35 protein-coding genes are annotated in these 45,648 nt (G+C 70.2%); 13 read left to right on the top strand and 22 right to left on the bottom strand.

Translation table 11 applies throughout. From position 1 onward, the window contains the following. Positions 1-467: 467 nt before the first annotated feature. On the bottom strand, positions 468-1,331 hold the full coding sequence (locus WH85_RS36015; protein WP_045746587.1) for a LysR family transcriptional regulator: 864 nt from the start codon (positions 1,329-1,331) through the stop codon (positions 468-470). Positions 1,332-1,417: 86 nt separating this feature from the next. Here WH85_RS36015 and WH85_RS36010 point away from each other — a divergent pair, with 86 nt between their 5' ends. Further along, a complete protein-coding gene (locus WH85_RS36010) occupies positions 1,418-2,056 on the top strand; it encodes a type 1 glutamine amidotransferase domain-containing protein (protein WP_045746586.1) in 639 nt (212 codons plus the stop codon). A gap of 37 nt (positions 2,057-2,093) precedes the next feature. Further along, the gene (locus WH85_RS36005; protein ID WP_052721042.1) at positions 2,094-2,702 is read left to right on the top strand and encodes a TetR/AcrR family transcriptional regulator; all 609 of its coding nucleotides are present in this window, start codon (positions 2,094-2,096) and stop codon (positions 2,700-2,702) included. A gap of 34 nt (positions 2,703-2,736) precedes the next feature. Here WH85_RS36005 and WH85_RS36000 read toward each other — a convergent pair whose 3' ends face one another. The 5 genes from WH85_RS36000 to WH85_RS35985 all read right to left on the bottom strand — a co-directional run bounded on the left by WH85_RS36000 (position 2,737) and on the right by WH85_RS35985 (position 6,231). After that, positions 2,737-3,399 carry an HAD family hydrolase gene (locus WH85_RS36000; RefSeq protein ID WP_245674232.1) on the bottom strand — a complete coding sequence of 221 codons (663 nt, stop codon included), beginning with the start codon at positions 3,397-3,399 and terminating at the stop codon, positions 2,737-2,739. A 68-nt stretch (positions 3,400-3,467) separates the two neighbouring features. Next, positions 3,468-4,391, bottom strand: a complete 924-nt coding sequence (locus WH85_RS35995) for an STM4015 family protein (RefSeq protein WP_045746585.1) — start codon at positions 4,389-4,391, stop codon at positions 3,468-3,470. After that, positions 4,391-4,513, bottom strand: a complete 123-nt coding sequence (locus tag WH85_RS53875; RefSeq protein ID WP_281179121.1) for a hypothetical protein — start codon at positions 4,511-4,513, stop codon at positions 4,391-4,393. Before WH85_RS53875 ends, WH85_RS35995 begins: the two co-directional genes overlap by 1 nt. Then, positions 4,506-5,549, bottom strand: coding sequence for an FAD-dependent monooxygenase (locus WH85_RS35990; RefSeq protein ID WP_045746594.1), 1,044 nt, complete (start codon positions 5,547-5,549; stop codon positions 4,506-4,508). The genes WH85_RS53875 and WH85_RS35990 overlap by 8 nt, the downstream gene beginning before the upstream one ends. A gap of 10 nt (positions 5,550-5,559) precedes the next feature. Next, positions 5,560-6,231 carry a DNA alkylation repair protein gene (locus WH85_RS35985; RefSeq protein WP_245674231.1) on the bottom strand — a complete coding sequence of 224 codons (672 nt, stop codon included), beginning with the start codon at positions 6,229-6,231 and terminating at the stop codon, positions 5,560-5,562. Here WH85_RS35985 and WH85_RS54225 point away from each other — a divergent pair. Both WH85_RS54225 and WH85_RS35975 read left to right on the top strand, forming a co-directional pair. Next, a complete protein-coding gene (locus tag WH85_RS54225) occupies positions 6,221-7,054 on the top strand; it encodes a DUF6932 family protein (protein WP_425394684.1) in 834 nt (277 codons plus the stop codon). The genes WH85_RS35985 and WH85_RS54225 overlap by 11 nt on opposite strands. A gap of 53 nt (positions 7,055-7,107) precedes the next feature. After that, positions 7,108-8,031, top strand: a complete 924-nt coding sequence (locus tag WH85_RS35975) for a hypothetical protein (RefSeq protein ID WP_211275553.1) — start codon at positions 7,108-7,110, stop codon at positions 8,029-8,031. 107 nt (positions 8,032-8,138) lie between these two features. On the opposite strand, the gene WH85_RS35970 is transcribed toward WH85_RS35975, so the two are convergent. Next, entirely contained in the window at positions 8,139-8,807 is a 669-nt protein-coding gene (locus WH85_RS35970; protein WP_083449509.1) for a hypothetical protein, read from the bottom strand. Positions 8,808-9,240: 433 nt separating this feature from the next. Next, on the bottom strand, positions 9,241-10,395 hold the full coding sequence (locus WH85_RS35965; protein WP_045746582.1) for an FAD-dependent oxidoreductase: 1,155 nt from the start codon (positions 10,393-10,395) through the stop codon (positions 9,241-9,243). Between the two features lie 87 nt (positions 10,396-10,482). Between WH85_RS35965 and WH85_RS35960 the strand changes: the two genes are divergently transcribed. Then, the gene (locus tag WH85_RS35960) at positions 10,483-11,199 is read left to right on the top strand and encodes a TetR/AcrR family transcriptional regulator (protein WP_045746581.1); all 717 of its coding nucleotides are present in this window, start codon (positions 10,483-10,485) and stop codon (positions 11,197-11,199) included. A 9-nt stretch (positions 11,200-11,208) separates the two neighbouring features. Here WH85_RS35960 and WH85_RS35955 read toward each other — a convergent pair whose 3' ends face one another. The 4 genes from WH85_RS35955 to WH85_RS35940 all read right to left on the bottom strand — a co-directional run bounded on the left by WH85_RS35955 (position 11,209) and on the right by WH85_RS35940 (position 16,696). After that, positions 11,209-14,115, bottom strand: a complete 2,907-nt coding sequence (locus WH85_RS35955) for a GH92 family glycosyl hydrolase (protein WP_045746580.1) — start codon at positions 14,113-14,115, stop codon at positions 11,209-11,211. A gap of 100 nt (positions 14,116-14,215) precedes the next feature. Further along, on the bottom strand, positions 14,216-15,094 hold the full coding sequence (locus WH85_RS35950; protein WP_083449508.1) for a protein kinase domain-containing protein: 879 nt from the start codon (positions 15,092-15,094) through the stop codon (positions 14,216-14,218). 58 nt (positions 15,095-15,152) lie between these two features. Then, complete coding sequence (locus WH85_RS35945) at positions 15,153-16,133, bottom strand: CU044_5270 family protein (protein WP_045746579.1); 981 nt, start codon at positions 16,131-16,133, stop codon at positions 15,153-15,155. After that, positions 16,130-16,696 (bottom strand): RNA polymerase sigma factor, encoded by a 567-nt coding sequence (locus WH85_RS35940; RefSeq protein ID WP_245674230.1) that lies wholly within the window; start codon positions 16,694-16,696, stop codon positions 16,130-16,132. Before WH85_RS35940 ends, WH85_RS35945 begins: the two co-directional genes overlap by 4 nt. Positions 16,697-16,780: 84 nt before the next feature. On the opposite strand from WH85_RS35940, the gene WH85_RS35935 reads away from it, so the two are divergent. Both WH85_RS35935 and WH85_RS35930 read left to right on the top strand, forming a co-directional pair. Next, positions 16,781-17,731, top strand: coding sequence for a helix-turn-helix domain-containing protein (locus WH85_RS35935; RefSeq protein WP_045746577.1), 951 nt, complete (start codon positions 16,781-16,783; stop codon positions 17,729-17,731). 80 nt (positions 17,732-17,811) lie between these two features. Next, positions 17,812-18,642 carry a S1 family peptidase gene (locus WH85_RS35930; protein WP_045746576.1) on the top strand — a complete coding sequence of 277 codons (831 nt, stop codon included), beginning with the start codon at positions 17,812-17,814 and terminating at the stop codon, positions 18,640-18,642. A 55-nt stretch (positions 18,643-18,697) separates the two neighbouring features. On the opposite strand, the gene WH85_RS35925 is transcribed toward WH85_RS35930, so the two are convergent. Together WH85_RS35925 and WH85_RS35920 are read right to left on the bottom strand one after the other, a co-directional pair. Next, entirely contained in the window at positions 18,698-20,059 is a 1,362-nt protein-coding gene (locus WH85_RS35925) for an SNIPE associated domain-containing protein (RefSeq protein WP_245674229.1), read from the bottom strand. A 477-nt stretch (positions 20,060-20,536) separates the two neighbouring features. After that, positions 20,537-21,655, bottom strand: a complete 1,119-nt coding sequence (locus tag WH85_RS35920; RefSeq protein ID WP_052721039.1) for a glycoside hydrolase family 19 protein — start codon at positions 21,653-21,655, stop codon at positions 20,537-20,539. A gap of 108 nt (positions 21,656-21,763) precedes the next feature. Between WH85_RS35920 and WH85_RS35915 the strand changes: the two genes are divergently transcribed. From WH85_RS35915 to WH85_RS35905, 3 genes are all read left to right on the top strand, one after another. Further along, positions 21,764-23,977, top strand: coding sequence for an RICIN domain-containing protein (locus tag WH85_RS35915; protein ID WP_083449506.1), 2,214 nt, complete (start codon positions 21,764-21,766; stop codon positions 23,975-23,977). A 355-nt stretch (positions 23,978-24,332) separates the two neighbouring features. Next, on the top strand, positions 24,333-25,232 hold the full coding sequence (locus WH85_RS35910; RefSeq protein ID WP_045746574.1) for a hypothetical protein: 900 nt from the start codon (positions 24,333-24,335) through the stop codon (positions 25,230-25,232). A gap of 72 nt (positions 25,233-25,304) precedes the next feature. Beyond that, on the top strand, positions 25,305-25,502 hold the full coding sequence (locus WH85_RS35905; protein ID WP_245674228.1) for a VOC family protein: 198 nt from the start codon (positions 25,305-25,307) through the stop codon (positions 25,500-25,502). Here WH85_RS35905 and WH85_RS35900 read toward each other — a convergent pair. Next, positions 25,487-28,630 (bottom strand): S8 family peptidase, encoded by a 3,144-nt coding sequence (locus WH85_RS35900; RefSeq protein ID WP_045746573.1) that lies wholly within the window; start codon positions 28,628-28,630, stop codon positions 25,487-25,489. The genes WH85_RS35905 and WH85_RS35900 overlap by 16 nt on opposite strands. 156 nt (positions 28,631-28,786) lie before the next feature. Continuing rightward, a complete protein-coding gene (locus WH85_RS35895; RefSeq protein WP_045746572.1) occupies positions 28,787-29,236 on the bottom strand; it encodes a MarR family winged helix-turn-helix transcriptional regulator in 450 nt (149 codons plus the stop codon). Between the two features lie 66 nt (positions 29,237-29,302). On the opposite strand from WH85_RS35895, the gene WH85_RS35890 reads away from it, so the two are divergent. From WH85_RS35890 to WH85_RS35880, 3 genes are all read left to right on the top strand, one after another. Next, positions 29,303-30,592 carry an MFS transporter gene (locus WH85_RS35890; RefSeq protein ID WP_045746571.1) on the top strand — a complete coding sequence of 430 codons (1,290 nt, stop codon included), beginning with the start codon at positions 29,303-29,305 and terminating at the stop codon, positions 30,590-30,592. Positions 30,593-30,671: 79 nt separating this feature from the next. After that, positions 30,672-32,144 (top strand): ATP-binding protein, encoded by a 1,473-nt coding sequence (locus WH85_RS35885; protein WP_342669817.1) that lies wholly within the window; start codon positions 30,672-30,674, stop codon positions 32,142-32,144. A gap of 67 nt (positions 32,145-32,211) precedes the next feature. Continuing rightward, positions 32,212-34,944, top strand: coding sequence for an AAA domain-containing protein (locus tag WH85_RS35880; protein ID WP_045746569.1), 2,733 nt, complete (start codon positions 32,212-32,214; stop codon positions 34,942-34,944). Here WH85_RS35880 and WH85_RS35875 read toward each other — a convergent pair. The 6 genes from WH85_RS35875 to WH85_RS35850 form a co-directional block, all read right to left on the bottom strand. Further along, positions 34,916-35,503, bottom strand: coding sequence for a hypothetical protein (locus WH85_RS35875; RefSeq protein WP_157411434.1), 588 nt, complete (start codon positions 35,501-35,503; stop codon positions 34,916-34,918). The genes WH85_RS35880 and WH85_RS35875 overlap by 29 nt on opposite strands. A gap of 92 nt (positions 35,504-35,595) precedes the next feature. Next, positions 35,596-39,624, bottom strand: coding sequence for a hypothetical protein (locus tag WH85_RS47700; RefSeq protein WP_157411433.1), 4,029 nt, complete (start codon positions 39,622-39,624; stop codon positions 35,596-35,598). Next, entirely contained in the window at positions 39,624-41,852 is a 2,229-nt protein-coding gene (locus WH85_RS35865) for an ATP-binding protein (RefSeq protein WP_045746567.1), read from the bottom strand. The genes WH85_RS47700 and WH85_RS35865 overlap by 1 nt, the downstream gene beginning before the upstream one ends. 75 nt (positions 41,853-41,927) lie before the next feature. Then, positions 41,928-43,766 carry a hypothetical protein gene (locus WH85_RS35860; protein WP_045746566.1) on the bottom strand — a complete coding sequence of 613 codons (1,839 nt, stop codon included), beginning with the start codon at positions 43,764-43,766 and terminating at the stop codon, positions 41,928-41,930. A 45-nt stretch (positions 43,767-43,811) separates the two neighbouring features. Then, the gene (locus WH85_RS35855) at positions 43,812-44,366 is read right to left on the bottom strand and encodes a hypothetical protein (RefSeq protein ID WP_045746565.1); all 555 of its coding nucleotides are present in this window, start codon (positions 44,364-44,366) and stop codon (positions 43,812-43,814) included. Further along, a complete protein-coding gene (locus tag WH85_RS35850; RefSeq protein WP_045746564.1) occupies positions 44,366-45,502 on the bottom strand; it encodes a hypothetical protein in 1,137 nt (378 codons plus the stop codon). Before WH85_RS35850 ends, WH85_RS35855 begins: the two co-directional genes overlap by 1 nt. Positions 45,503-45,648: the final 146 nt, after the last annotated feature.

Here is a 45,648-nt window from a genome sequence, read left to right as displayed (position 1 = left end):
TCCCGGAGCCGAGCCCGTCCGTCCGTCCTCAAAGCCGAACCCGGGGACGGAACCGAGCACCATCCCGGGACCTGAGCCCTCATCGCAACCCGGTTCGCAGCTCACCAACTCCAGCCGTAGCCCACGGCTACCTCCGGACCACATCTGAACCGTGGCCGACGGCTCGCTCTCCCCGCCGTCGGCCACGGTCGCCCCGCCCTCACAAAACAGTCGTATGCGACGGCTCCACACCTCCCTGCCGTCGGCCACGGCTGAATCCGAGCCGCTCAAGAGCCGTGTGCGACGGCTCCGGTCTCCTCAGCCGTCGCACACGGCTCCCTCACACCGCCCCAACAACCCTGAACGACGGCTGTCCCTCCCGAGCCGTCGCACACGGCTCGTTCGCGTTGCCCGGACAGCCGTGGACGACGGCTGGGTCTGCGGTGACGGATGATCCCGCGGGACGGGGCGAAGCGCGGACGGCGGCGTCACCACGTCGGGCCGGCTGACCGCAGCGCGCGTTCCACCACCGTGACATGGGTGTTGGTGGTGGCAGCCGCGCGGCGTACCAGAAAAGCGGTGTTGATCGGCGGGTCGGCCGGCTCGTCGAGCAGGATCAGCGCACCGGAGGCCAGGTCCGCCTCGCACAGGTAGCGGGGCAGCACCGACCAGCCCGCGCCCGCCACCACCGCCGCCCGCACCGCCCGCAGGTCGGGGATCACCAGGGCGGGGCGGCGGGTCAGGCGGCGCCCGAAGACGTGCCGCCAGTACCGGCGGACGATCGGCACGTCCTCGGCGTAGGCGATCAGCGGCGCCCGGTCCACGTCGAGCGCCGTGGACGCCACCAGCACGAACTCCTCGTCGGCGAGGGGTTCGGCGAGCAGGGTGCGCCCGCGCGGGCGGATCGCCGAGATCACCAGGTCGTACCGTCCCCGGGTCAGGCCGTCGAGGAGATCGTCGGCCAGTCCGCTGGTGACGCGCAGGCGCACGCCCTGGGTGATCAGGGGCGCGAGCGCGGGTACGACCCGCGCCGCCAACAGTTCGGCGGGCCCCGCCAGGTGCACCGGTTCCGGCGGGGTCTCCGCCGACGGGCCGGTCACCAGCGCCAGGTCGTCGAGGGGCCCGGCGATCCGGGCGGCCAGGTCGTCGGCGACGGTGGTGGGGCGCACGCCGCGGGCCATCCGCTGGAAGAGTTGGCGTCCCCAGCGCTGTTCGAGGGCCTGGATCTGGCCGGTGACGGTGGGCTGGGACAGGCCGAGCGCGCGGGCGCCCGCGGTGATCGACCCGGCCCGGTAGACCGCGAGAAAAGTCCGCAGCAGATCGAGGCTGCCATCGGGATTCTGATCGGTCACAGCGGGAATCCTATTGGGTGCCTGATGATCATCCGACCTAGCCTGAGGTCGGTAGACACCCGGAATCCGGTAGAGGAGTACCCACGATGGCCAAGATCCTGTTTGTGATGAGCGGCGCCGACCACTGGACGCTGAACGACGGCAGCAAGCACCCCACCGGATACTGGGCGGAGGAGTTCGCGGTGCCGTTCGAGAAGGTCACCGCGGCCGGGCACAGTGTCGAGGTGGCGACGCCGGGCGGGGTGGCCCCCACCGTCGACAAGGCGAGCCTCGACGGCGGGGACGCCCCGGTCGTACCGCCCGCGATCGACCTGGCGGGCGTGAACCTCGACGGTTACGACGCGGTCTTCTACCCCGGTGGGCACGGCCCGATGGAGGACCTGGCCGTCGACACCACCTCGGCGAAGCTGGTCGACCGGGCCCTGACCGACGGCAAGCCGCTCGCCCTGGTCTGCCACGGCGTCGCCGCCCTGCTCCCGGCCACCCCGGAGCTGATCGACGGCCGCCGGGTGACGGCGTTCAGCAACGAGGAGGAGACCGCGGCCGGGCTCGCCGCCAAGGCGCCGTGGCTGCTCGAGGACCGGCTGGTGGCGCTCGGTGCCGATTATGCCGCCGGGCCGGCCTGGCAGTCGCACGTGATCGCCGACGGCACGCTGATCACGGGGCAGAACCCGGGTTCGTCCGCGGCCGTCGCCGACGAGCTGCTGCTGGCCCTGCGCGCCTGAACCGGAGCGCCGCCGTCCCGCATGGAACGATGCAGGCGTGAGTTCCCCGTCCGCCGCCGGCCGCCCCCGTTCCGGCGCCCGGCGGCTGCCCTCCGCGAGCGCCCGTGAGGAGATCCTCGACGCGGCCGCCGAACTGTTCGCCCGGCACGGTTACGCCGCCACCTCGACCCGCATGATCGCCGAGATGGTCGGGGTGCGGCAGGCCTCGCTGTACTACCACTTCACCATGAAGGAGCAGATCCTCGCCGATCTCCTGGAGTCGACGGTCCGGCCGTCGCTGGAGTTCGCCGCGGCCCTGGAGAAGCGCGGTCTTCCCCCCGGTGAGGCGTTGCGGGAGCTGGTCGAATACGACGTCGGGGTGCTGCTCGGAGCCCGCTGGAACGTGGGTGTCCTCTACGCCCTGCCGGAGACGGCATCCGAGCCGTTCCACCGGTTCCGCGCCGAACGCGACCAGCTCCGCGGCGTGTACCGCACGCTCACCGCGCAGGCGACCACCCGGCCGCAGGGCGAGGCCGCGGTGCTCGGCGACCTCGTGTTCGGCCTGGTGGAGAGCGTGATCGGGATGCGCCGCGACCTGCCCGACCGGCCGGCCCCCGATCAGCTCCGGCTCAGCGTCGCGGCGGCGGCTCTGCGCATGATCTCTTGAGTACGCCGTGAGCACGCGCGACAGGCGACCGGGGTCAGGCCCCGTCCCACGCCTCGATCACGTCGACGATCTCCGGGAACGTCTCGACGGCCGCCGTCACGTGGATCGGGTCGAACTCGTCGAGCCGCCGCACTCCGCTCTGCAGGCAGGCGATGAACCGGATGCCCGCGCCACCGGCCGCCACCGCGTCCCCCGGCGAGTCCCCGACGTAGACGCAGTCCCCCGGCGCCAGCCCCGTCTCGGCGAGAAGCTCGTCGAACGCCCGCGGATCCGGTTTGCGGAACCGGCTGTTGCCCTGGTGATATGCCCCGGTGACCCGCCCGGCCAGCACGTGGTCCGCCGCCAGCAGGTGTTCGATCTCCACCTCGGTCCGCGAGCTCAGCAACATCACGGTCCGCCCGGCCAGGACGAACCGGTCCAGGGCCGCGAGGTTCTCCGGCGGGATCACGTCCAGCCGGCCGTCGGCGAGGTATTCCTGGTGGGCGATCGGGAACAGCGCGGCGAACCGGTCGAGGTCGAGCCCCGGCGACCGGTGCGGCATCGCGTCCAGCAGCACCTCGCCCCAGGTGCTCAGGTGCACGGCCCGCGACATGGGTGGCCGTCCCATCCGGGCGAGCACGTCGTTCTCCAGTGCGAACGAGGCGGCCTCGGTGAGACACAACGTGTCGTCCACATCCACGATCACAGCCTTGACCACGGCCGAAGCCTAGCCCCTGTCCGTCAGGCGGCAGGAGCGAGGCGCAGCCCGGCCGCCCCTGGACAGGGCTATTCGTCGACGGCGGTGTACCGGCCGAACTCCTCGTCGTCCTCGTCCTGCTCGTCGGAGATGTCGACCTCGACGCCCGGAAGCTCGTCGACCAACCGCTGGGCCAGTTCCGGCGAGACGAAGTGGTGGCTGACATCCAGGCGTTCCAGGTGGGTCAACGGCTGGCCCGCGAGCAGCGCCTCGACGCCCTCGTCCCCGAGGGTGCCCATCGACAGGTCGAGCACCGTGAGCTTGGCGACCACCGGCGCGGACGCCACCGCCGCGGCGACCTGGTCCTGGATCTCCGAGTTGCGCAGGCCCAGGTGTGTCAGGGCCGGGAACGGACGGCCGGACAGGATCGGCGCCAGGTCGTCGACGGTGGTCTCACCGCCGTACTCCGCGATGCCCAGCCACAGGTCCAGCTCCTCCAGGGCGGGCAGGTCGCAGGCGCCGACCGCCCGGACCACGGTGACCGGCAGGCCCCCGGACTGGAAGGACAGCTCCCGCAGGTTCTCGTGGCGCACCGGCGTCAGCACCAGGCCGTCCGAGCCGCGGACCCACAGACACTCGAGGCGGGGGAAGGCGGTCAGCAGCGGCGTGACGTCGACCTGTTTGATCCAGGAGATCTCGCACTCCTCGCTGGACATGTCCCCGGCGAAGACGGCCCGCAGGTTCGGCAACCGGTCCACGTTGTCGAGCAGCAGCCCGATCGGGAACCGCTCCTCCATCGCGCCGCCCCAGTTCCCGAAGATCAGCGCGGTGGGGCCGGCCGGGCCGGTCCGCTCCAGGATCTCGGCGAAGAGCTCCGGAATCCGGTCGGCCTCCCCGTAGCCGGCGCTGAACCGCCAGGCCACGGCGGCCGGATCGTCCGGGCCGTCACTGTCGTCCTCGACGTCCCGGACCGGCAGGCCCGCGAACGTCTCCAGGTCGTCGTCGATGTCCATCAGACCTCCTCGATCGGCGTGACGGTATCAGTGGTCACTCGCCGACCGTGGTGTAGGCCGCCGGGCTGGAAGGACAGCTCCCGCAGCGCCTCGAACTCGTCGCCGCCGTCGTAGTCATCCATGCTCGCTCGATCCCATTCTGGCGCTCGCCGCCACCGTCTCCTCGGTCTCGGTGCGGCGGCGGTCCTCGTACACCGCAAAAGCCTCTGCCGGATCGCCGTGCTCGCGCAGGGAAACGGCCAGGGCCACCGCGTCCTCGAGGGCCATCGACGCGCCCTGCGCGGCGGCCGGGACCGCCGCATGCGCGGCGTCACCGGCCAGGACCATCCGGTCGCCGTGCCAGCGCGGGGTGGTCGGAATGTCGTGGGAGTCGCTGCCGACCACACCGGTGCCGGCGGCGATCAGCGCGCGGGCCGGGGTGGCATCGTCGCCGCATTTCTCCAACGCCAGGTCACGCCACTGCTCCGGGCTCAGACCCGCGGCCGGTGCGGTCCCGCGCAGGCGCGCGAACCACCAGGTCCGGCCGTCGCCGGCGGGCACGGTGACCCCGAAGAAGGCCTGGCTGCCCCGGATCATGTGGTACGCGTTCTCGTCGAGCCCGGCCGGGTTGCCCGGGGTGTACCCGTAGACGACGTGCTGCCCGGAATATCGCGGCTCGGGCGCGTCCGGGTCGATCAGCCGGCGGGTCGGCGAGTGGATGCCGTCCGCCCCGACCAGCACGTCACCACGAACCCGGCTGCCGTCCGCGAACACGGCCTCCACCCCGTCGCCGTGCGAGGCTGCGGTGGTCAGACGTCTGCCGTGGTGCACCGGGATGCCCCGCTCGACCGCGAGCTCCTGCAACGCCCGGTAGAGCGCGGCTCGCGTGAGCGTGCGCGCCGGGCCCTCGATCGGCCGGTGCCCGAGCCGAGCGCCACTCTCGTCGAGCAGCGCCACCGCGTCCGCCGGAAACGACACCGCCGTCACGGCCTCGGTCGCGCCGATCTCCTCGAGCGCCGCCATCCCGTTGCGCATCACGGTGAGGAACGCCCCGGCATCCGCGCCACCGGACGTGTGCGCCTCGAACACCTCGGCACGGATCCCGGCCCGTTGCAGAGCGAGCGCCGTCGCGGTCCCCGCGACACCCCCACCCACAATGATCACTTCACGTACCGCCATGCGCGACACCCTAACCGCGACGTCCGACAATCTCGGCGATCCAGATCGGAGCGTAGGGTGAGGTGCAGCCCGGCGGTGTCGGATAGTCCTTGAGCACCCCGAGCCGCTCACCGATCGCCAGGGCCCGGTCGCGCTGCTCCGGATGCTCGATACCGATCTGGGCCAGGCAGTGGTTCATCGCCCACTGCAGACGCACCGGAGCACTCGCCATCTCCGCCTCGACGACGTCGAGAAGCACGGTCAGGTCGAGCCCGTCCGGCTTCTTGGCCACCCGGTCGACGGTCAGCGCCCAGCCGGCACTCGCCACCACCGGATCCGGGTCGGCGAGCCAGAGCACCCGCAGTTCCTCGACGTGCACACTCTTCTTCACCACGTAGTTCACCAGCCAGTCGTGCACCTTCGGCACCCGTGCCTGGCGCAGCATCGCGTCGAGCTCGTCCCGGCTGAACGCTTTCGGACGACTGATCAGGATCGCCAGCAGCCGGGCGGCGGTGTCGCCGGTCCGCCAGAGCTCCGCCGCGAGTTCCGGCCGCACCTTCAGCCGTTTGGCCACCGCCCGCAGTCTCGTCAGGTTGACGCCGTGATCGTCACCGTGCCGCTCGTTGACCGCGCGCACCTTCGGATCCTCGAGAGCGGCCAGCTCAGCCAGCACTTCCCCGACCGTCTCCCCCATGACAACCATCGTCCGAGGGTACGCGCAAAGCACAGTCCCGAGGCCCCCGAGCACCACGGGTCCGCTACGTCGAATCATGGATCGCCCAAGGCGCACAGGTGGTGCGACTCGACATCTCGACCTGCGAAAGAGTTGCGGTCACGAGCCCTCACACCGGTCAGCTCAACGCCGTGCCTGCCGGGGGACCGCAGGCACCCGCGGGGCCGAGGGACCGCGTTACCTGCCCGCCTGTGCCGTGTCGCCCGGTTACGATCGAATAGTCGACGAGGTCGAGAGAAGTATGGCCCATGTGAACTGCTTGCCGGAGTTCAATCCGAGGACCGGGCTCCTCCCACCGGGTCGATATGCGGCCTCCCTGGATGACCTGCATGCAAGGTTGGTGCTGTCCACCGATTCCACGACGCGACGGGAAATCTGGAAAGAATGGGATGCTCATCGCACGATACTGGGAGCCCTGACAGGGGAGATCACTCGCATGTGGGTCGGCGGTAGCTTCGTCAGTGAGGAGCCGGAGCCCAGCGATGTGGACGTGACTTACCTGCTGCCGGCGGAGGCATTCGACCGCCTGGATGCGGCGACGGTGACCGACCTCGACGATTTGACGCTACGTGGCTGGTGCGTGGCCCGCGGCATGCGGGTCGATTCTTACCTGGTCCGGCTTCCCGAGCACCGGCCGGTGTCGCAGATGATCACCAGCATGATGAGTCAGTCTGATGCCGCCTCGTACCGGGACATCGGACTCTACGACGAGGTCTGGCAACGGGTAAAACCTACCGCCGTGACCGAAACGCCGGGCCTGCTTCGCCGGGGATATGTGGAGGTGCTGCTGTGACACCGATGGCCCCGGTCCCGGAATCACCCGACCGGAATTCCGCTCATGAGTGGATGAGGCAGATGCGGGAGGCGGCTCCGCACGAGGTTCGAAAGTCGGCAACCACCCCGGAAGAGCTCGCCGAGGTTCAACGCAACCGGCTGCTGCAGACCGCGCACGAAGATTCGCGGTACGGCGGCAGGAGGCGAATCGAGGTCGCCCTCACGGGGGACGCGACATCCGATCATCTTGTCCCGGTCTCGACACTGGGCCCTTTCCTCACCAACCTTCAAGAGTCGATATCCGCTGTGGCACAGGCGCTCGCAGGCCGCCCGACGAATTCCGCCGCCATCCCTCGCGAGATTCGCGAGGCCACCGCGCTCAGCGCCGTAGCAACATTCCCCTCCTCCTTCGGCGTGGCAATGTACGGCCCCTCCACCGGCCCGGAGAAGAGCGGTCTGCTCGCAGCTTGGGTCGACGAATTTCGGACGATCCTCGATGAGGCGGTGGAGCGGGTTCTGAACATCGCCGATCTCTCCGAGGGTGCCGGCATGTCCGATGAACTGTTGGCTGAACAGCTCGCCCCCCTCGGGCCTCGATCGATGAAACATATCGGCGCTCTGACCGCGGGGCTCCATGGTTCCGGAGCCGGCATGCGGATCACCTGGTTCGTTCCGGGCAGAGAGGCCAGGCGTAGCAACTGGAGTGTTTCCGGAGTTCAACGGGTTCGATACCTGTGCGAGCACAGCGAATTCGCAGAAGCGGAGAGAGTAACCGTGGCGGGACTGCTCGGATCGGCCAGCGCGTTCCGCGGTAAAGTCGAGATCAGAACCGATGGAGGCGAGATCATCCAGGCAAGCACCGCCGAAGAAATAACAAACCGGCTTGACCGGCATTTCAACAAACGAGTCGAAGCCGACATCGAGACAACCAGGGTGAGGTTCTCTGGCGGCCGGGAACGGACGATCAGTCACATCATCGAACTGCGTAACGTTTAACCTCGATTCGCCAGAAGGTTTTGAACCACGCTCGCCCGATTCGATGTGACCGCTATGTCCACTGCTGCTGCGATAAGTGACCTGACGATGACACCCAGCTCCCCAGCTCACTCGCCGACGGCTGTGTAGCGTCCCCCGGCCTGCTCCTCGTCCTGCGCGTCCGACACGTCCACGACGACGCCGGGAAGCTCGGCGACCAGGCGCTCGGACAGCACCGGCGCCAGGTCGTCGAGGATGGTGTCGCCGTCGAACTCCTCGGAGCCCAGCCACAGCTCCAGCCGCTCCAGGGCGCCCAGGTCGCTGGACACGAACGCCCGGACCACCTCAGCCGGCAGCCCGCAGGACTGGATCACCAGCTCCCGCAGCCGCCCGTGCCGGACCGGTGTCAGCCACCGCTCGGTCGACCCCCGGAACCCGAGGTGTTCCAGCTCGGAGGACGTCTCCAGCAGCGGCGTCACGTCGGTCATCCGCAGCCACGAGATCTCACAAGCCTCGCTGCTGACGTCCCAGACGAACAGCCCCCGCCGATGCGGCATCAACCTGGCGTTCTCCAGCAGCAACCCGACGGGAAACAGCTCGCCTTGGACAACGCCCCAGTCACCGATGACCAGCGCACGGGGCCCGGCCGCCCCGCATCGCTCCAGCGTGGCCCGAAGCTGCTCGGCCAGCGCGCCCGGACCACTGTCCGCACCGGGCAACCGCCACGCGAAGCCGGCCGGATCACGCCCTGTGCTGTCATCCCAGTCCAGGACCGGAAGCCCTGCGAAAGACCGCAACTCCCCCCGACGATCCGCTGTGGCCCTCCCCGATCGCCGTCAGCGCCGCGACGCTAACAGCCGGTCGGCATCAGCTCCGCAGGGAGGGCGAACTCCGCCGGCCCGGCGTCACGCCGGAACACCGTGAGCTCCTCCCCCGCGAGAGACGGGTTGACCACGAATTTCCCTGAAAGCTAGGCACCTTTCGCAGTCAGGGTCTGCCTCTGTGGTGATTTCGGGCGTCCAGCGCGCCCGTATTCACCACACCCACCAGGGGTGTGGTGACTTGTGGCGTCCAGCGCGCCCGTACTCAACACGCCCCCACGGGTGTGGTGACTTGTGGCGTCCAGCGCGCCCGAAATCACCACGCCCCCACGGGTGTGGTGAATTGGGGCGTCCAGCGCGCCCGAAATCACCACGCGGATGGGCCTCGCACTCTGACCACGACACGTGTCTAGCGGGCGGTGAACGGGTGTGTCAGGCGGGAGGCGATCTTCGCCAGGCGGAAGAAGCGGACGAGCCGTTTCGGCGGGCCGTCCACGAACATCATGGTCAACCCGCGGTGTGAGGCCTCCGCCGCTTTGGCGCCGCGGGCGAACATCCTCTTCTGGTACGCCGTGACGGCCGCAACCGGGTCGTCGTGGTTCAGGAGTTCGCGGGCCAGGTCGGCCCCGTCGATGAGGGCCAGGTTGGCGCCCTCGCCGGCGAACGGGGACATCAGGTGCGCGGCGTCGCCGATCAGGGTCACGCCGGGGACGGTGTCCCAGCGCAGCCCGGTCGGCAGGGCGTGGATCAGGCGGGGCGCGCTGATCTCGTCGGCGTCGCGGATCAGCCGGGTCAGTGCGGGTGACCAGTCGGCGAGTTCGCGGAGCAGGCCGCGCCGGGCGTCGTCGATGTCGGACCAGTCGACGCCGCTGGTGGCGGCCCAGTCCTGCGGCACCCGGAAGCCGCAGCCGAGGGACAGGGTGTCGCCGCCGTGGCCTCCGATGTACCGGTGGTCGGAGAGCGCGAACAGGCTGCCCCGGCCGACGAGGGCGAGGGCTTCGGGGTGACGGCGGGCCGCGTCGGTGAGGGTGAACTCGACCAGGGTGATGCCGGTGTAGGCGGGTTTCGCCGGGGTGACCAGGGGCCGGACCCGGGACCACGCGCCGTCCGCCCCGATGATCAGGTCGGCGTGCACGGTGTCACCGCCGGCGAGGTCGAGCCGGCCGGGGTGGGCGGCGACGACCTTGGCACCCCAGCGGATGGTGCCGGGGGCGAGCGCGTCGATGAGGAGTTGCCGCAGGTCGGTGCGGGCGATCTCGGGGCGGCCGTCGCCGCCGTCGGCTTCGGGCATGTCGACGAGGACGGTGGCGTTCTTGTCGAGCACCCGGGAGGCTTCGCCGCCGATGTGGATGCGGGCGCGGAATTCGTCGATCAGGCCGGCTTCGCGGAGGGCGACCTGGCCGGTGCCGGTGTGGATGTCGAGGGATCCGCCCTGTCTGCGGGCGTCGGCGGACGGGTCGGCCTCGTAGACGGTGACCGTCCGGCCGTGGCGTTGCAGGATCCGGGCGCAGATCAGGCCGCTGAGTCCGGCCCCGACGATGGCGATCGATGGTGTGGAAGTCATGCCGGGAACGGTATTCGTCACGAACACTGTTCGTCAAGGACAGCGTTCGTTTGACGAACAGTGTTCGTGACGGCTACGGTTCCGGACATGGCACCTCGTGATCCGTTCCGTGCTCCCGAGGTGGCCAGCCGCCGCAACCGGCCGGCCAAGCCGCCGTTGAGCCGCGACGCGATCGTCGAGGAGGCGCTGCGCCAGGTCACCGCGGACGACGGCGCCGCGATGAGCCTGCGCAAGGTCGCGGCCGCGCTCGACACCGGCCCCGCTTCGCTGTATGCGTACGTGCACGACCTGACCGAACTGCAGGCCCTGGTCCTCGACCGGGCGCTCGCCGACGTGACGACCGGCGAGCCCGGCATGCCGTGGCGTGAGCGGCTGGACCTGATCCTGCGCTCCTACGTGCAGACCCTCGCCGCGAGCCCGGCCCTGGCCCGGCTGGCCTTCGGCGCGACCGCGGTCGGGCCGCACGCGCTGCGCGTCAACGAGGCCGTCCTCGAGGTGCTGGCCGACGCGGGCGTCGACGAGCAGAACGCGGCCTGGTCGATCGCGTTGCTGACCACGTTCGTCACCGCGGTCGCCGCCGAACACGCCGGTGGCGACCATCCGGCCGAACCCGGTGGCCCGGTCGCCCAGGCCCTGGACCGGGTCTCCCCCGCCGAGCATCCGCGGGTGCACGCCGCCCGGACACTCATCCTCTCCGGCACCGGCGAGGAACGTTTCACCTGGTCGGCGGAGGTGCTGATCCAGGGAATCCTGGCACACGGAACGGCCGGGACACCCCCACGAGGTGCCCCGGCCGCGTCGTGACGACGAGGGTCAGCTGACCGCTACGTCGAAGATGTGCATGATGCCCTTGTCGGTGCTCTGCGGCAGGGTCACCGACGCGACCGTCTTCGCCGCGTCGAGGGCCGCCGGCTGCGAGGCGAAGATCCGGAACGTGCCGGTTCCGGCCGTACCGTTGACGTTGTTGCGGCCGGAGAGGGTGACCGCCGCGGTCTCGCCGGTGGCCGGGCCGGCCGCCCAGTCGCTCAGCGTGAGCGGCACGTCCTGGGTGCTGCCGTCGGTGTAGGTGACCACCGCGGTGCCGGTCGCCGGGCCGTTGGTCGACAGCCCGAGGAACGACAACGAGCCACCCTGAGACGAGGCAGAAACAGTGACCTTCTGGCCGTGCGGGAGCCAGTTGTCCGGCTTGCCCGGCGCGGCGTCCGGCCAGGTGAACGCGGTGCCGGGCACGGTCGCGCCGGGGGTGACGCCGGCCGCGGCCAGCGACGTGCGCGACAGCGACCAGTCGCTGAGGTCCAGCGAACCCAGGTTGCCCTGGCCGTCGGGGGTGGTGCCGGCGTTGTTGCGGGCGTCCGAGCCGTCGGTGTAGGACGGCGGGACGTCGGCGGCGCCGGTGCCCCAGGTGCCGGCGGTGGACTTCATGGTGAAGTCGAGCGTGCCGCCCTCGGTCAGGAACGTGCTGTCGATCCAGGAGGCGGTCTGCGCCTTGCCGTTGACGCGCAGTCCGTCGACGTAGCGGGCGCCGGTGGACGTACCCGCTGCATTGATCTTGATTTTCCTGGATGGCGTGTTATAAGGATTAACGGTGATTTTGTCGAACATCGGGCCGCTGATCATGAGGTCACCCGTGCCGTAGACAGCGGGATAAAGACCGATGTTGGCGAAGACGTACCAGGCGCTCAGCGCACCCTGATCGTCGTTGCCGGGCAGACCCGACGGGGTGGTGTCATACATCTCGGAGACTGCGCGGTAGAGGACGTCGGTGCCCTTCGCCGGCGCCCGCAGCCAGTTGTAGACCCACGGCGTACCGAAAGCCGGCTGGTTGGACAGGTAGTTGCCGGTCTGGGTGTACGCCCCGGCGTCCAGCCGCTCCATCAGCGTGTCCAGCGCCGCGGTCGACGCCGCGACGCCGCCCCGGGCCGTGATCAGCGTCGACAGGTTGTGCGGGACGAGCCAGCCGTACTGGTGACCGGTCGACTGGTTGAACTGTCCCCGCCCGGCCGAGTCCTCCCGGACCCGCAGGTCGAAGCCACGGTCGAACCCGCTGCGCGACCGCGGCATGATGTGCCTCGACACCGGGTCGAACACGTTCATCCAGTTCTGCGAGCGCCCCGCGAAGTAGTCGTAGGCCTCGGTGTCGCCCAGACGAGCGGCCAGCTGCGCGATGGCGAAGTCGTCGATCGCGTATTCGAGGACCCGGGACGTCGCGAAGTCGCCCTTGGCGTTCTCGATCAGGCCGGTCGAGAAGTACTGGTAGCCGTCCGACCGGCTGGTCTTCGTGGCCGGCAGCGTCTGGGTGGCCTTCATCGACGCGAGCGCCGCCGCCCGGTCGTAGTCGGTCGCACCCATGTCGTCCAGCGTCGCCAGGATGACCTGGTAGTTGTCGCCCTGCATGCGGGCCGCGCCCGGCGCCCAGCTGCCCCTCTGCTGGGTCAGTGCCACGATCGAGCGGTTGATGTCGTTCGCGACCTGCGGAAACGTCAGCGCCAGCAACTGCACCTGGCTGCGGTACGCGTCCCAGCCCGACCCGGCGAAGTTGATGTTCTTGTAGAAGTGGCGGCCCTTCGCGACGACGTGCACCTGGTCGTCGAAGCCCAGGTACTGGCCGTTCACGTCCTCGCGCACGTTCGGGTGCAGGAAGGAGTGGTAGAGCGCGGTGTAGAACTTGGTCCGCTGCTCGGTGGTCCCGCCGTCGGCGTCGACCGTGCCGAGGGCGTCCTTCCACAGCTTCCTGGCGTCGTGCTTGACGTCGTTGAAGCCGTCCGTGCCGACCTCGGTGTCCCGGTTGAGGGCGGCGTTCGCGACGCTGATGTAGCTGAAACCGGTCTTCGCGACGACCTTGGCACCCTGCTGGAAGGTGATCCAGGCGCCGGTGTCGTGCCGATAGTCCACGCCGGTGTCGGTGGTGCTCTTGACCGCGTGCGCGGAGTCGGCGGTCATCTCCTCGTCGGTCCAGGTGCCGAACGACGCGAACGCGTGGTCGTAGGTCGTCGAGAAGTAGGCCTTGTACAGGTTGCCGACGTCGCAGACGTCGGTGCCGTACATCCACCCGGAGACCGTCCGCGTCGCCGGGTCGATCGTCACCTCACTGCCGAAGGTGCGGTTGTTCGGGCCGGACACGTCCAGGATCAACGTCGAGTCCCCGCTCTTCGGGAAATCGAACCGGCTGACCGCGGTGCGGGCGGTGGCGGTCAGTTCCGCCTCGACGCCGTTGTCCAGCCTCACACCGTAGTAGCCGGGCTGCGACGCTTCGTTGGCGTGGCTGAACGGCAGGTAGTAGTTCTTGATCGTCGACGCCGGGCTGGACGGCAGCACGCCGCCGGTCAGTTCACCCGCGTACGGGATCGTCGGGAATTCGTACCCGCCGAACCGGCCGGTGCAGCCGGTCCCGGAGTGGCGGGTCATGCCGAATCCGCGGATCAGCGAGGCGGTGTACTCGTACCCGCCCTTCTGCCCGACGTTGGCGTTCCCCTCCGCCCAGGTCGTCGGGCTCGGCTGGACCATGCCGAACGGCACCGCCGCGCCGGGATACGTGTTCCCGTAGGCGTCGTTGCTCTTGTTCTGCGTGGTGTCCAGCTCGGTACCGATGAACTGATTGACGGCGTCGAACGCCGAGATCTCCGAGGGCGCCGCGTACGCCGCCGTCGGGATCAGGGGCACCAGGACCGCGGCCGCCACGAGGGCTTTCCGCAGGGTGCGCCCAGATTTCCAGCCAGGCATGTGTTTCCTTCACAGGTATCGACGAGTTTCGTCGGCGCCACTGTCGTCGCCGCACCTCGTCCTAACACGACGATCACCTGACGAGAAGGAAACTTAAAGATCAACTTCCGGTGCCGAACAGCCCCAGAAGATTCCACCTGCGCTTCTTCGAGGGTACGGGCTGCTCCCCTTTCAGAAGCAGATCGAGCACTTCCCGGGCGGTCGGCCGGGCCGCCGGGTCCTTGACGAGCGACCGCTCGACCAGGGGCCGCAGCCAGTCGGGCAGACCCCCTAGATCCGGCGCCCCGCTGAGGATGCGCATCGCGATCGCCGCCGCCGACTCCGCCGCGAACGGGGTCCGGCCGGTGGCAGCGAACGTCACCACCGCACCCCAGGCGAACACATCGGCGGGCGCGCTGACCGCCCCCACCCCGGACGGGTCGAAACGTTCCGGCGCCATGTACGTGATCGTGCCGACCATCCGGTCCGGCTTGGTGTGCCGGCTGGTCACCTCGAACGCCTGGGCGATCCCGAAGTCGATCACCTTGACGCCGTCCGCGGCGATCAGCACGTTGTCCGGCTTCAGATCACGGTGGATCACCCCGGCGCCGTGGATCGCGGTCAGCGCGGTGGCGATGCCGACCGCGGTCCGGTGCAGGGCCGCCCCGGAGAGCGGGCCCTGCTCGCGGATCAGGGCGGCCAGGCTGGGGCCGTCCACGTACTCCACGACCAGGTAGGGCGGGTCGTGGTCGGGGTCCGCGTCGATCACCTCGGCGGTGGCGAACGGCGGCACCTGCCGGGACCGGACCACCTCGCTGCGGAACCGGCCGCGGAACTCGGCCTCGTCCATGTGCTCCGGCCGGGCCACCTTGATCGCGACCTGGCGGCCGTCCGGCGACCGCCCGAGGTAGACCGAGCCCATACCCCCGTCGCCGAGACGGCCGAGAAGCTGGTAGTGGCCGAGTGTGGTCCGGTCGTCCGGCCGCAGCGGCTTGATCATTGTCGACGTCTCTCCCGCCACTGTCCTTTGGCGACGGGGAGCCTACTAGATGTTGATCTCAGTTCGCCGGGGTGTCACCGGGCCTGTCGACGATGCCGGACCGGTTGCGGACGACCAGCCGGAACACGTCGCCGGCCTTGATCCGGCGGGTACCGTCGTCGCCCCGGCTGACGTGGTCCTTCACCGCCACCATGCGGTCGCCGATCAGGGCGTACGTCCGCGGGTCGAAGAGTAGATCCTTCTTCAGGTAGCCCTCGACGGTCCAGGTCAGCGCGATCGCCGGACGGCCGTCCAGGTTGACCGCCTTCGGGTTCTCGGTGACGCCGGGCTGCCGGGCCAGCCAGCGGAAGATCGCCGCCTCCACGTCCGGCGGCAGCACCTCCCGGGTCAGCAGCCCGTCCACGTCGATGCCGACGAGCTTGTCCGGGTCGTCGAGCCACGCCTGGAACTTCTCCGGCGTGGTCAGGGCGGCCAGGTCGCCGTACGGGACGGTGAACCAGAACTGCTCCTTCGACCGGGTGATCGAGGTGAGCTTCTCGCCGTCGGTCCGGTTGGCGACGACATCACCGTCGACGCGGTTCCAGACCTCCTTGCGGACCACCTCGGTCTTGCCGTCGACCAGTGGACCGTTCGGCGACGCGTCGAGCACCGACCGGACGTTCTGCGTCGCGATCGTCTCCACGTAGGCGAACTGCTCCGGCCGCGGCGTCACCCACGGCCGCCGGGAGGCCGTCCACGCCGCGTTCTCCAGCACCTGCGCGGCGCTGGCCGGCTGGGCGAACGGCAACGCGGCCACGATCGGCCGGTCGACGCCCTCCAGGGTGACCGGGCCGGCGTTCTCCAGCGCCACCACACCGACCGTGGCGGCCGCGGCCGACACCACCGCCGCGGTGATCCGCAGGGCCCAGCGCGGCCGGCGGCGGACCGGGGCCGGACCGCTGATCCGGTCCAGCAGGGCCGCGCGGGCCCGGTCCTGAGCCGCCGCCGACGGCGCCTCGTCCGGCCCGAACGCGTCGTGCAGCACGTCGATCTCGTTCATTCCGCTTCCCCTCTCCCCAGTGCCGTCCGCATCGCCTGCCGGGCCCGGTGCAACCGCGACCGGACCGTGCCCGCCGGAACCTCGAGTGCCGCCGCCACCTCCGGCTGACTCAGCCCGGCCCACGCCACCAGCAGCAGCGCGTCCCGGTCCGGGCCGGAGAGCCGGGCCAGCGCGGTGGCGAGCCGCCCCCGCTCGGTCGCCGCGTCCAGCCGCCCGGCGATCACGTCGTCGTAGCCGTCGACGGTGTCGTCCGGCACCAGCCTCGACAGCGCCCGGTAACGCCGCGACTCGGCCCGCCCCTGCCGGGCGATCAGGTTGGAGGCGATCCCGTACAGCCAGGGGGCCGCGTCGGGGCGGGACATGTCGTAACCGGCGATCCGGCTGAACGCCACCAGGAACGTCTCCGACGCCACGTCCTCGGCCACGTCACGGCCGAGGCGCCGGGCCGCGTACGCGAAGATCCGCCCGTAGTGCCTGTCGAACAACTCCGCGAACCGTTCCGGCACCCGGTGCGCGGCGGCGATCAGTTCCGCGTCGGTGCACCTGCCGGTACCCACATCCACGTCTGTCTCCATCGGCGTTCACCGTCCTCTCGCCCCCTCTTCGCCGCAAACCCGGAAAGTGTTCGCGGCGTTTACGATCACCCGATGACTCCGGAGGACGGGACGCTGAGCGTGACCGAGCTTCACGCGTACCGTCTCCTCGTGCGCCTGGGCCGGGCCGGCGTGACCGACCTGGCCGTGCACGGAGGCATGCCGCACGGCGAAGCCGAGGTGGCGCTGGCGTCGCTGCGCGCCCGGGGCCTGGCCGGCGGGATCGGTCCGGTGCTGCATCCGCTGCCCCCGGACGTCGCTCTCGGTGACGCGCTGCTGCGGCGCCAGCAGGATCTGGAGAACGCCCGGCAGACCGTGGCCGCGCTGAGCGAGGACTACCGGGCGCACGCCCGCCGCCGCGACCCCGAGCAGCTGGTGGAGCTGGTCGTCGGGGCCGGCCCGCTGCGGCAGCGGCTGCGCGAGATGCAGGAGAACGCGCACACCGAGATCCTCTGGTTCTGCCGTGCCAACCCGCTGGCCATGGCCGGGACCGACAACGACGAGGAGGGCACGGCGCTGGCCCGTGGCGTGCGATACCGGGCGATCTACGAGCGGGAGCTGCTCGACAAGCCGGGCGAGCTGGAGAGCATCCTCGCGTCGGTGCGGGCCGGCGAACAGGCGCGGACGCTTCCCGCCCTGCCGGTGCGGCTGGCGGTCGCCGACCGGGAGCTGGCGATCTGCCCGCTGGTGCCGGACGAGGCCCGCGGCCTGGGTGAGCCGACGGCGGCGCTGATCCGGTCGAGCGAGCTGCTGGACGCGCTGGTGGCGCTCTTCGAGAGTTACTGGGAGCGGGCGACGCCACTGGGCGCGGACGGTCCCGCCACCGTCGACACGCTGCTGCTGTCGCTGGTCGTGGCCGGGATGCCGGACAAGTCCATCGCCACCCATCTGGGGGTCAGCAAGCGGACCGTGCAGCGCCGGATCGACCGGTTGATGGATCAGGCCGGGGTGGACTCGCGGACCGGCCTGTCCTTCCAGGCGGCCCGCCGGGGATGGCTCGCCTAGGGATTCCTCCATTGACACCTGTCGATTGTTGATGCGAGGGTTTCGGCACCACGATCCACTTTGTTGTGAAGGGACCCTTCATGCGCCTTCAACGGGCACTCGTCGCCCTGGCCGCCGCCGCCGTCGCCGTCCTGGGCACGACCGTTCCGGCCCAGGCCGCCACCCCCGCGGCCCTCGACGCGGTCACGCTGGCCAACACCATCGCGCTGAGCAACTGCTCGGCCTCGCTGGTCCGCTTCCCCACCTCGGTCAGCACCGACAGCGCGATGATGCTCACCAACGGGCACTGCTACGAGGGCGGCTTCATCGACGACGGCGTCGTCATCCAGAACCGGGCCAGCACCCGCTCCGGCACCCTGCTGAACAGCGCCGGCAACGCGCTGGGCACGGTCCGGGCCAACCGTGTGCTGTACGCGACGATGACCGGCACCGACGTCACCCTCTACCGGCTGAACACCACGTTCGCCGCGCTGTCCAGCTCGTACGGCGCCACCCCGCTGACCATCTCCGCCGCGCACCCGGCCGCCGGCACGTCGATCGCCATTCCGTCCGGCTACTGGCGCGAGATCTGGAACTGCTCGATCGACGGTTTCGTCACCGCCCTCCGCGAGGACGAGTGGACCTGGACGGACTCGATCCGCTACGACGCGGACTGCGACACCATCGGCGGCACCTCCGGATCCCCGATCGTCAGCGAGGCCACCGGCCAGCTGATCGGCATCAACAACACCGGCAACGAGGACGGCGACACCTGCACCCTGAACAACCCGTGCGAGGTCGACGCGTCCGGCAACGTCACGGTCCTGAAGGGCCGCAGCTACGGCCAGGAGACGTACTGGTTCACCACGTGCGTCAGCTCCACCCGCACCATCGACCTGACGATCTCCGGCTGCCTGCTCACCAAGCCGTGACCCGCGTCGCCGACGGCAGCCGGAACGTAGGTTCCGGCTGCCGTCGGCGACGCCCTCAGGACTGCTGAGCCTGCGTCAGCGACTGCCGGAACTCCAGGGCCTCGGGAACCTCCTGGTACTGCAGGAGGTTCCCCGCCAGTTCCGCCAGCAGCGACTTCGCCTCGGCCGGTGTCGCATAGAAGAACTCCCGCCGGTAGTTGACCCGGTTGACCCGTTTGTCCGCCAGCCGCGCGTGCATGGCGGATTCGATCCCCACCGCGTCCTCCGAGAAGAACAACGCGTGGACGTCGAAATTGAACGGGACCGACGCATCACTCAGCTCCTTCACCCGGTCCATCGGGTCGAGACGCCGGGTCAGCCCCACCTTGATCATCGCATCGCCGAAAGCGCCGATGTTCGAGATGACATACACATACCCGGCACGGATGTTCGCCGCCCGGTAGTCGACGTCATGGATCGCCGTTTCGATCTGAGCGAGCCGCTCCCGCAACTGCCCGGCACCCTCGGCATCGCCTTTGGCGTTCAGAGCCTCCAGCGCATTGAGGTAGTGCGCCCGTTCCTTGTCGAGGCGGGCGCGTTCCCTCTCGATCTCCTGCTGGACCTTTCGTTCCTCCCGCAGACGGGCCTTCTCCTCGCGCTCGCGTTCCTTCTCCTCAGCGACCTTCTGCACGTAGTCGGCGGTGATCTGCAGTTCCTCGATCCGCAGCCGGTGATACGCGTCGTCGATGCGGATGTCCATCGTCTTCCCCAGCCGGGCGATCGTCGCCGCGACCTTTCCCAGCCTCTCCACGGCCGAGTCCAGCCTGTACGGCTTCAGCCCGCGAACCAGGTTGTCGGCCTCCGCGTTGTAGGCACGAAGCATCAACTTCGAGTAGTCCCGAATCATGGTCCGCCCCTGTGCCGCCGACCCGTTGACGGTCCAACCGCTCGCCGACCGGACCGCACCTCCGTCGGCCTTCGCCATCGTCTTGATCCGGTCCTGCACCCTGGCCAGGGCAGCCTGGTAGGCCACAGCGTCGGACAGCGGGTGCCGGTACTCGTAGACGCCGGCCTCTTGGAGCAGCGCCGTCTCCTCGGTGACGACCACCTGCCGGCGAACCTGTACCAGCCGGGTAGCAGTCTCCGACTCCTGCCGGGCCAGGTCACTCAGACGCGATTGCGCCCGAGCCACCTGTTCAGCAAGGTCCTTCCTGCCGCGGGCCACCTCGTCAGCGGTCTCCCGGCGCACCCGTTCGCGGTACTGCTCGAGTTCCACCGCCGACCAGACGCCGAGGCGCTGCATCTCCGCCCGGAGCGTGGTGAGTTCCGTCGTCAGCCGCTCGACCTCACCCGCCAGTTCCCGGGCCGTCCCCCTCGCCCCGAAGAACCCGACACCACCATCCGTGGAGACGGTCGCCGGCGTGATCTGCGGTGGCACCGAGACCACTGGCGGCGGGAAAGGCGGAAGTACCGGCGCAACGGGCGCGTCCGGCACCCAGAACTGCCAGCCGTCGGGAGCCGGGCCCCAGGACGGATCGGGCACCCACCCGTCATGAGGCACCCACCCCTCAGGGGGCGCCGGCCAATGCGGTGGGGTCCTGAAACGAAGCGCCATGGCTCAATCTCTCGACGGTCGGGCAGATATCAGACCGTAACAAGATCGAAGGCCGCCGCTTATCATGCTTTTGGATGCCCACCCACCATCCAAGTGGTAAGTCGACAAAGGACTTATGGCGATTGCCGTGTCGGCGAGAAAGCCACTCCCCATGCTCCACATAATGACGCACGACATTGCGGTTGACTCGGTTCTTCAACGTCATCCGGACGACAAGAAGCGGTCCCGAGCACGACGGATCGGCGCCAAGACGTTGCCCGCGCGGCCGGATCCGGTCGCGCGGGCTCTCGTTTCAGCGGGTCAGCAGTACAGGTTGTCGCCGGCCGGGACGCCGAGGACGGCGGTGAAGCGCAGGTACGCGTCGACCCGCATCTGCACCGTCTCCGGGTTGCCGCCGTTGCACTCCTGCACGCCGTTGATGGTCCGGATGGTCTCGCCGAAGCCGGCGCCGGTGACCATCGTGTCGTGGCCGGTCATGCTGCCCGCGCCGGACGAGGTCATCCAGAACCAGAGGCCGGTCATCCAGGACACCGCGGAGTCGGTCTGCACCAGCCACGGGTTGTTCAGCAGGTCGACGCCGAGCGCGTCACCGGCCGCCTTGTAGTTGTAGTTCCAGGACAGCTGGATCGGGCCGCGCCCGTAGTACGAGTCGTTCCCGGCCGGGCACCCGTAGGGCTGTCCCCAGTCGCAGTAGTTCGGGTAGTTGGCGGTGTTCAGCTCGACGATGTACTGCAGGGCGCCGGTCTCGTGGTTCACGTTCGCCAGGAACGCCGCCGCTTCCTGCCGGCGGGTCGTGTCACTGCCGGTGTTGGTGAAGCCGGGGTACGCGCTCATCGCCGTGACCAGTCCGCTGTAGCTGTAGAAGCTGTTCCGGTTCGGGAACATCTGGTTGAACTGCTCCTCGGTGACCACGAAGCCGCCCGGAGTGTCACCGCCGGTGGCCGGGGCGTTCCACTTCTGGTTGGCGCCGCCCGAACACTCCCAGATCTGCAGCTTGGCGCCGTCGGCGAGGTTGTTGCCGGTGATGTCGAGGCACTTGTTCGCGGCGAGGTTGACCAGGTCGTGACTGGTGGAGTTGTACGCCCACTTCTGGGTGGCAACGGTGTCGTAGCAGTCCCACAGGTGCACCACGGCGCCGTTGGCGGTGTTGTTCTCCGCCAGGTCGAGACACTTGCCGCGCCCCTGCACCTGGCCGCTGTCGGTCAGGGTCCAGCTCTGGTTGGCGTTTCCGGTGCTGCAGGACCACATCTGTGGCTGGTTGCCGTTGGCGGTGCTGCCGTCGGTGACGTCCAGACACTTGCCGTTCGCGAAACTGGTGATGGTGCCGCTGCTCGCGGCCGCCGACGCGGCCTGGCCGGTGAACGCGGTCAGGCCGGCGGTCGCGGCCATGACCAGGACCAGGATTCCTTGAAGTCGCATGCGGAACAGTGGAATAGGCGGCTGTCGACATCGTGTTGACGACTCGTCGACGTCGCCCATCAATCGTTCGTCGACAATTCGTCGTCCTCGGATCGGTGTACTGGGGACATGTCCATCTCCCACCCGCGCCATCCTCTGCGCCGGTCCCGCCTGCTCGCGGCCGGAGTCATCGCCCTGGTCGTGGCCGGTCTCGCCGTCACCGGTGCGACCCAGGCCCTGGCCGCCGCCAGCGGCACCATCGTCAGCTCGGCGAACGGCAAGTGCCTCGACGTGACCGAGGGCGGCACCGCCAACGGCAACCAGCCACAGATGTGGTCGTGCACCACCGGCAACACCAACCAGGTCTGGACCCTGGCCGACAACGGCCAGGTGAAAGGCCTCGGTAAATGCCTCGACCTGGCGGAGAACGACACCGCCGACGCCGCGGTGGTGCACCTGTGGGACTGCTACGACAGCGTCGCCACCCAGCGCTGGGCGTACAACGCCGACACGCACGACCTGGTGAGCCTCGCCGCGAACAAGTGTCTCGACATCAAGGACGGCAACCTCGCCGACGGGGCGAAACTGCAGATCTGGGAGTGCTCCGGCGGCGCCAACCAGAAGTGGACCTTCACCGGTGGCTCGACGACACCGACCACACCGCCGAGCAGCGTGCCGGACAACCCGAACAACCCGGACCTCGGCCCGAACGTGACCGTCTTCGACCCGTCGATGCCCGCGGCGACGATCCAGAACAAGCTGAACACGGTGTTCGACGCCCAGGTCGACAACCAGTTCGGTGACGCCCGGTACGCGCTGCTGTTCAAGCCGGGCAGCTACGACGCGGACGTCAACGTCGGCTTCTTCACCCAGGTCGCCGGCCTCGGCCTCACCCCCGACCAGGTCGACATCAACGGCCACGTGCACGTCGAGGCCGACTGGTGGCCGGACGGCTCGCAGAACGCCACCCAGAACTTCTGGCGGTCCGCGGAGGGCCTGTCCGTCACCCCGCCCGACGGGCAGGACCGGTGGGCCGTGTCGCAGGCCGCCCCGTACCGCCGGATGCACGTCCGCGGCAACCTGGCACTGTCCGACGGCGGCTGGTCCTCCGGCGGTTTCATCGCCGACTCCCAGGTCGACGGCCAGATCCAGGCCGGCTCGCAGCAGCAGTTCCTCACCCGCAACTCGTCGATGACCAGCTGGAGCGGCACGAACTGGAACCACGTCTTCGTGGGCAGCCCGGGCGCCCCGGCCCAGCAGTTCGACGACAACGCCCGCTACACCACGGTCGGCACGACGCCGCTGGTCGCCGAGAAGCCCTACCTGTACGTCGACGGCGACGGCGCCTACCAGGTGTTCGTCCCGGCGCTGCGCACCGGCACGTCCGGTGTCAGCTGGGCGAACGGCGCCCCGGCCGGCACCTCCCTGCCGATCAGCACGTTCTACGTGGTGAAGCCCGGTGACACCGCGGCGACCATCAACGCCGCCCTGGCCGCCGGGAAGAACCTGCTGGTCACCCCGGGCGTCTACCACCTCGACCAGACCCTGAACGTGACCCGCGCCGACACCGTGATCCTCGGCCTGGGCCTGGCCACGTTCATGCCCGACGGCGGCGTCGACGCCATGCACATCGCCGACGTCGACGGCGTCAAGCTCGCCGGGGTGCTCTTCGACGCCGGCACCACCACCTCGAACACCCTGCTGCAGGTGGGCCCGGCCGGTTCGGCGGCCGACCACGCCGCCGACCCCACCGTGCTGTCCGACGTGTTCGTCCGGGTCGGCGGCTCGGTCGCCGGACGGGCCACGGTCAGCGTGCAGGTCAACAGCGACGACGTGATCGGCGACCACGCCTGGATCTGGCGCGCCGACCACGGCAACGACCAGACCGTCGGCTGGGACGTGAACACCGCCCGCAACGGTCTGATCGTCGAGGGCGACGACGTCACCTTCTACGGCCTGTTCGTCGAGCACTACCAGGAATACCAGACGATCTGGAACGGCAACCGCGGCCGGACCTACTTCTACCAGAACGAGATGCCGTACGACCCGTACCACCAGGGCGTCTACATGAACGGCACGACGCAGGGCTGGGCGGCGTACAAGGTCGGCGCCGCGGTCACCAGCCACGAGGCGTGGGGCCTGGGCAGCTACTGCTTCTTCAGCACCGACCCGTCGGTGGTCAACGCCCGGGCCTTCGAAACCCCGGTGACCAGCGGCGTCCGGTTCCACGACATGATCACCGTCTCGCTCGGCGGTGTCGGCACGATCGCCCACGTCATCAACGACACCGGCGACGCGGCCCGCAGCGGCCACACCGAATCACCGCTGGTGAGTTTCCCGTAGTCCGACGAGGTCACGCGGGGGTCCGCCGCCCATCCGGGCGGCCGGCCCCCGCGGCCGTCCACTCGCCGAGGAACGCGCCCCGCAGGCCGCCGCTCGCCCTCCGGACCGCGGCGTCGATGCCGGCCACGTGCGGCGCCGGGTCGGCGACCGGCTCACGGCCGAGGTCGGTGATGAAGGCGGCGGCAACACCCAGGACGATGCCGGACGGGAACAGGTCTCTCCACCATCGGCGATGTCGATGCGGCTCGTCGCGAGACGAAGGAGGCGGCGCCCGGTGAAACCGGGACGCGGGGATCGACGGGGACCACTAAACTGGGCTCCTCCGAACGCGGGGTGAGCGGGGCGGTGAGGCCAGGTGGCAGACAACGGGGACCCGCCTCAGGACGGTGACGGCGGGCAACAGGTCACAGGCGGGGTGCGGCGGTGGGAGGGCGCCCTGCGGCGTTTGGAAGGGTGGCCCGGGCTCACCGCTCTGGTGGCGCTGGCCAGTTTCGCGGCTCTGGTTGTCGGGGTGTTGGCGGCCGTGCCCGACTGGCGGGAGATGCTCGCCGGTGCGCCCGCGGCCACGAATGTGCCGGTGCCCACGACGGCCGCGCCCACCTCCGCGGCCGCGACTGTCTCCGCGGGCTCCGATGTGAACGCCATCGACCTGGTCGCGCGGGACCCGGAACGCACTGATCCGAACGACAAGTTCTCGGCGTACGAGCCGCCGCCTGTGGAGTTCACCGTGCACAACCGGGGCACGCGGCGGTCGGTGATCACTCGGGTCGGGGTCACGGTGGAGGATTCCATGGTCCTTCGGCAGTGCGCCTCGCAAGGGGAGCCGCTGGCCGTGTCGGCGAGCTACGACGTGGTGCTGCCGCTGGAGCCCGCGGACGGCACCGAGCTGGAGGTTCCGGTCGGTCAGCAGCAGGGGCCGGACGAGGCGGACCGGTTCGCGCTGCGGTTCGGCACACCGGCCCGGGAGTCACCCACCGTCATCCACATCTATCGGTTGCGGTTCGCGCTGCTGACCGACGGGTCGGAGAAGCGGCTCGCGGCGGGGACCGGGATCGTCGCGGTTCCGTTCGCCCCGCTGGACGGGGACGGCTACTTCTGGAGTGACATCTACCAGGGCATCGATATGACGATGGCCGGGGTGAACGAGGACATCGCGTGCATGAAGGAGAACAGCGCGGCCATCGAGCGGCTGCTGGACGGTGACGTGGCGCTGTCCCCGCTTCTCTCCGCGGTCAAGGCGAACCTGCGCACGTAGTGGCCACATGGACGACGGCGTCGATGCGGGGTGGGACGGTGCTCGTAAGCCGGATCAGCCCGCGCCCGTGGTGTGCCCGACGTCGACTACTTCTGCCTGGTGGTGGACACGCTCGACTGGCAGCGGGTGATCGACGCGGGCGGGTTCGACGTGGTCGAGGGACCGGTGCCGCGATTCGGCGCTCGCGGCACCGGCACCTCGATCTCCGTCAGCGACCCGGACGGCAACACCGTCGAGCTGCGCTGGTATCCCGGTCAGGACGGCGCGTAGGCCCTGATCACCGTCTGCTTCAGGGTGTTCCCGGCGGTGTCGGTGGCCGTCACCCGCAGCGACACCGGTTTGCGTCCGGGCAGCACCAGGGCGGTGTTGCCGAGGACGACCGCGGGCCGCCACAGTGTGCCGTCGTCGGTGGACATCTCCACCTTCAACGATCTGACTTTTGCGGAGAAGGCCAGGTTCACACCGAGCGGGTGCACCGTGTAATCCACCCCGAGCAGCGGCAACCGGCCCGCCGCGGCCGAGGTGAAGGTCCACTCGGTGGACGTGCTCGTGGCGTACACCCATTCCTCGCCGGACCGTCCGGTGGTCACCGCCAGCCGGTAGGAGGCCTTGCCCGCAGTGGTGGTCGCGGCGAAGGTGCCGCCGGACGGTTCGGCGATCAGGGTGCCGTTGCGCCACAGCTTCACGGTCACGTTGTCGTCGGCGAACCCGTACTGGGCGTGGCCGTCGCTGTCCACGAACTCGGCCACTCTCAGCTGCAGCACGTCGCCGGTGCGGGTGGAGCCGAGGTCGGCGGGGCGGACCACCGCACCACCCCATGTCTCGGTCCGGTGCCCGGGCCGGTAGCTCACCGGCTTCTCCACGAAACCGCCCTGCAGCGGGCCGAAGTTGTTCCACGGGTACGCGCTGTGCACCATGTGCTGCCACACCGTGTCACCGGTGGACACCCACTCCTCGCGGGACGACGGGGTGCGTACCGCGCGGGACGTGTCGTTCCAGCTGTAGTCCTGCCAGGGCCGCCAGCCGAAGCGCTGTTCGCGGACCTGCGCCTCGCCGCCGTTGTGGGCGTAGGTGGTGGCGATCCGCATGCTGTTGGCCGCGGTCATCCGATACTTGATCTGGGACGGGATCTGCCCCTCGGAGACCTGGAAGACGTCGTAGAAGGCGGTGTCGGACCCGTCGGGGGCCAGTTGCCACCGGGAGGAGAACTCGAACTCCCCGGACCGGATTTTCGCCGTCGGCACGGTGTTGACCGCGTCCATGCCGGCGAAGTGCATCACCCCGTGCGAGATGGACCGTCCGCTTCCGGTCACCCGGTGCGCGAAGTAGCTGATGATCGACCGCTGCACGGCGGGTCGCGGTGTCTCGATCACGATCGGCTTGCCCTTACGGGCGTCCAGCACGATCGTGGTGTCGCCGCTGATCGTCAGTTCCGGCACGACCACGTAGGTGACCTCGTTCCCGGCGGCGGCCAGCTCGATCAGCCCGGTCACGATGTAGGTGCCGTCCTGCAGACCGAGCGTGGCGCCGGACTTGTCGACCGAGCCCATCACGTCGAACCGCCCGTCGTCGCCGAAGATCGTCAGCGCCGGCACGTTGATCGGCGCGCCCCGGTCGTCGACGGCACGAACGGTGACCTCGCGGACCGGGCCGTCGATGATCGCGCCGACCGCGGTGGTCACCCGCACGTCGCCGGCGGTCGCGGTGATCCAGCCGCTGACCTGTGCGGGCTTGGCGCCGGTCAGGTTCAGCGTCACGGTCACCGCGGCCACACCACCGGCGGGCACGGTCACCGCGGTCGCGCTCAGGGTCACTGCCGCGGGCGCCTGCAGGGTCAGGGTCACCGGCGCGGTTCCCGCCTCGTTGCGATATTCGACGGTACGCGTGACCCGCCCCGGTTCCTCCCCGACGCTGTGCCGGCCGAAGTCGGCGACCGGTGTCCCGCTGATGCGCTGCGTCGTCGCGCGGGCCAGGTCCACCCGTCCCGCGCCCTGGTCGTAGACGGTGGCGCCCGCGCTGGTCACGGCGGTGCTGACCAGCGTCTCCTTGAGCCGCGCCCCGGTCCAGTCCGGGTGCTGCTGTGCCAGGATCGCGGCCGCGCCCGCCACGTGCGGCGTCGCCATCGAGGTGCCGTCCGCCGCGGTGTAGTTCGCGTCCACCGGTTCGCCCATCGCGGTGCCCGCCGCCCGGGCCGCCACGATCCCCACTCCCGGGGCGGTGATCTCCGGTTTGAGCCCGAGGTCACCGAGCCGTGGTCCACGGCTGGAGAACGACGCGATCCGGTTGTCCCGGTCCACCGCGCCGACGGTCAGCGCGCTCGGCGCCGCGCCCGGGGTGCCCACACTGGAGGCGGTGCCCTCGTTGCCGGCCGCGACCACGAACAGCGTTCCGCTCGCGGCGCTCAGCTCGTCCACGGCCAGGCTCATCGGGTCCAAGCCGTCGGTGGCGGAACCGCCGAGGCTCATGTTCACAATTCGCGCGCCGGAGCCGACCGCCCACTGCATCCCGGCGATGATCTCGGACTCGTAGCCGTACCCGTCGTCGCCGAGCACCTTGCCGATCAGCAGTTCGGCGCCGTACGCGACGCCCTTGCGGGTGCCGCCGGACGCCGCCCCGGAACCGGCGACGGTGGCCGCCACGTGTGTGCCGTGACCGAAACGGTCCACCACGTCGGGGCTGCTGCTGAAGTTGGCGGTGGCCGCGATCCGCCCGGCGAGGTCGGGGTGCGCCGCATCCACCCCGGTGTCCAGGACGGCGACCTTGACGCCGCGGCCGTCCAGGCCCGCCGACCAGGCGGCCGGGGCGCCGATCTGGGCGGCGCTGCGGTCCAGCACCGGCTTGACCTTGCCGTCCAGGAAGATCCGCCGGTCTCCCGCGGTCCGGGACGTGGACGGGTCCGTCTGTGCCTGCCAGAACGCCGCGAGGGTGTCCTTCGCCGGCCGGATCGCGACGGCGTCGATACTGGTCAGCACGGTGCCCGCGGCCCCCAGCGCGGTGCCGGCGGCCCGGGGTGCGGCACCGCCGGAGACGATCAGCGGCAGGGTGCCGGTGGTGGCGTCGCCGTAGCCGTCGGCGAGCAGACGCTCGACGTCGAACAGTTCGGCGTCCACCCGCCCGGACTGGATCAGCGGGATCGCGTCGGACGGCACCACCCGCAGACCACCGTCGGCCTCCACGGTGTGGAACGTGATCCGTTCACGGCCGGCCGCCGGCGTCACCGCGGCGGTCTGCCGACCGTCGGCGGCTTGACCGATCTGGATCACGTCACCGGTGATCAGAGTGAGGGTGTGCACCGGCGCCGCGGCCGGTTCTTCATGGACTGGCGGCGCACCGGCGAACGCCGGTACCGGTATCGCGGCGACGCCCACGAGCACACCGGCGAGCAGACGACCGAACATGGGAACTCCTTCATGCGTGTGTCACTCCACGCATCATCGGGTTCCTTTTTTGACATAGATGTTTCGTGGGCCTGACCGCCCGTCGCCATGGCGCGATGTGGACACGGCGGGCCGCGTCCTCCTCTGCCCGCATCGGTGCAGGAGTAGCTCGTACCCCTAAGATCTGATGTTCTCGGCACGCACCTGCGCGAGACGCCGCAGTGCCGGGAGCGCCTGGATGATCGCGTCGCTGTCGGCCGGATCGAGTTCTGCGAACATCTTGTCGAACGTCGCGGCGTAATGCGCATAGGTCCGCTCCAGCAGCGCCAGGCCGTCGGCCGTCGCCTCCACCCGCACCGCACGCCCGTCGGCGGGGTCCGGAACACGGCGCACCTGGCCGGCCTTCTCCATCCGGCCGATGAGCTGGGTCATGCCGGGCTGCGAGGCCCGTTCCGCCTTGGCCAGGTCGGTCACCCGGGCCGAGCCCTCGTCGCGCAGCCGGCGCAGCACCGAGATCGCCACCGGGCTGGGGTTGTCCGGGCCCTCCAGTTGCCGCAGGAAGCGCACCAGATCACCCAGCACCGGAAGCAGCTGTGACCCACGACTCGCCTCTGACACCATTTGCATAACCTCATTATGTACTTACGCTTGAGTACCGGATGTACCCACCAACTCTCTCGCGGAGGTGATCCGGTGAGTTCCGCTGCTCCCGGCCCGTCACTGTTCAAGCAGCCCCGTGCGGTCTTCGCCGTCGCGTTCGCCTGCGTCGTCAGCTTCATGGGCATCGGACTGGTCGACCCGATCCTGCCCGCCCTGTCCAGCAAACTGAACGCCACACCCAGCCAGGTCAGCCTGCTCTTCACCAGCTACCTGCTGGTCACCGCGGTCGCGATGTTGTTCACCGGCTGGATCGCCGGGCGCATCGGCGCCAAGAACACCCTGATCGCCGGCCTCGGCCTGATCGTGGTCTTCGCCGCCCTCGCCGGCCTGTCCGACACCATCAACCAGATCGTCGGTTTCCGCGCCGGCTGGGGCCTGGGCAACGCGATGTTCATCGCGACCTCCCTCGCCGTCATCGTGGCGTCGGCGACCGGCGGCTTCGCCGGGGCGATCATCCTGTACGAGGCAGCGCTCGGTCTCGGCATCGCGGCCGGCCCCCTGGTCGGCGGCCTGCTCGGCGAGGTCAGCTGGCGCGGACCGTTCTTCGGCGTCGCCGTCCTGATGGCGATCGCCCTGCTCGCCACGGTCGTCCTGGTCGAACCACTGCCCAAACCCGCCAACCCGCCGTCGATCCTCGACCCGATCAAGGCGTTGCGGCACCGCAGCCTGCTCACCATGGGTGTGACGGCACTGCTCTACAACTGGGGCTTCTTCACCATGCTCGGGTACGCGCCGTACCCGATGGAACTCACCGAGATCCAGCTGGGATTCGTGTTCTTCGCGTGGGGCCTGCTCCTGGCGTTCTTCTCGATCACCGGCGCACCGTGGCTGCAGCGCCGGTTCGGCACCGCGCCCTCGCTGTACGGCGCCCTGAGCACGTTCGCCCTGCTCATCCTGCTGATCGGCGTGTTCACCGACGTCCGCTGGGTGGTCATCACCTGCGTGATCGCGTCCGGGATCGTGGCCGGCATCAACAACACGCTGACCACCCAGGCGGTCATGCTGGTCGCCCCGGTGGAACGCCCGGTGGCCTCCGCGGCGTACGGCTTCGTCCGCTTCATCGGCGGCGGCCTCGCCCCGTTCGCCGCCGGCAAGATGGTCGACCACTGGAGCATGCACGTGCCGTTCCTCGTCGGTGCGGTGGCGATCCTGGCCGGCGTCGCGGTCCTGACCACCGGGCACCGCGCCCTGGCCCGCGCCGACGCGGACATGGCGGCCGCCCCGCCCCACGCGGCGGACGAGGTGGCCGGCGAGATCGCCGACGAGTTCGGCGGCGCCCCCGACGCCATCGACTTCGAGAAGGAGACCACCCGCCCGCGGTGATTGATCCCCGGATCCGCGACGGGACGCCGTCAGCGGGCCTGGAGGTTGCTCGGATCGAGGTAGGCTCAATCGAAGTTAGATGAGATCTACCTTGGGGCACCCGATGTTCGTAGGAAGACGCAGGGAGCTCGGCCTGCTCCTTGGACGGCTGGATCGGATCCGGTCGCAGGGCGAGGGGCAGGCGGTCGCCATCCGTGGCCGCCGACAGGTCGGCAAGTCACGCCTCGTGCAGGAAGTCTGCGATCGAGCCGAAGTCCCGTACTGCTTCTTCACAGCCGTGAAGGGTGCGTCACCGAGGGAGTCCCTCGGCAAATTCCTGGACACGCTGCGCGAGTCGTCACTGGTGTCGGACCGGGTGCGGGAGACCCTGCCGGACACCGCACCCGCCGACTGGGGCGACCTGTTCAAGCTGCTCGATTCCGTACTGCCCGACGGCCCGAGTGTCGTGGTGCTCGACGAGTTGCCCTGGCTGTCGGAGCAGGCAGTGACCTTCGACGGATACCTCCAGGTCGCCTGGGACCGCGGACTGTCCCGGAAACCCGTTCTCCTGCTGCTGCTCGGCAGCGATCTGCACATGATGCAGCGGTTCACCGAGTACGACCGGCCGTTCTACGGCCGCGCGAACAGCATGATCCTCAACGCCTTGAACCCTGCCGAGGTCGCGCAGCAGGCCGGGGTGACCGGCTCCGACGCCATCGATGCGCATCTGGTCACCGGCGGGCTGCCCGGCATCGTCTCGACCTGGGAGACCGGGATGCCGGCGCTCGACTATCTCAACGCCCAGGTCGTCGACCAGTCCTCGCCACTGTTCACGGTGCCGGAGGCTGCCCTGGCATCCGAGTTCCCGCTGCCGGACATGATGAGCCGTGCTTTCGAGGCGATCGGCGGGCTGGGCGGCCGGACGTTCAGCAACATCGCCGGCGAGGCGGGGAGCGGCGGCGAGGCGGTCAGTTCGGGAACCCTGTCGCCGGTGATGCACCGGCTGACCGGCCAGAAGAAGATCATCGCGGTGGATCGGCCGCTGTCCACGGAGCCGAGCAAGCTGGCCCTGTACCGGATCGCAGACAGCAACCTGAGCCTGTACGTCGCGATGCTGCGCGACGTCCATGAACAGGTCCGGCGTGAACGGGATGCGGGCGCGCGGGCCATCATCGCGAAACGCTGGTCGTCGTGGCGCGGCAGAGCCGTCGAACCACTGATCCAGGATGCGCTCGCCCGCGCCGGCAGCGAAGGAAGACTGCCGTGGGACGACGTGCTCGAAGTCGGCGGCTGGTGGAACCGCAAAGGCAACCCGGAGATCGATCTCGTCGGTGTGGACAAGGCCCCGGTCGCCAAGCAGGTGGCGTTCGCCGGGTCGATAAAGTGGCAGGACGGACCGTTCGACCGGCACCACTTCGCCGATCTGGTCCGTCACGCACCGATGATTCCGGGGTTCGAGCCCAGCCGGAGCGGCCTCGTGGTGGTGAGCCGCTCCGGGGTGGAACCGGCGGTGACCGGCCTCGCCGACGTGGTGTGGGGCCCGGATGACGTTCTCGGCGCTTGGGCAGTCTGAGTCTTGGTCAGCCGGTAGTGCGACGCACAGTTACACGGGGAACGGTGGGCCGGTAGCCTCGGGCGCCATGGACCCGTCGACCGTGCTCGCCGTACTGGGCGAGCTGGCGCCCGCCACCGCCGACCGGGTTCTCGACGTCACCCGTGGTGGGCAGCCGCTCGTCTGGCTCAAGGACGCCGACCGTGCCCCGCGCAAGGCCGACGTCGACCGGCTGGCGGCACTCGACGCCCTGCACCGCGAGGAGCGGATCCTGCACCGGGGCTGGGGTTTCCTGGCCGGCAGCACCGAGATCGAGGGCGCCAGGCGCAAGATCCGGCTGCCGCTGCTCAGCCAGCCGGTACGCCTGGACCGGACGCTCACCGGCTACAAGGTCACGCCCGCCGGTGACGTGGAGATCACCCCGCTGGTCACCGACCGTGAGCTGGCGGCGGCGTTGGAGTCGGCGCCCGGGCTCGGCACGGCCGGCTGGCTGGACGCGATCGGTAGTCGCGCCTGGCTCACGTCGGTGGCTGACAACACCGGGCTGACCTTCGACGCGGTGACCGGTTCTCATCAGCGGCTGCCGTCCGATCGGGTGGTGCTGGTGGCGGCGGCCGGGCTGTTCGTGGTGCGGGACGTCTTCGGCGGTGGCCTGCGGGACAGCCTGCGGAACTGGGCCGGCCGGGACCTGTCCGGGACGGCGTTGGCGGCTGTCTACGGTTCCGACATCTCCGAAACATCGCCCGAGACATCCGACGTCCTCTCGCCCCTGCCGCTCAGTGAAGCGCAGGCCCGGGTGGTCGCCCGCGCCCGCACGTCCCCGATCACCGTGGTCTCCGGCCCGCCCGGCAACGGCAAGAGCCACACCGTCGTCGCGGCCGCCCTCGAGGTGGTTCATAGCGGCGGATCCGTGCTGGTGGCGACCCAGTCGCCGCACGCCGCCGAGGTCCTCGCGAAACTCCTCGACCGCTATCCCGGCCCGACCCCGGTGCTGTTCGGCGACGCGGAACTCGCCACCACCCTCGCGGCGGGCGCGGACCAGGGCGTTCCCGCACGCCGGCTGCGCGCCGACCGGGAGGCGGTCCAGCAGAACCATCATCGGGTACGCACGGAGCGCACCACCATCCACCGGATGCTGGAGCAGGAGCGGCTGGCGGCCGAGGCGCCCACCTGGCAGCCACGGCTGTCCGGCCTGGCCGCGGACGCCCCCGGCGCCTTCGACGACGGCCTCGACCTGCCCACCCTCGCCGCCCGGTTGGCTGATCCCGATCAGGGTTGGCGGGCTCGCTGGCGTCGGCGGCGCGTGCGACGGCGGTTGCGGGCTGACGGAGGCGTACCCGACGAGAGAATGATGGAGGCGATCAGCGCAGCCGTCGCGCAGCGTGCCGCCGCCCACCTGGCCGCGACCGGCGGCACCGACCTGGCGCCGCACTGGGCCGCCCTGCACGAGGCCGAGGAGGCGCTGCGGCTGGCGGTCGGCACGGCGATGCGCAACGAGGCCCGCAGCGAGAAACGCTGGGACGCCGAGGCCCGGCGCGCCACCGCCGCCCTGGCCACCGCGCTGCGCGCCGGCCGCAACCGCAGGCGCGAACTACTGGCCAGGATGGACGCGAAGCCCCTGGTCCGGGCGCTGCCGCTGTGGATCGGCACGGTCGCCGACGTGGAGGACCTGCTGCCCGCGGTGCCCGGCCTGTTCGACCTGGTGGTGATCGACGAGGCGTCCCACGTCGACCAGATCCGCGCCGCCCCGGTGCTGGCCCGCGCCCGCCGCGCCCTGGTCGTCGGCGACCCCCGCCAGCTCCGTTTCGTCTCGTTCGTGAGCGACGCCGACGTGACCTCGGTCCTGGACGAGCACGGCGCCGACGACCGTCTCGACGTCCGAAGGGTGAGCGCCTACGACCTGGCCGCCGCGGCCGCCCCGGTGACCTGGCTGGCCGAGCATTACCGCAGCGTGCCGCATTTGATCGCGTTCTCGGCGCGCCGCTTCTACGACGACCGGATCGCGGTGATGACCCGCACCCCGGCCGCCGACGCCGCCCGCGCGATCGACGTCGTTCACGTCGACGAGGCGACCGTGACCAACGGCGTGAACCAGGCCGAGGTCACCGCCGTCCTCCAGCAGGTCTCCGTCCTGGCAGCGGCCGGCCGGCGCGGCATCGGCGTGATCACCCCGTTCCGGGCTCAGGCGGAGGCGCTGGAGAAGGCGCTGATCGCCGAGTATTCGGTGGAACGCATCGACGAGCTGGCCCTGCGGGTGGGCACGGTCCACGCCTTCCAGGGCAGCGAGGCCGACACGGTGGTCGTCTCGCTGGGCCTGCTCCCGTCGGACGCCGCGGGCCGCCGCCGTTTCGTCACCGACCCGCAGCTGTTCAACGTGATGGTGACGAGAGCCCGCAGACACCTGATCCTGGTCACGTCCCTGACCCGGTCCCCCGGCCTGCTCGGCGACTACCTGTCACACGCTCAGAACCCCACGATGCCGGAGCCGGACGCCACTCCCCAGGGCTGGGCCGCCGACCTGGCCAAGGAGCTGGAACACCTCGACGTCCCGGTACGCCCGGACTACACGGTCGGCCCGTGGCAACTGGACCTGTGCGCGGGCCCACCCGAAACCGCAACCGGCGTGCTCTGCACCATCCACCCGGACGGCGTGGACGCCCACCTGTCCCGGCAGACGGCTCTGCACCGCGCGGGTTGGCGCGTCCTGGACGCCTTCCCGACCAGGTGGAACAGCGACCCCCGCCGAGCCGCCCTGGAGATCGCCGCCGCTGTCGGCGTCACCGGTGGGGGACTCAGTCCGGCCCCGGCCGCCGATAGCTGATGGGACGGTCTGTCAAGACTCGAAGTTCGTCCAGGAACGCGGCCTGCGGCTGGTCGTGCGGCCGGTCGACGGCTTGGACCAGCCAACCGCTGTCGAGGGGCCGGGACACCGGAACCGTCAGAGCCTCCAGTCTCCGGCGAAGCGACTCGTCCCGGTCCGGCCCGGAGAAATACGTCAGGGGCGTGAACTCTCGAGGGAGCACGGAACCGTCCAGCGGTTTCTCCGACGGGAACATCGGATCGTCGTCGTCATCGTCCACGACCCAGACGGTCATGAAGCCGAGGAGCGGCTTCATCTCGGAGACGAGACGCCGGAAGATGAGTTCTCCGGCCGACCACTCCGCCTCGACCTGGTCCTCCACCTCCGCGAGGAGGATGTTGACGAAGACCGCACCGAGCCGGGACTCCGGATAGGACCCCACCGACACCGAGATCCACGAGTTCGGAAATCCGTTCGCCGCGGTGTAGGAGGGGTGGATCAGAGTGACGTCCTGTACCTCCGGGTCGTCGAGTGCCTCAGGCTCCTCCGGAAGAAAAGCAACACCGGAGCAATCACTCAATGCGGTCACCACACGGCGCAACGTTTCGTTCCGCGAGGGCTCATATATCAGTTTCATGCCGACGGCGAATACCGTGTCGACAAATGAACCCATTATTTCAACCTCGTCTCGAAGATAACGTTCTGGGTCGCCGCGAAGTTCCGGACATTCCTCATCACCGCCAGATATCGCCCCCGCTCCGGCTGCGTGATCCTATCGAAGATCTGCCACTCGAGCCGGAGAACGATGGTGACGTTCTTTCCACCGAATTTCGCCACCCCTCCCGTGATGTGGCCACGCAACTGGGCGCGGAGAGAGGTCAACCGTTTCGCCAACGTCGCCGGGTCGGGCGCGGCGGCCCAATACTTGTACTCGATCATGATCTCGGTTCCGGCTGCGCCGCGAACTCCGTAGTCGGGCCGCGTGGAACCCTTGCCATGCCCGAGAGCCTCCTCGACGGCGACCAGCTGTTCCCCGGTTCTGGGAGTGGAACGGATGACCCGGATGATCGACTCCATCTGCTTCCGGCGTCCGATCCGGTAAGCCGGAAGAGGGGAACCGTTGATCTGACTGACCGGCTCACTCGGGTTGCCCCGGAGCGGCCCATGAGCCTTCTGCACTTTGTCGATCTCATCCTGATAGGTTCGGACAACCTCGTTCTCGGCACGCAGAAGCCCGGATCCCGTGGCTATCAGATCATTCTTGTCAACATGGACCAGGGGAAACGTCTCACCCATCGCAGCAAAACCCGGGAGGCGTTTGATCTCCTTGTAATCATAGTCGACGCCGTATTCGAACGCCCCTTTGTCCTGCCAGAACGCGTAGCCCAGCGGGGCCTCGGGAATCGGATCGATCTTCTTTCCGATATGGGGTGCGATGGGCTGCCGGAAGGCGAAGATCGCGGCGAGATGCCCGGCGAGTTCCCGCATCTCCCCCACGAGGGCTCGGTGTTTGGCCCTCAGCTTGGCCCTGACACCCGCATCGGTGACCTGTGCGGTCGCGGCGGATCGCACGATGTCCAACGCGTCGGCGTCGGCCATGGCGACGATCTTCTGCGCCGAGGAGACCCGCGCCATCAATGCCGGTTCCGGATTCTGCTTCACGACATCCGCGAGGTATGACGTGACGGCTGCCGTCGTACTGGCGACCATCAGGCCGGGCCGGCCGCCGGTCACCTCGATCCACAGTCGATGCGATTCGCCGGCGGCCGAGAACGAGACGGTTTCCCACTCCGGTTTCAGTCCGGCCCCACCGGCATCCGCGGATCTGTCGCCCTGCCGCTTCTTCTGGTCCGGTCGTCGCGATCGGTCGAACTTTTCGCGGACCTTGTCCCGGACCTTGTCTCTGAGCTGCGTCGCCTTACGCCGGGCGGCGGCGAGCTTCGCCTGGATCTTGGCCCACAGCTTCTTGGCCAAGGTGACGATCTTGTCGACCACCCAGTCGATGGCCTTGGCGACCGGCTTCGACAGGGCCTCGAAGATCTTCTTGACCTTGGCGGCTATCCCGCCGACGCCCAGCAACGCCGCCAAGAAGCCGATCAGCACCGGGATCGCGCGGACCAGGGCGTTCTCGATCATGCCGGGTACGCCGCCCGAGCCGCCCCTCGCGATGGCGATCACCGCGTCCAGGACGGCGTTGACGAAGTCCAGGATCTGGCGGCCGCGTTCGACCACGAAGCGGACGATGTCGATGATCAGTTTGCAGGCCCGGATGAAGGCGGACGCCGGGTTCAGCAGGGACAACACCCACGTTATGCCGGCCACGATGATGGTCGGCACCAGGTATTCGATGACCTTGTCGATCAGGGTCTTCTTCAGGTCGCCGATCCGGGACTTGATCTCGTCCCAGAGGGCGCCGACGCCGCCCTTGCGGACCTTCTGGACCAGGTCGATGCCGGACTCGACGGCGGCCACCGCCTTCTCCGGGACCTTGCGGACGATCCGGGAGCGGATGAAACCCCAGGTCAGGCCGAGCAGCGTGGCCAGGAGCAGCATGATGCTCCGGACGTCGAAACTCTTCGGCAGTTGCAGGCCGGCCTGGGCGCTCACCCCGAGCAGCCAGCTGATCATGCCTTGTTGCAGGTGTCCGACGATGTTCTTGAGGAACTGTTTCAGGCCCGCCCCGACCGAGCCGACCAGGTTGCGCAGGAAGCCGATCGGGTCCTTGAGGATCAGCATCACCGCGCTCGCGGCTTTCGCCAGTACGCCCAGCAGCAGGTTCTTCAGGTCGATGATGGTCTTGATGACGCCTTTGACGGCGTCCATCGCCTTCGTCAAGGCGCCCTTGTTCTTCTCCTTCTCGGCGGCCACCTCGTCGTCGACCGACTTCAGCGCCTCGTTGTACTTCGTGGCCAGCGTCTGGACCAGTTCGCCGCTCTTCTCGTCGACGGCGGTGTCCAACTCGTCGAAGCGGTCGGCGAAGTCGGCGGCCGCCTCCCGGCCGATCGCCCGCAGGTCGGCGGGGAGTCTGCGGACCTCGGCCTGCAGGTCGGCACGTCCGCGGGTGATCCGGTCCTTCGCCCGGGTCAGTTCACCGCCGATCGTGTCGGCGACGTTGGAGATGACGGTCTCCATCCGTTCGACGTAGTGCCGGCGGGCCTCGTCGATGATCTGGTTGGCTTCGTCGGGCAGGTCGAACGCCTTGTCCTTCAACCAGAGATAGGTGCCGTTCCACGCGCTGTACCGGCGGCGCTTGTACTCGGCCATCGCCCGCCGGTGCTCGGCGGTGAACGCGGTCCGGGCGGCCTTCTCCTCCCGGTTGAACTGGTCGTCGACCAGCCGGTCCAGCCCGGTGAGGATGGTCCCGACGTCCTTGCGCGTAGCGTCGAAGACCGCCTGCAACGTGGCGGTGACCTGGGCACGTTTCTGCTCGTCGGTGGTCTTGGCTCCCTGTTTCCCGGCACCGACCGCCCGGCCCGCCGCCACCCGGGCACCGGCCAGGCCCTTCATGCCGGCGGCCGCGACGGCCCGGGCGCCGGCGGTGGTGGCACCCAACACCTCGGCCTCGTGGGCGCGCATCGCCGGCGTCGACTCGGCGGAGTCCTTCTCCAGGCCCTTCTTGGCCTTGACGGCACCCTGGAACGACGGCTCGTTGGAGCGGGCCAGCTGTGTCTCGGTGACCTGGGCGCCGGCCATCTCCCGGTCGACCTCCCGCGGACCGGCGGACAGGTCGGTGGCGGCGGGCGGCAACCTGTCCGGGGTGGCGTTCGCCGGGTCGGGCGTGCCGGGAACACCGGGCGGCCGGTCCGGCACCATCGGGACGACCTTCTTCTCCACCGCGCCGGAGGTGTCCGGCGGGGCGTCCGTGGTCGTCTTGATCTCCTCGGCGGCCTCGGTCCGGCCCTCGTCGACCCGGTGCTGCACGTCCTGCTTGATCTGCTGCGGCTGGTCCGAGTCGGGGAACGCCTCGGCGTCCTCCAGGGTCTTCGGCGCCTTGTCGGCCACCGCCTTCTTCACCGCGTCGACGAACGCCCGTTTGTCGAACGACTTCGGTTTCGCCTCGTTCATCCGGTCCGCGTTGGCGACCTTGCCCTGGGCCTCCTTGTCATCGCGTGGCGGCACCGCGGCGGACTGGGCAGAAACGGACTCGGCCCGGGCCGGCGGGTGGCTCGTCGCGATCCGGCGTTTCTTGGTCGACACGTCCCGCTTGAGCACGCCGAACTTGGGGTGCTGATCGGCAGTGGGTCGAGCGCCGCCGCCTCCGCCTTCGGTGGGCGGCGGGGCTTCGGCTTTCGCCGGCGCGGGAGCGGACGGTGCCAGGGCGGCCGGGTCGGCCGCCTGCTTCAGGGAATCCTCAGCGGGGGCGGCAACCGGTGCCCGCGGGGTGGGCGGCACCGTCGCGGGCCGCCCGCCAGGGACCACGGCAGCGCTGGGCCGGGACACGGGTAGCGGAACGCCGAAGGTCCCACCAGGAGGTATGCCCTCCCGTGGCGCTCCGAGAAGGGAGGCCGCCACGGCCGCGTTGCCCATCAACATCTGCGCCTGCAACACCCGCGCCAGCGGCTCGCCCGGCCCGATCGCCGGCCCGGCAGTCGCCGCGGCCGCCGGCTTCGTGGCCACCACCGGGCGGGTGTCCGGCGTACGCGGCACGACCGCCACCACCTTCGACGGCGACGCGGCCGATCGCGGCGGCGGCGTGGGCATCAGCGCCTCCGGCCGTCGCCGGCCACGGTCACCAGGGAGGCGTACGCACCCAGCTCGCCCGGCCGCAGCAGACGCGCCTCCCGCTGATACTGGTGGACGACACCCGCCACCACGGCCCGCATCGTGATCGTCTCCGCCGTCTCCGACGACGCCGACGACGACGACGCCGTGATCAGGGCCGCGTCGCGGGCCGCCGACACGATCGCCGCACCCGTCATGTCCAGCCGGGCCAGCGCGTCCAGGTCGACGTCGTCCGCCAGCGGCGCCTCCGGCGGGAACGCCAGCCGCCACAGCCGTCTCCGCTCCTCGAGACCCGGCCGCGGAAAACTCACCACGAACTGGAACCGCCGCGTGAACGCCGCATCGATGTTCTCCCGCAGATTGCTGGCCAGGATCACCATCGCCGAGCTACTCTCCAGCCGCTGCAGCAGGTAGCCGACCTCGAGATTCGCGTACCGGTCCGTTCCGTGCTTGACGTCGCCGCGCTTGCCGAACAGCGAATCCGCCTCGTCGAAGAACAGCACCGCATGCCCCTCCTCGGCCTGCCCGAACACCGCCTCCAGGTTCTTCTCCGTCTCACCGACCCATTTCGAGACGATCCGCGACAGGTCGACGATGAGCAGGTCGAGCCCGAGCATTCCGGCGACGACCTCCGCGGACAGCGTCTTGCCGGTGCCCGGTTCGCCGGTGAACAGCACTTTCATCCCGGCATCCCCGGTGCGCCGCCGGAAACCCCAGTCGTCGGCGATCCGCGGCCACGCCCGGAACGCCCCGACGATCTCCAGCAGGGTGCGGGACTGTTCCGGAGGCAGCACGAGATCCTCCGAGGTGCGCCGCGGGCGGAGCGCACGCGCGTACCCCGAGGTGGTGGCCCTTGCGATCACCTGCGCGGCGGGCCGCAGATGATCAGCCAGCGGCGCGGACCGGCCGTTCCCCGCGAAGCGGGCCCCGGCGCGCGCCACCGCCACGACCGCGCCGAGCTCGTCGCTGGTCAGCCGGTAGCGCCCCGAAAGATCATCGATCAGCTTCGGATCGCCGTCGGGCAGGGCGGTGGTCCAGCTCCGGCGGCGATCCTCCGCGCCGGGTGGATTCAATTCCCGTTCGGTGTACGCGCGGCGCGACAGCACCGTGGCGGGCCGCCATGCCGTCGTCCCGCTCAGGATGGCCGGCACCCGCGAGCGGCACAGCAGCGCGGCGATGCCGTGTTCCGCGGCGGTGCCCCTGAGGAGATCGTCCATCGGGATCCAGAGCAGGGCGTTCATGGCCGCGGCGGTGGCGACGGCCGTGGTGAACGCCGCGGAACCGTCCGGTCGCGTCGCGGGATCACCGGCGTCGCCGGTCCACGCCCCCATCGCGTCACCGCTCCCCGGCGATGCGGGGCCGCCCCCATGGTCGTCGGGCCCCGGCACGAGGCGGCGCAGCGGGCGGCCGGCGTGGGCGGCCAGGGCGAGAGCGGTGTCGCGCTGCGCCGGGTAGGTGCCCTGCCACAGTCCGAGCAGGTCGATCCGTCCGCTGTTCATCGCGTCGGCGAGCCGGGCCAGCTCGCCGGTGGGCAGCGCCGGGGTGAGGGCGATCGGCGGGTCGACCTCGCCGGGGTCGCCGCCGATCAGAGCGGCCTCACCACCCGCGCCGAGCAGCAGTTCCAGCAGGCCGGGTGCGAGTCCGAGCGTGTCGCCGTCGACTCGCACCAGCCCGCAGCGGCGCAGCCGCCCGGCGGCCCCGAGCATCCGCCGGACCGCGACGGCAGCCGCCGGGGTGCCGCCGAGGACCGTCATCAGCAGGTCGATGCTCGGCCGCCGCCGGTTGAGGTCGTCGGCGAGATACGCGTAGACCCGCTCGTAGCTCCGATCGATGTCGGGCGCGGCCACCAGCAGGATCGCGTCCTGCTCGGCCCGGTCGATCCGGTGGAGGCCCGCCAGCTCGTCGAACGGCAGGGTCACCCCGGTGGACGCGACCAGGCGGCGGAGTCCCTGCTCGGCGGCCCGTTCGGTCCGGGTGGCCGGCGCGCCCTCCGGGACGGCGGCGCCCGGCAGCCCTTCAGCCGTGGCCTCGACCTGGGTGAGCAGCACGTCGACGTGGTCGGCGGTGACGCAGTAGGCGGCCAGGTCCGGCCGGCTCAGTTGGGCCGACCGCGCCTCCTGGCGGGCGACGGCGGCACGCAGGGCCCGGTTGATCGCCCGTAGCCGGATCCGCAGATGCGCGGTGGCCGGCTCATGACGCCCGGTCATCGCGGCACCCCCTCTCGCCGCCGCCGTCGAGAAGCGGGGCGTGGGTCGCGGCGGAGGTCAGGACGCGGGTCATGGTCAGCCCCCGGTGAAGGTGACGGTTCGGCCGCCGAACCAGGGGACGGCGGGGACGTCCCGGAGCACACCCCGGTCGCGTAGGTCCTGAAACCTGCGGCCCAACGGCAGCCGGACCACCACCTCCTCTGATCCGTATCGGACGGTCGCGCCCAGGTCTCCCAGGCGGGCGAGGGCCAGCTGCGGGTCCGGCGGTTCCCGGTGCCGCCACAGCTGCCAGGAGAGCGTGCCGAGTCCGAGTGCGGCGATCAGCGCGACGGTCCGCCCGAACTCACCCGACCGCTCCAGCGGCTGGGACCAGCGTGCGGCGAGCGTGGTCACCAGCTCGTCCACCTGCCCGGTGAGCAGCGCCAGGTCGAGGTCGCGCGGAACACCGGCAGCCCCGGCCGTCGCCCACAGTCGCCGTCGCCCACCGAGCCGCCGCCAGCGGTCGTCGCCCCGGACCGGAGGAGCGTCGCAGATCAAGGGGACACCGCCGTCGGCGAGCGCGGCCAGTACCGGAATCGGAACGGCCGCCAGTGCGGACCCCGGTCCCGCAGCCGACCCGGCGACCAGCAGCGGAGGCATCGCTCCCGCCCAGAACCGTGACTCACCACCGGCATCCCCGGCAGCCACCGCGGTCTGGGCGAAACCGGTCTCGGAGGCGCTCGGGGCCGCTCCTGGCCCGGAGGCGGCGCCGGCGGCCCTGAGCAGGTGCGGCACGGGGGCGATCGTGGTGGTCCAGGAGATCGGAAAGAGGCCGTCGGGGTCGACCAGCAGGATGCCGCCGCCGTGCCGGGGGTGGGCCGCCGCCAGCAGCAGTGGCCGACCGGCCGGGTGCCCGCGGCAGACCAGCAGGCCGGCGAGCCCGGCCAGGGTCGGCAGGGCCGGTGCCGCTCGGCGGGCGAAACCGGTCAGTGCCGCGGCGTCCGGGGGCTCGGCGAAGCCGGCGGACACCGCCGCGTCAGCCAGGTCGCGACCGTCCCGCATCCAGCCGTGCCGCAGCGGTCCCAGGACCTGCAGGGCCACCACGAACGCGAACCGCCCCGCCTCCTCGCCGATGTCCTCCCCTGCCGACGTGATCGTCCCGGTCAGCGCGGGAGCCATCGCCGGAAGCAGATCGACACTGTCGAGGGCCGCCGCTACCAGAAACGGCAGCGCCGAACCGACCTCCACGTCACCGCTGCGACGCCGTAAACCGGAACCAGCAGCACGATGCGGCGCCGCCTCCGCTGCGCCACCGGCAGGCGAGGTGCCCGGAACCGTCGAAGAGGAATCGGATCGGGGATCGGCCAGTGTGGTCAGGACTGCTTCGGCGAGTGACGGGTCCAGCTCGGGCATGCTGCTGAGCAACGCCTCGAGACCGAGACTGGGCAGGATCTCGACCGTCCGTGCGGAGACGACCGCGTCCGCGGAGGCGGGACCGGTCAGGGCACCCGCCGCGACCAGCGGGTCCGGCGAGTCCGGCGAGTCCGGTTCGCCCCGGAGGTCGCCGCCGGGCTCCCTGGCCGAGCCGATGGCCGCCGGGAAGCCCCGTCGGGCCGGGTCCGTCGTGGCGAGGCCAGGCGTCCCGGCGGCGGCCTCATTCACATCCCCGGGGTACGTCCGCACACGCTCAGTAGCCGGCAACACCCCGTCGAGAAGGGCACTGATCGACACCCGGACCTCGAACCGGACCGGCTCCGTGATCTCGACGTCGTGCTCACCGGCGAGTTGGTCGGCATACCGTTCCCGGAGCGCCGCCGCGAGCATCCCGACCACCCGTTCGGGAAGCCGGCCCGGTTCAGCGCCCCAGCTCCAGCCGCCGGACCGTTGTACCGTCACCGCACAGTTCCGCACCACGATCTCCCCCGGCACGCTCATCTCGCCACCTCCTCCCTCGCCATCGCCGCGCCCTCCGGACGTGGGTCAGATCGTGGCCTGGTGAACCACGCCACGCCAGGTCTCCACCAGGGCCAGCGCCGCATAGGACCCGGGCGAGAGGTTCATCCGGAACCTCTTCTCCCGCTCGCCCTTCGGTACCTGGCCCGTCTCCGACCGCTGAGTGCCGCCCGCACCGCCCACCACCAGCAGCACCTCCAGGTCGGCCTCGGCGTCCGCCGGCAGCGTCACCGTCACCTCGGCGGCGGCCAGGCCCACGGTGACGTTGCCGGACGGGGGCAGCAGCGGCCCACCGGACGGGTCGCCGGGTTGCAGCAGGCGCAGGTCGGGACGGGGTACGCCGTTCACCTCCTGGACGCCGAAGGCCAGCGGCACCCGGTGCAGTCCCGGCTGGTCGGCGACCACCGCCTGGCCCAGTTCGGTCCGGGGCACGGTCAGCGGGATCGGTACGCCGTCATCCCCGCCGGCCCACAGGGGGAAGTCCGCGCCGGTGAGGTCCGGCGGTGTGCGGGCGGGACCGGTCAGTGTCAGGGCGCCGAGGACGTGGAAGGTGCGCGTCGCGTACACCACGATCGGGCGCATCAGGCGGCACTCCCCTCGCCGGCCTCGGCCGTCGTCGCCAGTACCAGGAACGACGCCGCGCCGGGCAGGTCGTGCCACTGCGGGCCGGATGCGTCGACGCGCAGCCAGCGGATGCGGCAGCGCAGCCGCCGGTCCTCGTCCACGCTGCAATCGACGGTGCCGGGCAGCCACACGCCGTCGGTGGCCGGTGCGACCCCGGACGACTGTGGTGTCACGGTGATATGCAGAAGGGTCGCGCCGTTCGTCACCCGGGTCTCGTCGACGCCGGCCGGCAGCGGCAGGACCATGCCGTCGGTGGCGACGCCGGAGGCTACCGAGGTGGTGCCGGGTCGTTGCGCCCCCGAGCCGCGAACGGTGAGGTCACCGTCGGGGGTGACCACGAGCAGCGGGTCGACCGAACCGTCGGCGCGGAACCGTCCGAAGGTCAGGCCGGTGCTGTCGGCGACGGTCAGGACCGAGCCGCCCTGCGCCGGTTCGGGCCGGGCGCGCAGGGCCAGGGCGCCGGACCGCGCCGCGACGGTGTCGGCGCGGACCCCGGCGTACCGTACCGGGACCGGCCCGGTGGTGGTGACAGCGGTGAAGTGGTCGTCGCGCCAGGTCACGTACCCGATCAGGATCAGCCACGGTTCGGTGCCGTCGCCGGGGCCGTCGCCGACCGCGGGCGGGACCTGTTCGGCGACCAGCCGTTCGTCGCCGGCCCGCCGGAACAGCACCTGGTACGACTCGTCGATCCGGTCGGCACCGGTGTCGTCGAGCAGGCCGGTGGCCACCGGTTCGCGGTCCAGGCCGGCGAGCAGGACCGGGTGCCGGTCGGCCGGTGACGAGCCGCTGCCGACGGTCTCGCCGAACTGTGTCTCGGAGAGGGTCACCGGGGCCGGGACCAGGATCTCCCGTCCGGTGCCGTCGACGGCGACGCCGGGGCGCAGCGTGACGGTGACGGCGCCGGACGGTTCGGTGCGCGGTTCGGCGACCAGGGTCAGGCCCTCGGCGATCCCCCACTCGTGCAGGTACCGGTCGTGGCGTGCGGCGTGGTTCCGGGCGTGGTCCACGGTCGTGGTCAGGTCGGCCGCGGACAGGATCTGGCCTTCGAAGAACGTCGGGCGCTGCACGTCCGTACCCGATGAGGTCTGTGCCATGGATCAGCCACCCGCCTCGCCGGAACCGGCGCTCGGAGATGAGGGTTTCGGGGTGCTCTTGGCCGCGGCACGTGTGGCCTTCTCGGCGGGGGCGGGCTTTTTGGGGAGGGCGGTTTTTTTCCCGGGGGCGGTCTTCTTCTCGGGGG

The organism is Actinoplanes rectilineatus (assembly GCF_000962825.1).
Lineage (GTDB): Bacteria > Actinomycetota > Actinomycetes > Mycobacteriales > Micromonosporaceae > Actinoplanes > Actinoplanes rectilineatus.
The sequence above is the reverse complement of the archived record's forward strand: the minus strand, read 5'-3'. Positions and strand labels throughout refer to the sequence as shown.

Excerpts from the sequence above, each read along its gene's own strand:
- WH85_RS35975 (WP_211275553.1), top strand. The coding sequence starts at position 7,108 with ATGAGGCAGATGCGGGAGGCGGCTCCGCACGAGGTTCGAAAGTCGGCA.
- WH85_RS35895 (WP_045746572.1), bottom strand. The coding sequence starts at position 29,236 with ATGCAAATGGTGTCAGAGGCGAGTCGTGGGTCACAGCTGCTTCCGGTG.
- WH85_RS35915 (WP_083449506.1), top strand. The coding sequence starts at position 21,764 with ATGTCCATCTCCCACCCGCGCCATCCTCTGCGCCGGTCCCGCCTGCTC.
- WH85_RS35865 (WP_045746567.1), bottom strand. The coding sequence starts at position 41,852 with ATGACCGGGCGTCATGAGCCGGCCACCGCGCATCTGCGGATCCGGCTA.
- WH85_RS35945 (WP_045746579.1), bottom strand. The coding sequence starts at position 16,133 with ATGAACGAGATCGACGTGCTGCACGACGCGTTCGGGCCGGACGAGGCG.
- WH85_RS35960 (WP_045746581.1), top strand. The coding sequence starts at position 10,483 with ATGGCACCTCGTGATCCGTTCCGTGCTCCCGAGGTGGCCAGCCGCCGC.
- WH85_RS35995 (WP_045746585.1), bottom strand. The coding sequence starts at position 4,391 with ATGGACATCGACGACGACCTGGAGACGTTCGCGGGCCTGCCGGTCCGG.
- WH85_RS35935 (WP_045746577.1), top strand. The coding sequence starts at position 16,781 with ATGACTCCGGAGGACGGGACGCTGAGCGTGACCGAGCTTCACGCGTAC.
- WH85_RS35950 (WP_083449508.1), bottom strand. The coding sequence starts at position 15,094 with ATGATCAAGCCGCTGCGGCCGGACGACCGGACCACACTCGGCCACTAC.
- WH85_RS35990 (WP_045746594.1), bottom strand. The coding sequence starts at position 5,549 with ATGGCGGTACGTGAAGTGATCATTGTGGGTGGGGGTGTCGCGGGGACC.
- WH85_RS35880 (WP_045746569.1), top strand. The coding sequence starts at position 32,212 with ATGGACCCGTCGACCGTGCTCGCCGTACTGGGCGAGCTGGCGCCCGCC.
- WH85_RS35920 (WP_052721039.1), bottom strand. The coding sequence starts at position 21,655 with ATGCGACTTCAAGGAATCCTGGTCCTGGTCATGGCCGCGACCGCCGGC.
- WH85_RS35885 (WP_342669817.1), top strand. The coding sequence starts at position 30,672 with ATGAGATCTACCTTGGGGCACCCGATGTTCGTAGGAAGACGCAGGGAG.
- WH85_RS35850 (WP_045746564.1), bottom strand. The coding sequence starts at position 45,502 with ATGGCACAGACCTCATCGGGTACGGACGTGCAGCGCCCGACGTTCTTC.
- WH85_RS35860 (WP_045746566.1), bottom strand. The coding sequence starts at position 43,766 with ATGAGCGTGCCGGGGGAGATCGTGGTGCGGAACTGTGCGGTGACGGTA.
- WH85_RS47700 (WP_157411433.1), bottom strand. The coding sequence starts at position 39,624 with ATGCCCACGCCGCCGCCGCGATCGGCCGCGTCGCCGTCGAAGGTGGTG.
- WH85_RS35955 (WP_045746580.1), bottom strand. The coding sequence starts at position 14,115 with ATGCCTGGCTGGAAATCTGGGCGCACCCTGCGGAAAGCCCTCGTGGCG.
- WH85_RS53875 (WP_281179121.1), bottom strand. The coding sequence starts at position 4,513 with ATGGATGACTACGACGGCGGCGACGAGTTCGAGGCGCTGCGGGAGCTG.
- WH85_RS35855 (WP_045746565.1), bottom strand. The coding sequence starts at position 44,366 with ATGCGCCCGATCGTGGTGTACGCGACGCGCACCTTCCACGTCCTCGGC.
- WH85_RS36010 (WP_045746586.1), top strand. The coding sequence starts at position 1,418 with ATGGCCAAGATCCTGTTTGTGATGAGCGGCGCCGACCACTGGACGCTG.
- WH85_RS35985 (WP_245674231.1), bottom strand. The coding sequence starts at position 6,231 with ATGGTTGTCATGGGGGAGACGGTCGGGGAAGTGCTGGCTGAGCTGGCC.
- WH85_RS35930 (WP_045746576.1), top strand. The coding sequence starts at position 17,812 with ATGCGCCTTCAACGGGCACTCGTCGCCCTGGCCGCCGCCGCCGTCGCC.
- WH85_RS35900 (WP_045746573.1), bottom strand. The coding sequence starts at position 28,630 with ATGTTCGGTCGTCTGCTCGCCGGTGTGCTCGTGGGCGTCGCCGCGATA.
- WH85_RS54225 (WP_425394684.1), top strand. The coding sequence starts at position 6,221 with ATGACAACCATCGTCCGAGGGTACGCGCAAAGCACAGTCCCGAGGCCC.
- WH85_RS35965 (WP_045746582.1), bottom strand. The coding sequence starts at position 10,395 with ATGACTTCCACACCATCGATCGCCATCGTCGGGGCCGGACTCAGCGGC.